General features: G+C 67.3%; 51 protein-coding genes and 1 pseudogene (1 of these 52 only partly in view). 29 read left to right on the top strand and 23 right to left on the bottom strand.

Annotation, left to right across the window (positions count from 1 at the left end):
• On the bottom strand, positions 1-295 hold the 5' end (the start) of the coding sequence (locus EYR15_RS12615) for an MFS transporter (protein WP_131003916.1). 1,040 nt of this gene lie to the left of the window's left edge; 295 of the gene's 1,335 nt are visible here — the first part of the coding sequence; its start codon is at positions 293-295; its stop codon lies beyond the left edge, outside the window.
• A 173-nt stretch (positions 296-468) separates the two neighbouring features.
• Between EYR15_RS12615 and cyoA the strand changes: the two genes are divergently transcribed.
• The 4 genes from cyoA (at position 469) to cyoD (ending at position 4,609) form a co-directional block, all read left to right on the top strand.
• Complete coding sequence (cyoA, locus tag EYR15_RS12620; protein ID WP_131003917.1) at positions 469-1,533, top strand: ubiquinol oxidase subunit II; 1,065 nt, start codon at positions 469-471, stop codon at positions 1,531-1,533.
• Between the two features lie 79 nt (positions 1,534-1,612).
• Positions 1,613-3,610, top strand: a complete 1,998-nt coding sequence (gene cyoB, locus EYR15_RS12625) for a cytochrome o ubiquinol oxidase subunit I (RefSeq protein WP_131003918.1) — start codon at positions 1,613-1,615, stop codon at positions 3,608-3,610.
• Between the two features lies 1 nt (position 3,611).
• Positions 3,612-4,244: a cytochrome o ubiquinol oxidase subunit III gene (cyoC, locus tag EYR15_RS12630; protein WP_131003919.1), complete on the top strand. Its 633-nt coding sequence runs from the start codon at positions 3,612-3,614 to the stop codon at positions 4,242-4,244.
• Positions 4,241-4,609 carry a cytochrome o ubiquinol oxidase subunit IV gene (gene cyoD, locus EYR15_RS12635; protein WP_131003920.1) on the top strand — a complete coding sequence of 123 codons (369 nt, stop codon included), beginning with the start codon at positions 4,241-4,243 and terminating at the stop codon, positions 4,607-4,609. The genes cyoC and cyoD overlap by 4 nt, the downstream gene beginning before the upstream one ends.
• Positions 4,610-4,760: 151 nt before the next feature.
• On the opposite strand, the gene EYR15_RS12640 is transcribed toward cyoD, so the two are convergent.
• From EYR15_RS12640 to EYR15_RS12655, 4 genes are read right to left on the bottom strand one after another with little or no spacing between them, the layout of a single operon-like run.
• Positions 4,761-5,987 (bottom strand): acyl-CoA dehydrogenase family protein, encoded by a 1,227-nt coding sequence (locus EYR15_RS12640; protein WP_131003921.1) that lies wholly within the window; start codon positions 5,985-5,987, stop codon positions 4,761-4,763.
• Positions 5,988-6,026: 39 nt separating this feature from the next.
• On the bottom strand, positions 6,027-6,878 hold the full coding sequence (locus EYR15_RS12645; RefSeq protein WP_131003922.1) for an ABC transporter permease: 852 nt from the start codon (positions 6,876-6,878) through the stop codon (positions 6,027-6,029).
• Entirely contained in the window at positions 6,871-7,695 is an 825-nt protein-coding gene (locus tag EYR15_RS12650; protein ID WP_131003923.1) for an ABC transporter ATP-binding protein, read from the bottom strand. The genes EYR15_RS12645 and EYR15_RS12650 overlap by 8 nt, the downstream gene beginning before the upstream one ends.
• A gap of 1 nt (position 7,696) precedes the next feature.
• Complete coding sequence (locus EYR15_RS12655) at positions 7,697-8,719, bottom strand: ABC transporter substrate-binding protein (RefSeq protein ID WP_245498296.1); 1,023 nt, start codon at positions 8,717-8,719, stop codon at positions 7,697-7,699.
• Between the two features lie 173 nt (positions 8,720-8,892).
• On the opposite strand from EYR15_RS12655, the gene EYR15_RS12660 reads away from it, so the two are divergent.
• The 5 genes from EYR15_RS12660 to EYR15_RS12680 are packed head-to-tail and all read left to right on the top strand — an operon-like array spanning position 8,893 to position 13,955.
• Positions 8,893-10,248, top strand: coding sequence for an LLM class flavin-dependent oxidoreductase (locus EYR15_RS12660; protein WP_165455497.1), 1,356 nt, complete (start codon positions 8,893-8,895; stop codon positions 10,246-10,248).
• A 14-nt stretch (positions 10,249-10,262) separates the two neighbouring features.
• Complete coding sequence (locus EYR15_RS12665; RefSeq protein WP_131003924.1) at positions 10,263-11,339, top strand: LLM class flavin-dependent oxidoreductase; 1,077 nt, start codon at positions 10,263-10,265, stop codon at positions 11,337-11,339.
• On the top strand, positions 11,336-12,208 hold the full coding sequence (locus tag EYR15_RS12670) for an ABC transporter permease subunit (protein WP_205741645.1): 873 nt from the start codon (positions 11,336-11,338) through the stop codon (positions 12,206-12,208). Before EYR15_RS12665 ends, EYR15_RS12670 begins: the two co-directional genes overlap by 4 nt.
• Positions 12,205-12,948, top strand: a complete 744-nt coding sequence (locus EYR15_RS12675; protein ID WP_131003925.1) for an ABC transporter ATP-binding protein — start codon at positions 12,205-12,207, stop codon at positions 12,946-12,948. Before EYR15_RS12670 ends, EYR15_RS12675 begins: the two co-directional genes overlap by 4 nt.
• 11 nt (positions 12,949-12,959) lie before the next feature.
• Positions 12,960-13,955 (top strand): NrtA/SsuA/CpmA family ABC transporter substrate-binding protein, encoded by a 996-nt coding sequence (locus EYR15_RS12680; RefSeq protein ID WP_131003926.1) that lies wholly within the window; start codon positions 12,960-12,962, stop codon positions 13,953-13,955.
• 52 nt (positions 13,956-14,007) lie between these two features.
• Here the strand turns inward: EYR15_RS12680 and EYR15_RS12685 are convergent, their stop codons facing one another.
• The 15 genes and pseudogenes from EYR15_RS12685 to EYR15_RS12755 all read right to left on the bottom strand — a co-directional run bounded on the left by EYR15_RS12685 (position 14,008) and on the right by EYR15_RS12755 (position 34,356).
• Complete coding sequence (locus tag EYR15_RS12685; protein WP_131003927.1) at positions 14,008-16,320, bottom strand: FdhF/YdeP family oxidoreductase; 2,313 nt, start codon at positions 16,318-16,320, stop codon at positions 14,008-14,010.
• Between the two features lie 153 nt (positions 16,321-16,473).
• Positions 16,474-17,160, bottom strand: coding sequence for a response regulator (locus EYR15_RS12690; protein ID WP_131003928.1), 687 nt, complete (start codon positions 17,158-17,160; stop codon positions 16,474-16,476).
• Positions 17,161-17,162: 2 nt separating this feature from the next.
• On the bottom strand, positions 17,163-19,832 hold the full coding sequence (locus EYR15_RS12695; protein ID WP_131003929.1) for a sensor histidine kinase: 2,670 nt from the start codon (positions 19,830-19,832) through the stop codon (positions 17,163-17,165).
• Between the two features lie 35 nt (positions 19,833-19,867).
• Positions 19,868-20,437 carry a potassium-transporting ATPase subunit KdpC gene (gene kdpC / locus EYR15_RS12700; RefSeq protein WP_131004048.1) on the bottom strand — a complete coding sequence of 190 codons (570 nt, stop codon included), beginning with the start codon at positions 20,435-20,437 and terminating at the stop codon, positions 19,868-19,870.
• Positions 20,438-20,475: 38 nt separating this feature from the next.
• A complete protein-coding gene (gene kdpB / locus EYR15_RS12705) occupies positions 20,476-22,512 on the bottom strand; it encodes a potassium-transporting ATPase subunit KdpB (RefSeq protein ID WP_131003930.1) in 2,037 nt (678 codons plus the stop codon).
• Between the two features lie 29 nt (positions 22,513-22,541).
• On the bottom strand, positions 22,542-24,251 hold the full coding sequence (gene kdpA, locus EYR15_RS12710; RefSeq protein ID WP_131003931.1) for a potassium-transporting ATPase subunit KdpA: 1,710 nt from the start codon (positions 24,249-24,251) through the stop codon (positions 22,542-22,544).
• A 439-nt stretch (positions 24,252-24,690) separates the two neighbouring features.
• On the bottom strand, positions 24,691-25,722 hold the full coding sequence (locus EYR15_RS12715; protein ID WP_131003932.1) for a Gfo/Idh/MocA family protein: 1,032 nt from the start codon (positions 25,720-25,722) through the stop codon (positions 24,691-24,693).
• Positions 25,713-26,699: an MDR/zinc-dependent alcohol dehydrogenase-like family protein gene (locus tag EYR15_RS12720; RefSeq protein ID WP_131003933.1), complete on the bottom strand. Its 987-nt coding sequence runs from the start codon at positions 26,697-26,699 to the stop codon at positions 25,713-25,715. Before EYR15_RS12720 ends, EYR15_RS12715 begins: the two co-directional genes overlap by 10 nt.
• A 45-nt stretch (positions 26,700-26,744) precedes the next feature.
• The gene (locus tag EYR15_RS12725) at positions 26,745-27,761 is read right to left on the bottom strand and encodes a UDP-glucuronic acid decarboxylase family protein (RefSeq protein WP_131004049.1); all 1,017 of its coding nucleotides are present in this window, start codon (positions 27,759-27,761) and stop codon (positions 26,745-26,747) included.
• 45 nt (positions 27,762-27,806) lie between these two features.
• Positions 27,807-28,886, bottom strand: a pseudogene (locus EYR15_RS12730) (CgeB family protein); the annotation flags it as partial.
• Positions 28,883-29,974, bottom strand: coding sequence for a CgeB family protein (locus EYR15_RS12735; protein ID WP_131003934.1), 1,092 nt, complete (start codon positions 29,972-29,974; stop codon positions 28,883-28,885). The gene EYR15_RS12735 and the pseudogene EYR15_RS12730, both read right to left, overlap by 4 nt.
• Entirely contained in the window at positions 29,971-31,092 is a 1,122-nt protein-coding gene (locus EYR15_RS12740; protein ID WP_131003935.1) for a CgeB family protein, read from the bottom strand. Before EYR15_RS12740 ends, EYR15_RS12735 begins: the two co-directional genes overlap by 4 nt.
• Positions 31,089-32,159 carry a glycosyltransferase family 4 protein gene (locus tag EYR15_RS12745; protein WP_131003936.1) on the bottom strand — a complete coding sequence of 357 codons (1,071 nt, stop codon included), beginning with the start codon at positions 32,157-32,159 and terminating at the stop codon, positions 31,089-31,091. Before EYR15_RS12745 ends, EYR15_RS12740 begins: the two co-directional genes overlap by 4 nt.
• A 26-nt stretch (positions 32,160-32,185) precedes the next feature.
• The gene (locus EYR15_RS12750; protein WP_245498297.1) at positions 32,186-33,247 is read right to left on the bottom strand and encodes an SDR family NAD(P)-dependent oxidoreductase; all 1,062 of its coding nucleotides are present in this window, start codon (positions 33,245-33,247) and stop codon (positions 32,186-32,188) included.
• Positions 33,244-34,356: an NAD-dependent epimerase/dehydratase family protein gene (locus EYR15_RS12755; RefSeq protein ID WP_131003938.1), complete on the bottom strand. Its 1,113-nt coding sequence runs from the start codon at positions 34,354-34,356 to the stop codon at positions 33,244-33,246. Before EYR15_RS12755 ends, EYR15_RS12750 begins: the two co-directional genes overlap by 4 nt.
• 233 nt (positions 34,357-34,589) lie before the next feature.
• Between EYR15_RS12755 and EYR15_RS12760 the strand changes: the two genes are divergently transcribed.
• Genes EYR15_RS12760 through EYR15_RS12775 form a run of 4 tightly spaced genes read left to right on the top strand, consistent with a single transcriptional unit; the run spans position 34,590 to position 38,059 of the window.
• The gene (locus tag EYR15_RS12760; protein ID WP_131003939.1) at positions 34,590-35,690 is read left to right on the top strand and encodes an inositol-3-phosphate synthase; all 1,101 of its coding nucleotides are present in this window, start codon (positions 34,590-34,592) and stop codon (positions 35,688-35,690) included.
• Positions 35,687-36,289, top strand: a complete 603-nt coding sequence (locus tag EYR15_RS12765) for a histidine phosphatase family protein (protein ID WP_245498298.1) — start codon at positions 35,687-35,689, stop codon at positions 36,287-36,289. Before EYR15_RS12760 ends, EYR15_RS12765 begins: the two co-directional genes overlap by 4 nt.
• On the top strand, positions 36,282-37,055 hold the full coding sequence (locus EYR15_RS12770; RefSeq protein WP_131003940.1) for a TIGR04290 family methyltransferase: 774 nt from the start codon (positions 36,282-36,284) through the stop codon (positions 37,053-37,055). The genes EYR15_RS12765 and EYR15_RS12770 overlap by 8 nt, the downstream gene beginning before the upstream one ends.
• A complete protein-coding gene (locus EYR15_RS12775; RefSeq protein ID WP_245498299.1) occupies positions 37,052-38,059 on the top strand; it encodes a beta-xylosidase in 1,008 nt (335 codons plus the stop codon). The genes EYR15_RS12770 and EYR15_RS12775 overlap by 4 nt, the downstream gene beginning before the upstream one ends.
• An 11-nt stretch (positions 38,060-38,070) precedes the next feature.
• On the opposite strand, the gene EYR15_RS12780 is transcribed toward EYR15_RS12775, so the two are convergent.
• On the bottom strand, positions 38,071-38,643 hold the full coding sequence (locus EYR15_RS12780) for an NUDIX domain-containing protein (protein WP_131003941.1): 573 nt from the start codon (positions 38,641-38,643) through the stop codon (positions 38,071-38,073).
• Between the two features lie 293 nt (positions 38,644-38,936).
• Here EYR15_RS12780 and EYR15_RS12785 point away from each other — a divergent pair, with 293 nt between their 5' ends.
• The 6 genes from EYR15_RS12785 to phnE (EYR15_RS12810) all read left to right on the top strand — a co-directional run bounded on the left by EYR15_RS12785 (position 38,937) and on the right by phnE (EYR15_RS12810) (position 44,387).
• Positions 38,937-39,431, top strand: a complete 495-nt coding sequence (locus tag EYR15_RS12785; RefSeq protein WP_131003942.1) for a DUF4142 domain-containing protein — start codon at positions 38,937-38,939, stop codon at positions 39,429-39,431.
• Between the two features lie 92 nt (positions 39,432-39,523).
• Complete coding sequence (locus EYR15_RS12790) at positions 39,524-40,411, top strand: MBL fold metallo-hydrolase (RefSeq protein ID WP_131003943.1); 888 nt, start codon at positions 39,524-39,526, stop codon at positions 40,409-40,411.
• 385 nt (positions 40,412-40,796) lie between these two features.
• Positions 40,797-41,600: a phosphonate ABC transporter ATP-binding protein gene (gene phnC, locus EYR15_RS12795; RefSeq protein WP_131003944.1), complete on the top strand. Its 804-nt coding sequence runs from the start codon at positions 40,797-40,799 to the stop codon at positions 41,598-41,600.
• A 58-nt stretch (positions 41,601-41,658) separates the two neighbouring features.
• Positions 41,659-42,588, top strand: coding sequence for a phosphonate ABC transporter substrate-binding protein (gene phnD / locus EYR15_RS12800; protein WP_131003945.1), 930 nt, complete (start codon positions 41,659-41,661; stop codon positions 42,586-42,588).
• A gap of 27 nt (positions 42,589-42,615) precedes the next feature.
• The gene (gene phnE, locus EYR15_RS12805; RefSeq protein ID WP_131003946.1) at positions 42,616-43,518 is read left to right on the top strand and encodes a phosphonate ABC transporter, permease protein PhnE; all 903 of its coding nucleotides are present in this window, start codon (positions 42,616-42,618) and stop codon (positions 43,516-43,518) included.
• On the top strand, positions 43,515-44,387 hold the full coding sequence (phnE, locus tag EYR15_RS12810) for a phosphonate ABC transporter, permease protein PhnE (RefSeq protein WP_131003947.1): 873 nt from the start codon (positions 43,515-43,517) through the stop codon (positions 44,385-44,387). Before phnE (EYR15_RS12805) ends, phnE (EYR15_RS12810) begins: the two co-directional genes overlap by 4 nt.
• Before the next feature lie 16 nt (positions 44,388-44,403).
• Here phnE (EYR15_RS12810) and phnF read toward each other — a convergent pair whose 3' ends face one another.
• Complete coding sequence (phnF, locus tag EYR15_RS12815; RefSeq protein WP_342635546.1) at positions 44,404-45,162, bottom strand: phosphonate metabolism transcriptional regulator PhnF; 759 nt, start codon at positions 45,160-45,162, stop codon at positions 44,404-44,406.
• A gap of 91 nt (positions 45,163-45,253) precedes the next feature.
• Between phnF and phnG the strand changes: the two genes are divergently transcribed.
• The 10 genes from phnG (at position 45,254) to EYR15_RS12865 (ending at position 54,511) form a co-directional block, all read left to right on the top strand.
• Complete coding sequence (gene phnG, locus EYR15_RS12820) at positions 45,254-45,700, top strand: phosphonate C-P lyase system protein PhnG (RefSeq protein WP_245498300.1); 447 nt, start codon at positions 45,254-45,256, stop codon at positions 45,698-45,700.
• A 2-nt stretch (positions 45,701-45,702) separates the two neighbouring features.
• Positions 45,703-46,296 (top strand): phosphonate C-P lyase system protein PhnH, encoded by a 594-nt coding sequence (phnH, locus tag EYR15_RS12825; protein WP_131003948.1) that lies wholly within the window; start codon positions 45,703-45,705, stop codon positions 46,294-46,296.
• Positions 46,296-47,393, top strand: a complete 1,098-nt coding sequence (locus EYR15_RS12830; protein WP_131003949.1) for a carbon-phosphorus lyase complex subunit — start codon at positions 46,296-46,298, stop codon at positions 47,391-47,393. Before phnH ends, EYR15_RS12830 begins: the two co-directional genes overlap by 1 nt.
• Positions 47,394-47,395: 2 nt before the next feature.
• On the top strand, positions 47,396-48,283 hold the full coding sequence (locus EYR15_RS12835) for an alpha-D-ribose 1-methylphosphonate 5-phosphate C-P-lyase PhnJ (RefSeq protein ID WP_131004053.1): 888 nt from the start codon (positions 47,396-47,398) through the stop codon (positions 48,281-48,283).
• Positions 48,280-49,056: a phosphonate C-P lyase system protein PhnK gene (phnK, locus tag EYR15_RS12840; protein WP_131003950.1), complete on the top strand. Its 777-nt coding sequence runs from the start codon at positions 48,280-48,282 to the stop codon at positions 49,054-49,056. The genes EYR15_RS12835 and phnK overlap by 4 nt, the downstream gene beginning before the upstream one ends.
• A complete protein-coding gene (gene phnL / locus EYR15_RS12845; RefSeq protein ID WP_131003951.1) occupies positions 49,053-49,757 on the top strand; it encodes a phosphonate C-P lyase system protein PhnL in 705 nt (234 codons plus the stop codon). Before phnK ends, phnL begins: the two co-directional genes overlap by 4 nt.
• Positions 49,754-50,929 (top strand): alpha-D-ribose 1-methylphosphonate 5-triphosphate diphosphatase, encoded by a 1,176-nt coding sequence (locus EYR15_RS12850; RefSeq protein ID WP_131003952.1) that lies wholly within the window; start codon positions 49,754-49,756, stop codon positions 50,927-50,929. The genes phnL and EYR15_RS12850 overlap by 4 nt, the downstream gene beginning before the upstream one ends.
• Positions 50,926-51,534 carry a phosphonate metabolism protein/1,5-bisphosphokinase (PRPP-forming) PhnN gene (phnN, locus tag EYR15_RS12855; protein WP_245498301.1) on the top strand — a complete coding sequence of 203 codons (609 nt, stop codon included), beginning with the start codon at positions 50,926-50,928 and terminating at the stop codon, positions 51,532-51,534. The genes EYR15_RS12850 and phnN overlap by 4 nt, the downstream gene beginning before the upstream one ends.
• An 84-nt stretch (positions 51,535-51,618) precedes the next feature.
• Entirely contained in the window at positions 51,619-53,457 is a 1,839-nt protein-coding gene (locus EYR15_RS12860) for a putative bifunctional diguanylate cyclase/phosphodiesterase (RefSeq protein WP_382237823.1), read from the top strand.
• 61 nt (positions 53,458-53,518) lie between these two features.
• Positions 53,519-54,511, top strand: coding sequence for an SDR family oxidoreductase (locus EYR15_RS12865; protein ID WP_131003954.1), 993 nt, complete (start codon positions 53,519-53,521; stop codon positions 54,509-54,511).
• Positions 54,512-54,559: 48 nt separating this feature from the next.
• Here EYR15_RS12865 and EYR15_RS12870 read toward each other — a convergent pair whose 3' ends face one another.
• Positions 54,560-56,539 carry a methyl-accepting chemotaxis protein gene (locus EYR15_RS12870; protein WP_131003955.1) on the bottom strand — a complete coding sequence of 660 codons (1,980 nt, stop codon included), beginning with the start codon at positions 56,537-56,539 and terminating at the stop codon, positions 54,560-54,562.
• Positions 56,540-56,757 lie beyond the last annotated feature (218 nt).

A 56,757-nucleotide genomic window follows, 5' to 3' on the forward strand; every position in this document is an offset into this window, starting at 1 on the left:
GGTCGACCCACATGAAGAGCACTGCGCCGAAGGGCCGCGCGATGAACGCCAGCGAGAAGATGGCGAAGGAATAGAGCGTGCCCGTGAGCGCGTCCGCGTAAGGGAAGATCAGCGAAGGAAACACCAGCACCGACGCGATGGCGTAGACGAAGAAGTCGAAGAACTCCGACGACCGTCCGATGATGACGCCGACGGCGATCTCGCCGGGCCGGACCCGATGCTCTCTCGCGTTGATCAATCGCGCGTCGCGCTCGAGCTGGGTCGAGTTCGCGGGGCTAGCGGTCGTGGCTGCCATTCGTTCGGTCCTCTCGCCGGTCCATCAGGAGGCCGCGTTCCGTACGCCCGCGCCGCAATCGACCTCGCCGAACGCCATAGCGGCGAACAATCAGATTGGACTTGATCAAGATCAAAGCCGGCGAGCGTCGGGGCACCTATCCGGAGGCGGTGTTCAGATCAGGATTCAGCCTCATGAAACGGGCCGCCGGCCTCTTGCTCGTCACCGCTTTGTCGCTCCTGCTCGGGGGCTGCGAGAAGATGGTGACGATGTTCCCGACGGGCGACATAGCCCTTCAGCAGCGCAACCTGATCCTGTTCTCGGTCGGCGTCATGCTGCTCATCATCGTGCCGGTGATCGTGCTGACGGTCCTGTTCGCCTACCGGTACCGGTGGAGCAATCCGAACAAGGTCTACGATCCGACCTTCGACCATTCGACGAAACTCGAGCTGGTGATCTGGTCCTGCCCGCTGCTCATCATCATCGCGCTGAGCGTAGTGACCTGGACGAGCACGCATCTGCTCGATCCGTTCCGTCCCCTAGACCGGATCGCGCCGGGCAAGCCCGTCCCGGTCGATGCGAAGCCGCTGAACGTCCAGGCGGTGGCGCTCGATTGGAAGTGGCTCTTCATTTATCCCGACCTCGGGATCGCGACGGTGAACGAGCTGGCGCTGCCGGTGGACGTCCCCGTCCGCTTCGCCATCACCTCGTCCGACCAGTTCAACACCTTCTATGCGCCGACCCTCGCCGGCATGATCTACGCCATGCCGACCATGCGTTCGGAGCTGAACGCCGTGCTCAACAAGCCGGGCGAGAGCTGGGGTTATTCCGCGAACTATACGGGCCGCGGCTATTCGGACATGCGCTTCAAGCTGCGCGGCTTCGAAGCGGCCGATTTCGACGGCTGGGTCGCGGAGACGCGGGCCGCCGGCGGCTCGCTGGACCAGGCGAAGCTCATCGAACTCATCAAGCCCAGCGAAAAGGATCCGGCGGCGCGCTTCGCCTCCGCTGACGCCGGCTTGTTCGATCGCGTCCTCAATCGCTGCGTCGAGCCCGGCAAGCCCTGCATGGTCGACGTGATGCGACGCGACATGGAACGCGGCGGGGGCGACCCGAACAGCCATCACATGGGCGCCGGCATGCCATCGGGCCGCGAGGCCGAGCCGCTGATCGGCGACAGGCCGAAGCCCGCGCTCGAAAAAACCCCTGAGGAGAAGGGCGTCGGCCCGAACGTCACCGCCCCCGCCCATGGCCACTGATCACTTAGTCCGCCGTCGATCCTCATCTTGCTCCGGCGCCTTGCGCCGGGCCGCCTGATCCCTCGCTACCAGGTCCGCCATGACAGACGCTGTCTCCAAAACGATCTTCGGCCGCCTAGGCTGGGAATCGTTCCCGATCCACGAGCCGATCCTTCTCGGCACGTTCGCCGTCGTCGTTCTTCTCGGTTTGGTCATCGTGGGCGCGACGACTTACTTCCGGCTCTGGGGGTATCTCTGGAAGGAATGGTTCACGAGCGTCGATCACAAGAAGATCGGCATCATGTACATCATCCTTGCCATCATCATGCTGCTCCGCGGCTTCGCGGACGCCTTGATGATGCGCGCCCAGCAGGCGATCGCCTTTGGCGCCAATGAGGGATACCTGAACTCCCACCATTACGATCAGATCTTCACCGCCCACGGGACGATCATGATCTTCTTCGTGGCGATCCCACTGGTGGTGGGCATCGTCAACTTCGTGATGCCGCTGCAGATCGGCGCGCGCGACGTGGCATTTCCGTTTCTCAACAATCTCAGCTTCTGGCTGACGGTCGCGGGCGCGATCCTCACGATGGTCTCGCTGTTCGTGGGCGAGTTCGCGCGCACGGGGTGGCTGTCCTACGCGCCGCTCGCGGGCCTCGCCTACAGTCCCGACACCGGCGTCGACTATTATCTATGGTCGCTGCAGATCGCCGGCGTCGGAACGACGCTGTCGGCGATCAACATGGTCGCCACCGTCATCAAGATGCGCGCGCCCGGCATGACCATGATGAAGATGCCGGTCTTCTCCTGGACCGCGCTCTGCTCGAATGTGCTGGCGATCGCCATTTTCCCGGCGCTCACCGCCGCCTTCTTCCTGCTGATGCTCGACCGCTATGTCGGCACCGCCTTCTTCACCAACGATCTCGGCGGCGCGCCGATGATGTACTGGAACATGGTGTGGATCTGGGGCCACCCGGAGGTCTACGTCCTCGTCCTCCCGGCGTTCGGCATCTACTCCGAGATCACCTCGACGTTCAGCGGCAAGCGCCTGTTCGGCTATTCTTCGATGGTCTACGCGACGGTGGTGATCACCATCCTCGCCTACCTCGTCTGGCTGCATCACTTCTTCACGATGGGCGCCGGGCCCAGCGTCAACTCGTTCTTCGGCATCGCCACGATGGTGATCTCGATCCCGACCGGCGCGAAGATCTTCAACTGGCTGTTCACGATGTATCGCGGAAACATCCGGTTCGAACTGCCGATGATGTGGGTGGTCGCCTTCATGATCACCTTTGTGGTCGGCGGCATGACCGGCGTGCTGCTCGCAATTCCTCCGGCGGACTTCGTTCTCCACAACTCGCTGTTCCTGGTGGCGCACTTCCACAACACCATCATCGGCGGCGTCGTGTTCGGCCTGTTCGCCGCAATGGTCTACTGGTTCCCCAAGGCGTTCGGCTTCAAGCTCGATCCGTTCTGGGGCAAGGTCGCCTTCTGGGGCTGGGTTATCGGTTACTGGGTCGCCTGGACGCCGATTTACGTGGTCGGCCTGATGGGCACGGTCCGTCGCGTCCACCATTTCGACGATCCGAGCCTCCAGCCCTACTTCATCGTCGCGGCTGTCGGCGGGGTCATCATCCTGGTCGGCATTCTCGGCTTCGTGATGAGCATCGTCATGGGCTTCGTAAAGCGCGAGCAGCTGCGCGATACGACGGGCGATCCGTGGGACGGCCGCACCCTGGAGTGGTCGACCTCCTCGCCGCCGCCTCCTTACAACTTCGCCTTGACGCCCGTCGTGCACGACCTTGACGCCTGGTACGACATGAAGGCGCGCGGTTACGAGAGGCCCGCGGACGGCTTCCGCCCGATCCACATGCCGCGCAACACCGGCGCGGGCGTGATCCTTGCGGGCTTGGCGCTCGTGCTGGGCTTCGCGATGGTTTGGTACATGTGGTGGCTCGCCGCCCTGAGCTTCGTCGGCCTGCTGGTCGTCGCGGTGGGACACACCTTCAACTTCAAGCGCGACTTCTTCATCCCGGCCGGCGATGTCGCGGCGACTGAGGCCAAGCGCCGGCCGCTGCTTGGCGTGGGAGCCTGACATGACCGATCACGCTCTCGAGCCTCGCGGCGCCGCCGTCACCTGGCATCACGTCGGGGATGACGCTCACGACCATGGCGCGAACGCCACGGTCCTGGGGTTCTGGATCTACCTGATGAGCGACGCGCTCATCTTCGCCTCGCTGTTCGCGATGTTCGGCGTGGTCAGCACGGCCTACGCCGGCGGGCCTGTCCCGCGGGAGATCTTCGACCTTCCGCTGGTCGCCCTCAACACGGCGCTGCTGCTCGCCTCGTCGATCACCTTCGGACAGGCCATTCCGCACATCGAGGCCGGCCGCGTCGCGCCGACGCGGTTCTGGCTCGCAATCACCGGACTGCTGGGCTTGGCCTTCGTCGGCGTCGAGCTCTTTGAGTTCTCGCACCTGATCGCCGAGGGCGCTGGGCCTCAGCGCAGCGCGTTCCTGTCGGCGTTCTTCACCTTGGTGGGTACGCACGGCGCACACGTGACCGTCGGCCTGATCTGGATCGCCACGATGCTGGTCCAGCTCGGCCGGCACGGACCGAGCGGCGAGATGAAGCGCCGGATCGTCTGCCTGTCCATGTTCTGGCACTTCCTCGACATCATCTGGATCGGCGTCTTCACCTTCGTCTATCTCTATGGAGTTCTCCGTTGAGCGCGCATCTCCACGCCGAACACGACGTCCACGCGTCCGGGCATAGCCGCCGCGGCTACCGGATCGGCGTCGCGCTCGCGATTATCCTCACGGTCATCCCGTTTTGGCTGGTGATGTCGGGCGCGCTGCCCGATCCGGGCGTCACGGCGGCGATCATCTTCGCTCTGGCGCTCGTCCAGATCATCGTCCACGTCGTCAGCTTCCTCCACCTCGACACGCGATCGGAGGGCGGCTGGACGCTGCTCGCCTTTCTGTTCACGGCGGTGATCGTGGTGGTCACGATCGGCGGGTCGATCTGGGTGATGTACCATCTCAACACCAACATGATGCCGATGCCGATGCCGGATAGATCCGTCGCGCAGTAGCCATGGACAGCAGCCAGCAGGCGCCGTTGGCCCCGTCGAGCGGCCCGTAACCTTGAAGGTTAGCCGGTCACGGGAATTACCGAGCTAGAACGTCCGAAGAACCGCAGCGTGGCGCCGACCTCCGGCGCCGTTTATTCCGAGAGGCCGCGCCTCAGAAGAAGCCCTGCGCAGGCAGCGGCTCGCCGGTGAGCTCATAGGCGCCGAGAGCGCGCGCCTTAAGCGAGCGCGGATTGTGCGAGGCGAGCGTCCGCGCGTTGCGCCAGTGGCGGTCGAGGTTCTTCGAGCGCTTCGTTGCAGACGCGCCGCCGACGTCGAACAGCCTTGTCGCGCTCGTCAAAGTGAGTTCGTCGACGATGAGCTTCGTCTTCGCCGCGGAGGCCGCGGCCTCGTGCGCGAGCGCCTCCTCCGGCAAGCCGCGCTCGCGAGCCTCCGCCAGCCGGTCCAGCGCATCTGCCGAGGCCAGCACCAGCGCCTCCGCCGCGAAGGCGGCGCTCGAAATCTCGCCGACGATCTCCTGCAGCAGGGGATCCTCCGCGGCCGACGCCGCCGTGGCGTAATAAAAGTGGCGGTCCTTGCGGCTGCCGAGCAGATCCTTCGCGTCGCTCAGGACGTTCTGGAGAATGCCGGCGATAATCCCGGTGACCAGCAGCTGGGGCAGCGTGTTGGTGTAGGGAACGCCGTAGCCGACGCCGGGGCCGTCGAACACGACCTCGTCCGGCTCGACGCGGACATTGCGGAAATGCGTCGTGCCTGAGCCGGTCAGCCGCTGCCCTGCCCCGTCCCAGTCATCCAGAAGCTCGACCCCGTCGCGTTTCGTCGGCACCACGGCGCACAGCGTGCGGTCGTCCGGGCCAGCGGCGCGCACGATCACGGCGTCGGCGTAGAGCGTGCCGGTGCTGTAATACTTCGTGCCGTCGAGCCTCCAGCCGTCGCCGTCCGGGCTGAGCCTCGTCTGGAACGGGCTGCCGCCGACCTTCGCGCTCGTCAGCTCCGTGTTGGCGAGTCCGACGATCGCTCCGCTCGCGATCAGCCGCGCAAATTTACCCCGATGCGGCGAATGGCTGGGGCGCGCGAAGCGCTCCACGAAGCCGAAATGGTTGCGCAGCGCATGCGCCACGTTCGGATCGGCCGCGCCGAGACGGATGACCAGCGCAAGCAGTTCGCGGATCGTCGAACCGCCGCCGCCGTCTTCCTTCGCCAGCCGATAGGCCCCGAGGCGCGCGTGACGGATGCGGTCGATGATCTCGAAGGGATGGATCCGTTCCCGGTCCCGCTCGGCGGCGCCTTCGGAGATGAAGGCGAGGAGTTCGTCGAACGGGCCGCCGGGAACAGGGCGGGCGCCGTCGAGGACGGAGGCGCGCTGGAGTGCGATGGTCACGGCATCATTCCATTCCGGAGGTTTTCGAGGAGGCGCCGGTCACTTCTGCATGCCCCAACGGCGCACCGTGGCGGCCTCGATCGTGCGGAAGACGAGACCGTCGACGAGGAGGCCGATTGCGATGACCGCGGCGAGGCCGGCGAAGACCCGGTCGGTCAGGAGTTCGTTGCGGTTCTGGAAGATGAACCAGCCGAGCCCGCCCTGCCGCGCCGTCACGCCGAAGATCAGTTCAGCCGCGATGAGGGTGCGCCAGGCGAAGGCCCAGCCGAGACGCAACCCTGTCAGCAGCGCCGGCAGCGCCGCCGGGATGAGGATCTGCGCGACGAAGGCTGGGCCGCGATAGCCGTAGTTACGACCGACCAGCCGGAGCGTCTCCGGAACCGTTTCGAAACCGGCGAGCGCCGCGACCGCGAACGGCCAAAGCACAGAATGGATGAGGACGAAGACGAGGCTCTTCTCGCCGAGGCCGAACCACAGCATGGCGAGCGGCAGGAGCGCGATCGCCGGCAGCGGATTGAACATCGCAGTCAGCGTCGTCAGCACGTCGCGGGCGAACCGGTTCGCCACGGCGACGGAGACCAGCGCGAGGCCGAGCGCCACTGCGGACAGATAGCCCTTGAGCAGGACCGTCAACGAGGCGAGCGAGGAGGCGAACAGCTCCTGCGCCGTGACGCCGTCGAGCAGGGCGGCGACCGTCTGGCTGAAGCTCGGGAGCATGATCGGGTTGTTCTGGATCCGCGCCCCGATCTCCCAGACCAGAGCGAGCAGCGCGAGGATCAGCGCTCGCCGAAGCGCCGGCGACTGGAGCGCGTTGCGCCACCGCGGGCGAATGGGAAGACGCTCGTCGCGACGCTGCGACACGCTGCGCCACACCGCGGTCAGATCAGACATGGGCCAACTCCTGCCCGGCGGCGGACCGTGGCGCGCGACGACCGGCGCCGCCGAAGAGGATGCGATGAACCTCATCCGACACGCTCGCGAAGGAGGGAGAGCCCCAGGAGCCGGCGCCGAGTTCGCTCACGTCGAAGGTCGCGACCGTCCGCCCGGGATGCGCGCTCAGAAGATGCAGGCGCGAGCCGACGAGGATCGCCTCGTCGATTGCATGCGTCACGAACAGGAGGGTGAAGCCGAGGCTGTCGGCGAGGCCGATCAGCTCCTCTTGAAGCCGCTCGCGCGTCAGCGCGTCGAGCGCGGCGAACGGCTCGTCCATCAGCAGGATTTCCGGCTCGGCCGCCAATGCGCGGGCGATCGCCACGCGCTGCTTCATGCCGCCCGACAGAGTGTGGGGATAGGCGTTCGCCGCGCGCGAAAGACCCACCCGCTCGATCGCCGCATCCGCCTTGTCGCGCGCCTCGGCGGCGGACAGGCCGGGCTTTCGCTTGAGGCCGAACAGGACGTTGTCGCGGACGCTCTTCCACGGCAGAAGCTGGTCGAACTCCTGGAACACGACCACCCGATCGGGACCCGGCCCCGCGACGGGGCGGCCGCGCAGGGCGATCGACCCGGCGCTGGGCTTCAGGAAACCCGCGGCGGCCTTGAGGATCGACGACTTTCCGCAACCGGAGGGCCCGAGCAGCACGAGCCGCTCGCCCTCGCGGATCGTGAAGCTGACATTGTCGACCGCGCGGATCGCCCCGCCGTCGGCGGGGAAGTCAATCGACAGGCCTTGCGCCTCGAGGACGACCAGCGGTTCGGCGGAGGAGCCCATCTCAGCTGCCCTCGGCCGTCTGGACATCGTCGAAGAAGTAGTCCTTCCAGCTCGCCGGCTTGTTCTTGATCGCTCCGGTGCGCGCGAGGAAATCGGCGAAGACCTGCGTACGTTCAGGCGCGATCTTGAACTGGAAGTCCGGGCTCTTGACCATTTCGATCAGGAACGCGCGGTCGAGCTTCGACTTCTCGACGCGGATATAGGTGTCGACGGCTTCTTCCTTGTGGCCGTTAATCCAGTCGGTCGCCTCCTTCAGCGCGTCGAAGAAAGCCTTGTAGGTCTTCGGATTGTCCTGCCGGAACTTCGTCGTGGCGTAGGCGATGTTGCCGGTCGCAGGGCCGCCGAGCACGTCGTAGGAGCTCAAGACCCTGTGGATCTTCGGGTTCTGCAGCTCCTGATACTGGAAGGGCGGCGTCGCGAAATGCGCGGTGATCTCGGTCGAGCCGGAGGTCAGGGCCGCGACCGCATCGGGATGGGCGAGCGACACGGTGATGTCGTCGAGCGCCTTGTGATTGCCGACGCCGAACTCCTTCTCCACCGCGATCTGCAGCGTACGCGCCTGCACGGAGACGCCGACCGATGGCAGGGCGATCTTGTCGGCCTTGGTGAAGTCTTTGAGCGTCTTTACCTTCTCGTTGTTCGTCACGAGGAATGACGGCAGCGAGCCAAGCGAGGCGATGCCCTTCACCTCTGCGCCGCCTTTGGTCCGGTCCCAGATCGTGAGCGTGGGCCCGACGCCGGCCGCCGCGACGTCGACCGAACCCGAGAGCAGCGCGTCGTTCACGGTCGCGCCGCCGCCGAACTTCGCCCACTCGACCTGGATGTCGAGGCCGAGCTCCTTGCCGTGCTTCTCGATCAGCTTCTGGTCGCGGATGACGTGAAGCGGCAGGTAGCCGATCCCGTACTGCTCGGCGATCCTGATCGTTCCTTCCGCCCACGCCGGCGCGGCGGACGCGAGGAATGCCGCCGCGATCAGGGCGCCGGTGACGCGGGCGCTCATGCTGAAGCGCATGTGAGGTCTCATGAAACCCTCCGAATATCGGCGGCCTCGCGCCGTCGATCGGAGCGCCGCCCGCCTTTTGTGAGACGGGTTGACGATCTAAGTCAACTAAATCTATCAAGTAATAGAATTGCGATCCTGCGGGTCGGAACGCGCGACGACGAGGCGCGCCGGCCGCGTCGGAAAGAGGACGAGCGATGGCCGCCGCGCCGACGAAGCAGATGAAGCTCAACGCCTTCTTCCACCCCGCGGGGCACCACATCGCGGCGTGGAGGCATCCGGACGCGCAGGCCGACGCGGGCGTGAACTTCCGCCACTACGTCGAGCTGGCGCGCACCGCGGAGCGGGCGAAGTTCGACGCGGTCTTCCTCGCCGACACGGTCGCGATGCACGAGGGCTCGCTCGAGGCGCAGAGCCGCGCGGCGCGCTACGTCGCGCAGTTCGAGCCGCTGACGCTTCTGTCGGTGATCGCGGCGGTGACGGAGCGCATCGGCCTGATCGCGACGGCCTCGACCACCTATAACGAGCCCTATCATGTGGCCCGAAAGTTCGCGTCGCTCGACCTGATCTCTGAAGGGCGCGCCGGCTGGAACCTGGTCACCTCCGCAACCGAAGCCGAGGCGCTGAACTTCAGCCGCGACAAGCATCTCGAGCACGGCGCGCGCTATGAGCGCGCCCGCGAATTCGCAGAGGTCGTGACCGGCCTCTGGGAGAGCTGGGAGGACGATTCCTTCGTCCGCGACAAGGCTTCCGGCCGGTTCTTCGATCCGGAGAAGCTCCATGTCCTGAACCATGTCGGCGAGCATTTTCAGGTCCGTGGGCCGCTCAACGCCGCGCGCTCGCCGCAGGGACGGCCGGTGATCGTGCAGGCGGGCTCCTCGGGTCCGGGCAAGCAGTTGGCGGCCGAGACGGCGGAGGTCGTGTTCACAGCGCAGCAGACGCTCGAGGAGACCGTCGCCTTCTACGCCGACATCAAGTCTCTCGCGGAAAAGGCCGGCCGCAGCGCCGACGCGATCAAGGTCCTGCCTGGCGTTCAGGCCTTCGTCGGCCGGTCGAGGGCTGAGGCGCAGGACAAGTTCGACCAGCTCCAGTCGCTGATCCATCCGGCGGTCGGCCTCTCGCTGCTGTCCGGCATGGTCGGCTTTGATCTCTCCTCCTACCCGGTCGACGGCCCGCTGCCTGATCTGCCGGAGACCAACGACCACAAGAGCCGGCAGGCGCTGTCGATCGCGCTCGCCAAGCGCGAGAACCTCACCATCCGCGGGCTCTACGAGAAGATCGCCGGCGCCCGTGGCCACTGGACGATCATTGGGTCGGCCGAGGACATCGCCGACCAGTTGCAGGAGCGTTTCGAGGCCGGCGGCGCCGACGGCTTCAACGTCATGCCCCCGCACCTCCCCGGCGGGCTCGACGATTTCGTGGAGCTGGTCGTGCCGGAGCTTCGCCGCCGCGGCCTGTTCCGCACCGAATACGAGGGCCGGACGCTCCGGGAGAACCTCGGCCTGCCCTACCCGCACCATCCCGCCGCGCGCGTCGCGCAGGCCGCCGAGTGATCGGAGAGACCGACATGTCGAAGATCCGGTTCGGCGTTTGGGCGCCCGTGCACGGCAACCGCGCTGCGGCGCAGGACCCGCTGGAGCCCTACGACGCCTCCTGGGCGCACAATCGCGACACGGTCCTGGAGGCCGAGGCGCTCGGCTACGATTCCACTCTCGTCGCGCAGCACACCGCCAACCCCCACTTCGCGGAGCGCGACCAGCTCGAGGCCTGGACATCGGCTGCGGCGCTTGCGCCGGTGACCAGCCGGATCGAGATCATCGCGGCGATCAAGCCCGCGCTCTACCACCCCGTCGTGCTCGCCAAGATGGCGCTGCAGATCGAGGAGATCAGCGGCGGGCGCTTTGCGATCAACCTCGTGAACGCCTGGAACCGCGCCGAATTCGAGAAGGCCGGCATCCCCTTCCTCGACCACGACGAACGCTACGCCTATGGCCGGGAGTGGCTGTCGATCGTCGAGCGGCTGACGCGCGGAGAGACGGTCGAGCACCACGGCAAACACTTCTCGATTGACGGTTACAAGCTCTCGCCCGCCGGCCGGCTGCGCCCGCGGCCGGGTATTTATCTCGGCGGGGAATCCGAGCCGGCGCGGGAACTGGCCGTCGACCACAGCGACGTCTGGTTCATCAACGGCCAGGCGCCGGAAGCGGTCGCGGCGCTGATATCAGATGTCAAAGCGCGGCCGAGGCAAGGCGACGCGCTGCGCTTCGGCCTCGCCGCCTTCGTCATCGCGCGTGAGACGGAAGCGGAGGCCCAGGCCGAGCATCGGCGGCTGATCGCGCTCGCGGAGCAGGACAAGCCCGCCAAGGAGATTCAGAAGGCGAACACCGACCCGAAGGTCGTGATGTTCCAGACCATGGCGAAGCAGGCCTTCGTCGGCACCAATGGCGGCACGGCCGCGGGCCTCGTCGGCTCCTACGACCAGGTGGCCGAACGCATCGACGCGTTCCATCGCTCAGGCGTCGAGCTGTTCATGCTGCAGTTCCAGCCTTTGCGCTCCGAGATGCGGCGCTTCGCTGAGCAGATTTTCCCAAGGCTCGGCCATTCGATTGGATCCATCGCGCCCCTCTATTCGGAGGCGAGATGACCCTGGCCGATCCTCAAGCGATCGCAGCTTTCGACGCGGCGTCGCCCGCGGCCGCCCGCAAGCCGGCGCCGACGCCGCAAAGTCGCGCGGCAAGATCACGGCAGACCGGACTGCTGGCGCTGTCCTGGGTCGCCCCGGTCCTCCTCCTTCTGGTCTGGGAGGCGCTTTGCCGCAGCGGTTATGTCGCCCCGCAGATCCTTCCAGCCCCGAGCAAGGTCGCGCTGACCGCCTGGAAGCTCGCCTCCACGGGGAGCCTGTTCCACGATCTCGGCGTCAGCCTGTTGCGGGCGGCGACGGGTTTCGCGATCGGCGGCCTGATCGGTTTCTCGCTCGGCGTGCTCGTTGGCTTCTCGCCGCTTGCGGAAGCGGCGATCGACCGCAGCGTCCAGATGATCCGGGCCGTGCCGTTCCTCGCGGCGCTGCCGCTGACCATCATCTGGTTCGGCGTCGGCGAGGGTCAGAAGATGTTCCTCGTCTCGCTCGGCGTCGTCTTCCCGATCTACATCAACACCGTCCTCGGTATCCGGCAGGTCGACCCCAAGCTTCTTGAACTCGCCCGCGTGCAGGGTCTGTCGGGCTGGACGACCATCCGACGGATCATTCTGCCCGGCGCCCTGCCATCGATCCTGACGGGCGTGCGCTATGCGCTCGCGGTCGCCTGGCTCGCGCTGGTGGTCGCGGAGACGGTCGGCGCGCAGGCGGGTCTCGGCTTCCTCGCCATGGACGCCCGCGAATTTCTGCGCACGGACGTGATCGTGCTGACGATCGTGATCTACGCGCTGATCGGCGCGGGCTCGGATTCGATCGCGCGCCTTCTCGAACGGCGGCTCCTCCGGTGGCATCCGAATTTCGGCGGGAGCGGCCGATGAGCCTGTCGGTCATCCCGACGAAGCCCGCCGTTCTCGTTCGCGGCCTTGTTCGGCGCTATGGCGAACGCACCGTCATCGACGGCCTCGACCTTGCGATCGCCCACGGCGAGTTCGTCGCGTTGCTCGGCGAGAGCGGCTGCGGGAAGACCACGCTGCTCCGCGCTCTCTCGGGTCTCGATCCGATCGACGGCGGCTCGGTCAAGGCGCCGCGTCGGCCGGCCGTGGTGTTTCAGGAGCATCGTCTGCTGCCGTGGGACAGCCTGTGGCGGAACGTTTCACTCGGTCTGCCCGCGGACGGCGCGCGAGACCGCGCCGCTGCGGCGTTGGCGGAGGTCGGTCTCGGCGATCGGCTCGACGACTGGCCGCGCAACCTTTCCGGAGGCCAGGCGCAGCGAGTCGCGCTCGCCCGCGCGCTCGTGCAGCAGCCGGAGCTCCTGCTGCTGGACGAGCCTTTCGCGGCGCTCGACGCGCTGACGCGCCTGCGCATGCACGCGCTGGTCAAGGAGCTCATCGCCCGTCATCGGCCGGGCGTCCTGCTCGTCACCCACGACGTTGACGAGGCGGTGGCGCTCGCCGACCGCGTCCTGCTGATGCGCGACGGGGCGATCGCCTATGAGCGCCGTCTGTCGAGCGCCGCCTCTCCGCAATCCGTTCGCGAAGAGCTGCTCGCCGAACTCGGCGTCGCGCCGCCGCCGCGGGCGCCCGCCTTCACTTCCCCATCGTCACACTCGGTCGTCTGAGGCCTCACAAGATGTCGTCCTTCCCCACTCTCTCGCGTCGGTCCTTCCTCGCGACCTCCGCCGCCGCGTCCGGCGCTCTCGGTCTCGGTCTGAAGCCCGGCGGCGCGCTCGCGCGCAACACCGACAAGGTGCGCCTGACCTTCGGTCCCTCGGGCGGCTTGACGCTGATCGCCAAGGAACGCGGCGCGCTGGAGAAATCGCTCGGCGATCAGGGGATCAAGGTGGAATGGGTCGGCCCGTTCCCGAACCACGCGCCGACCCTTCAGGCGGTGACCGGCGGCAGCGCCGATTTCAGCTTCGGCGGCAGCACCACGCCGGCCTTCGCCGCGATCATCGCCGGCTCGCCGCTCGTCTTCACGCAGTTCCTGATCTACCGCCCACGGACCACGGCGATCATCGCCAAGGACGGGTCCGGCATCGACAAGGTCGAGGACCTCGTCGGCAAGTCGGTCGCCGTGAACCGCTCGGGGCTCGGCGAATTCCTGCTGGTCGCTGCGCTCGAAAAGCATGGCATCGACCGGTCGAAAGTGAAATTCGTCTACCTCAACCCGCCAGACGCGGCGCCTGCCCTTGCCTCGGGCAAGGTCGATGCCTGGTCGATGTGGAGCCCCGGCGTCGACATCGCGCGCTACGAGTACAAGGCGCACAACGTCTTCCTCGAAGAGCGCGACCTCGACTTCCAGATCGACTTCACGACCTGGCTGACCTCGCGCAATTTCGCCACGGAAAACTCAGACATCGTGCGTGCTGTTAACGCAGCCTTTTCGGCGGAAGCCGACTGGGCGAGCGCTCATCCCGAAGACGCCGAGAAGATCGCGCAGGGCGCGCCGCCCCGCTACGCCGATCCGGTGCGTGAAGGCTTCCTGTCGCTCAAAAGGCGATACGAGATCTACCCTGTCACCGACGAGGCATTCGTCGGACGGCTGCAGAAGGCGGCTGACTGGCTGGTGGAGCGAAAGGTTCTGCCAGAGCAGGTCACCGTGAAGGAACTGCTGGCGCAGATCTGAACAACGGCCTCAGCAACCATGACCCGCGATCGGACTGGTTGCGGGTCATGGGCTATGCCGCAGTCGCCGCGAGCAGCACGTTTTTCGCCGGATGAACGACAACCGGGATGCACTTCGCAGCCGGCGTCTTTGCCTGCTCGTCGTGGTGCCAGAGCGGGATGAGGACGTTCAATTCAGGATAATAGCCTGCGCAGCAGCCTTCCGGCACGTTGTACTCCACGACCCTGAGGTTGCTGACCTCACGGACGTGCCCGTCGTCGGTGTGCGTCGAAACATCAACGAGCTCGCCATTGGCAAAGCCAAGACGTTCGATGTCCGAGGCGTTCATGAACAGGATGTGGCGCGTCCCCTTCACGCCACGAAAGCGATCGTCATAGCCGTAGACAGTGGTGTTGAACTGATCGTTCGAACGCAGCGTCATCAGGTCCAGGACGGCGCGGCCGTCCGCCGGCATGTCCGGATCCGATTCCACCCCCTTAGGCGCGACGAAATTGGCCAGGCCCGTCTTGGTCTCCCATTTGCGCTCGCGCGCCGGGAGCGGCTTGTGGAGCCCGCCGGGCTGGAACAGCCGATCCTTGAAGCCCTTGAAGACCTTCGGATAGGTCGCGGTGAACGCCTCGCGGACCAGTCCGTAATCCGCCACCCAATCGTCCCAGGGGACCAGCGGGTTCGGCTCGATCGTCGCCTTGGCGAGTTCGGCGACGATCCAGGGCTCGGACCTTAATTCGGGCGAGGCCGGCGACGCGAACCCGCGCGAACCATGGAAGCAGGAGGTCGAGTCCTCCATCGAGACGACCTGCGGACCCGTCGCCTGCTCGTCGATCTCGATCCGCCCGAGACAAGGAAGGATATAGGCCTTTTCCCCGTGGATGAGGTGCGAGCGGTTCAGCTTCGTCGAAACCTGCACAGTCAGAGGCACCCCGCTCCAGGCCGGGTCCATCCGGCCGGTGTCCGGCACAGCCCTGACGAAATTGCCTCCCAGACCGATGAACGCCTTCACCTTGCCGGCAAGGACGTTTTCACAGACCTCGACGGTGGTCATCCCCTTCTTGTGGGGCGGCTTGAAGCCGAACTGCTTCGCAAGCTGATCGAGCGGGACGAGCTCGGGCTTCTCGGTGATGCCGACGGTGCGCTGGCCCTGAACGTTCGAATGGCCCCGAACCGGACAGATTCCGGCGCCGGGCTTGCCGATATTGCCCTTAAGCAGCAGCAGATTGACCAGCATCTGTATGGTCTCGACGCCCTTGCGATGCTGCGTCAGGCCCATTCCGTAGACGCCCATGGTCGCCTTGGAGCGCGCATAACCAGCGGCGGCGGCCTCGATCGCTTCGCGCTTCAGGCCGGAACGGCGTTCGATCCGAGACCAGTCCTGCTTGTCGCAGAAGCGCAAGAAGTCCTTGAAGCCGTGCGTGTGGGTCTTGATGAACTCCCGGTCAAGGACCTCCGGCGCGCCTTCCGCCTCGGCCTTGGCGTCCGCCGCCAGTAGCGCCTTGCACATTCCCGTCAAAGCTGCGAGGTCGCCGCCCGCTTTCAGCTGATGGTACTGGGTCGAGATCTCGGTCGAGGCGCCGGTCAGCATCTCGGTCGGGCTCTGCGGGTTGGTGAACCGCTCGAGCCCGCGTTCCCTCAGGGGATTGAACGTGATGATCGGCACGCCGCGCTTGCGCGCCTCCTGCAAGTCATGAAGCATCCGGGGCGAGCTGGTGCCGACGTTCTGCCCGAAGAACATGATGAGTTCGGTCGTCTTGAAGTCGTCGAGAACCGTCGTGCCCACGGGGACCCCGATGGACTGCGGCAAGGCGACGGACGTCGACTCGTGGCACATGTTCGAGCTGTCCGGCAGGTTGTTCGTGCCGTAGAGCCGAGCGAACAACGCGTACATGTAGGACGCCTCGAGCGAGGCCCGACCGGACGCGTAGAACACCACGCTATCGGGCTCAAAGGTCCGAAGCTCCGCGCCGATCTCGCGGATGGCGTCGTTCCATGAGACGGGGACGTATTTGTCCGTCGCCGGATCGTACTTCATGGGCTCGGTGAGCCGGCCTTGTTCTTCAAGATCGTAAGCCGGCCAGTCGCGAAGTTCCGAGACCGTGTGCGCGGCGAAGAAGTCCCGCGTGACGCGGTTGCGGGTGAGTTCCCAGGCCGTCGCCTTGGCGCCGTTCTCGCAATATTCAAAAGCGCGCGGTTCGGCGGGTTTCGCCCATGCGCATGAAACGCACATGAACCCGTCAGGCTTGTTCTGCTTGCCCAGCAGGACGGCGCCTGAAACCCCGCGCTTCTCGCGGCTGAGAATCTCGGTCAGAGCCTTTGCGGAACCCCAACCACCCGCCGGACCATCGTATTCCGTGATCTCGATGTCGGACATGCCGGACTCCACTGCGCCGCTTCGAGCTGGCAACGTTTCGGCGTCGTCACGTGTTCCGGCCGAGCTCCAACCGTAGAGGGCCGGCAGGTCTGCGAAATTGCGGTCCCAAGGCCGCCGGAACGATTTCGCCAGTTTTGGCGCCACCGTTCGGGCTCAGGCGGAGAGGCGATAACCGACGCCGGTCTCGGTCAGCAGCAGCGCCGGGCGCGCCGGGTCGAGCTCCAGCTTCACGCGAAGCTGGCGGATGAAGACGCGCAGCGACGTCTCGTCGCCATCGTCCACGCCCCAGACCGCGCGGAACAGATGTCGATGGGTCAACACCTTTCCCGCATGCACCACCAGTTCCTGAAGAATGGCGAACTCCTTCGGCGAGAGCTTGATCTCCGCGTCGTCGCGCGTGACCAAGTGGCGCGCGAGATCCACCACGAGCGGCCCGGCGCGGTAGATCGGCTCCGCGCCGCGGTCGGCGAGCCGGTGGCGGAGCGCGGCACGCATCCGCGCCATGAGCTCCGCGACGCCGAAGGGCTTGGTCACGTAGTCGTCGGCGCCAAGATCGAGCGCCACGACCTTGGCCTCCTCCTGGCCGCGGCTGGACAGCACGACGATGGGGACGGCGCTTCGCGAGCGGATCTCGCGGATGACGTCGAGCCCGTCCAAGTCCGGCAGGCCGAGGTCAAGCAGAACGACCTCCGGCGTCTCGTGGCGCATGATGCGGAAGGCTTCCGCCGCGCTGTCCGCCTCGAGCACGCGGTAGTCGTTGACGCTGAGCGTGCTGCGGAGGAAGCGCCGGATCGGCGCCTCGTCATCCACGATCAGAACCGTGACGGCGCTCGACGCCATGGTCAGCGATCTCCCGATGCGTCCGCGGCGAGCAGAGTCAGCGTGAAGCGCGCGCCGCCGCCCGGCCGGTTCTCCGCCGCGATCGAGCCGCCCATCGCCTCGACGAAGCCGCGCGCGATCGCGAGGCCGAGACCGGCGCCGAGGGTCCGCCGGTCGCCTTGTCCCGCGCGGTAGAACTTCTCGAAGACATGCGGCAGGTCGGCCTCGGGAACGCCCGGCCCGTCGTCAGCGATCTCCACTTCGATCCGGTCCGCCTCCCTCCGCGCCTTCATGGCGACGCGCGCGGAGGGAGGCGTATGCTTGCCTGCATTCTCCAGCACGTTCATCAGCGCGTGCTCGAGCAGCACGGGATCGCCCTGCACGATCAGCGGGCCATCCGGCAAGGCGACCTCAACCTGCCGCCCGTCAAGCGCGGACGCCGCGCGCCGCAACGCCGATCCGACGGCGTCGCCGACATCGACGGCGCCGCGCTTGGCTGAGACGGCGCCGGTGTCGAGCCGGACGACATCGAGCAGGTTGGCGACGAAGCGGTTCAGCCGCTCGGTCTCTTCCTGGGCGCTCGCCAGCATCTCGTCGCGCGTCGCGTTGTCATAGAGCGCGCCGTAGCTGCGGAGGCTGGTGACGACGCCCATGATGGTGGCGAGCGGCGTCTTGAAATCGTGGCTCACGGAGGTGAGCAAGGCGCTGCGCAGCCGCTCCGTCTCCGCCACGAGCCGCGCCTCGTCGACGTCGGCCGCGAGCCGTATGCGTTCGAGGGCGACGGCGGTCTGGTCGACAAGCGCGTCCAGGAGTCGCCGCTCTCCCGGCGCCAGCACCGGACCGGCCGCGCGCCGCGCCACCCCTATCACGCCGAGCTTGGCGCGCGCGGTGCGCAGCGGCAGGAACAGCCGACGCGCGCCGGGCAGCGTCGCGGAGCCGCGGCCGGTCGGCTCGTCGCGCTCGTAGCACCACGTCGCAGCGGCGATCTCGGCTGCGTCCAGTTGATCCTCCGGCGGGTAGGCGCCGCCGACGGAGAGCCCGCCCGGCGAGGGCGTCAGCAGCACCACGTCGGTCTTGAGCATCAGCGCGACCTGGTGGGCGGCGGCCCAGAGCAGGTCGTCCTCCGTCGCGACGCCTGCCAGCTTGCGGGCGAAGGCATAGAGATCCGCAGCCGTGCGAGCCTGACTTCGGGCCGAGAGGGTTTGCGCCCGCACGCGGGCCGCGACGGAGCTCGCAATCACCGCCGTCAGCGACAGGAAAACGATGGCGACGACGTTTGATGGGTCGCTGACGGTGAAGGAGAAGCGGGGGTCGGTGAACAGGAAATTGTACGCGAGCGCCGACAGCAGCGAGGCCGCGAGCGACGGGGCGAGCCCATATCGTACGGCGACCAGCAGGACCGCCGGCACGAAGATCAGCGAGATGTTCGGGATGTCGATCTGCGTGTCGATCGCGAGGCCCGCGAGCCCGGAGAGCAGCACGCCGCCCGCGGCGGCCAGATAGTGGACGGGGGAGGCGCGAGCCGCGGCGCGCGCCTCGACGCCCTTCGGCGGCACGCTCTCGCCGTCGCCGGCCATGACCTGGACCGCGATCCCGCCGGACCGCCGCACGAGGTCGCGGACCACTGAACCATGCAAAAGCGCGAACCATTTCGGGCGATCGGCCTTGCCCACCACCAGCGTGGTGACGTTGCGGCTGCGCGCGAACGCGAGCAACTCCTCGGCGACGTCGACGCCGCCCGGCAGGGTGACGGCCTCCCCACCGAGCGCCTCCGCAAGACGCAGCGTGTCGGCGATGCGATCGTGGTCAGCCTCTGACAGGCGCCGCAGCCGCGCGGTCTCCACCGTGACGCAGAGCCATGGCGCCTTGGCCTGCTCGGCGAGCCTGCGCGCCTTCCGCACAAGGGCCGCCGCGCCCGGCCGCTCGTCGATCGCAACCATGACACGCTCGCCCGCAGGCCATGGCCCCTCGATCGCGTTGGCGTCCATGTAGGCCCGCATGTCGGCGTCGACGCGCTCCGCCGTGCGTCTCAGCGCAAGCTCGCGCAACGCCGCCAGGTTGCCGGGCTGGAAGAAATGGCGCACGGCGCGCTCGGCCTGCTCGCGGACATAGACCTTGCCGGCCTCGAGCCGCCGCCGCAGTTCGTCGGGCGTGAGGTCGATCACTTCGACCTCGTCCGCGAGGTCGAAGATCCGGTCCGGCACGGTCTCCCGCACCCTGACGCGCGTGATCCGCGCGACCACGTCGTTCAGGCTTTCGAGGTGCTGGACGTTCAGCGTGGTGAAGACGTCGATTCCGGCGGCGAGCAGTTCCTCGACGTCCTGATAACGCTTCAGATGGCGCGACCCGGGGGCGTTGGTGTGGGCGAGCTCGTCCACCAGAACGAGCTTCGGGGCGCGTTTCAGAACGCCGTCGACATCCAACTCCGTTAGTTCGCGTCCTTCGTAAAACACGCGGGCCTGAGGCAGGATCTCCAGGCCTTTCAGGAGCGCCTGCGTCTCGGCGCGGCCGTGGGTCTCGATGACCCCGGCGACAACGTCGACCCCCTCCGCGAGCTTCGCCCGACCGGCGGTCAGCATCTCGTAGGTCTTGCCCACGCCGGGCGCGGCCCCGAAGAAGATCTTCAACCGGCCGCGCCGCTCGCGGTTCGCCGCCGCGAGCAGGGATTCAGGGGAAGGTCGGACCGCGGCCATGGCCCTCAGCTATACGCCATCCGCGGCGCCGGGCGTCAGCGCTTGCTGTCGAGCGCGAGATTGAGGGCGAGCACGTTGACGCGCGGCTCGCCCAGCACGCCGAACACGCGCGGCTGCGCGAGGCGATCGACCAGGGCACGCACCTCGGGCTCGGGCATCGCCCGCTCGCGCGCCACTCGCGGCGCCTGGAGATAGGCCGACGCCGGCGTGATGTCGGGGTCGAGCCCCGAGGCCGACGCCGTCACGAGATCGGCTGGCGCGGCGCCCGAAATCCCGTCCTCGGACTTCACCTTTGCGACGTCCCCCGTGATCCGCTCGGCGAGCGCCTTGGCGTTCGGCCCTAGATTGGAGCCCGAAGAGGCCGACGCGTCGTAGCCGTCCTTGCCGGCGGCGGACGGGCGGCCGTGGAAGTAGCGCGGGCTGGAGAAGCCCTGTCCGATCAGGCTCGAGCCGATCACGGCGCCGCCCTTCTCGATCAGGCTGCCGTTGGCCTGCACCGGCATCGCGACCTGCGCGACCCCGGTGATCGCGAGCGGATAGGCGACGCCAGTGACGAGCGTGAAGAGGACGAAGAGCGCGAGCGCGGGGCGCAGGTGGGAGAGCATGGCGGAGGAGCCTTGAAGGGTTGCGGGAGCGGTCACGATCAGGCCAACCCGGCGGCCGAGATCGCCATGTCGATCAGCTTGATGCCGATGAAGGGCGCGACGAGGCCTCCGAGCCCGTAGACGGCGAGGTTGCGGCGAAGCAGCGCCGCGGCGGAGGACGGCCGGTAGCTGACGCCCTTCAGCGCCAGCGGGATGAGCGCGACAATGATCAGCGCGTTGAAGATGATGGCCGAAAGGATCGCGCTTTGCGGCGAAGCCAGCCCCATGACGTTGAGCGCGTTGAGGCCGGGGTAGAGCGCGACGAACATGGCGGGGATGATCGCAAAGTACTTCGCGACGTCGTTTGCGATCGAGAAGGTGGTGAGCGCGCCGCGGGTCATCAGCAGCTGCTTGCCGATGCCGACGATCTCGATGAGCTTGGTCGGGTCGCTGTCGAGGTCGACCATGTTGCCGGCCTCGCGCGCCGCCACCGTGCCCGTCTGCATCGCGACGCCGACGTCGGCCTGAGCGAGCGCGGGCGCGTCGTTTGTGCCGTCGCCGCACATCGCGACGAGCTTGCCGCCGGACTGCTCCTTGCGGATCAGCGCCAGCTTGGCCTCGGGCGTCGCTTGGGCCAGGAAGTCGTCGACCCCCGCCTCGGCCGCGATCGCCGCCGCGGTCATGGGATTGTCGCCGGTGATCATGACCGTGCGGATGCCCATGGCGCGGAGCTCCGCGAAACGCTCGCGGATGCCGCCCTTCACGATGTCCTTGAGGTAGACGACGCCGAGCGGCCTTGCGTCGGTCGCGACCACGAGCGGAGTGCCGCCTTCGGAAGCGACGCGCTCGACGATCCCGTCGAGCTCGCTCGGGATTACGCCGCCCAGCGCCCGCACGTGAGCGATGACGGCGTCGGCGGCGCCCTTGCGGATGCGCGTCGCGCCGATGTCGACGCCGCTCATGCGCGTCTGGGCGGTGAACGGAATGAATGTCGCCTCGAGCGGCCCCATCTCGCGGCCACGCAGACCGTGCGCCGCCTTGGCGAGCACGACGATCGAGCGGCCTTCCGGCGTCTCGTCGGAGAGGCTCGCGAGCTGGGCTGCGTCGGCGAGTTCGCTCGCCCTGACCCCCGGCAGCGGGAGAAACTCGGAAGCCTGCCGGTTGCCGAGCGTGATCGTGCCGGTCTTGTCGAGCAGCAGCACGTCGACATCGCCGGACGCCTCGACGGCCCTGCCCGACATGGCGAGCACGTTGAAGCGCACCAGACGGTTCATGCCGGCGATGCCGATCGCCGAGAGCAGGCCGCCGATCGTGGTCGGTATCAGGGTGACGAACAGCGCCGCCAGCACGATGACCGGGACCACGCCGCCGGAATAAGAGGCGAAGGCGGGGATGGTGGCGACGGCGAATACGAAGATCAGGCTTAAGCCCGCGAGCAGGATGGTCAGCGCGATCTCGTTCGGCGTCTTCTGCCGCTCGGCGCCTTCGACCAGCGCGATCATTCGATCGAGGAAGCTCGAACCGCTCGCAGCCGAAATCCGGACCTTGATCTGGTCCGATAGCACCTTGGTGCCGCCGGTCACCGCGGAGCGGTCGCCGCCGCTTTCGCGGATCACCGGCGCGCTCTCGCCGGTGATCGCGCTCTCGTCGACGGTCGCCACCCCTTCGACGACCTCGCCGTCTCCGGGGATCAGATCGCCGGCCTCGACCAGCACGAGATCGCCCACTTTCAGAAGCTCGGCCGGAAGCTCCTCGTAACCTCCTCCGCGGCCGACCAGCCGTTTGGCGATCGTTTCGGAGCGGGTGCGCCGAAGCGCGTCCGCCTGCGCCCGGCCCCGGCCCTCCGCGACCGCCTCCGCAAAGGTCGCGAAATAGACGGTGAGCCACAGCCAGAACACCAATTGGCCTGAGAAGGCGGCAGGCTGGCCGGAGGCGAGATCGCGCAGGAACAGCGCGGTCGCGACGACGGCGATGACCTCCACGGCGAACATCACGGGGTTCCGGACGAGCACGCGCGGATCGAGCTTGGCGAAGGCGGAGCCGAGCGCCGGGACGAGCAGCTTTGGATCGAGCAGGGATTGCGGTTGAGCGGACATGGATCAGGTCTCGTGGCGAGAAGGGCGCGTCAGAAGGTCTGGCCGGCGGAGGTCGCAAGTGCGTCCGCGATCGGGCCGAGGGAGAGCGCCGGGAAGTAGGTGAGGCCGCCGACGATCAGCACGACGCCGATCAGCAGGCCGACGAACAGGCCGCCATGGGTCGGGAAGGTGCCGGCGGAGGCCGGGACGCGCGTCTTGGCGGCGAGCGATCCCGCAACCGCCAGCATCGGGACGATCAGGGCAAACCGGCCGATCATCATCCCGATCGCGAGCAGCACGTTCCAGAAGGGCGAGTTCGCCGTCAGTCCCGCGAAGGCGGAGCCGTTGTTCGCCGCGGCCGACGTGGTCGCGTAGAGCATCTCGGAGAAGCCGTGCGGGCCGCTGGCGAGCAGGCCGGCGAGGCCCGCCGCGCTGGTCGCGGCGACCGCCAGAAGCACGAGCGTGGCGAAGGGCGAGCACAGCAGAGCGAGCATGGTGAGCTTCACCTCGCGGCTCTCGATCTTCTTGCCCGCATATTCCGGCGTGCGGCCGACCATCAGCCCCGCGACGAACACCGCGACGACGGCGAACAGCAGCATGCCGTAGAGCCCTGCGCCGACACCGCCGACGATGACCTCGCCGAGTTGCATGTTGATCATCGGGATCATTCCGCCGATCGCCGAGAAGCTGTCGTGCATCGCGATCACGGCGCCGCAGGAGGCGGCGGTCGTGATCACCGCAAAGAGGCTCGACAGCGCGATCCCGAAGCGGACCTCCTTGCCTTCCATGTTGCCAGCCGACGGATCGACGCCGAGCGCGACATGGATCGGGTTTGCGGCGGCTTCGGCCCAGTAGGTGACGGCGACGCCCGTCAGGAACAGCGCGCCCATCGCGGCGAGGATCGCCCAGCCCTGCCGCTCGTCCCCGACCATGCGGCCGAACACGTTGGTCAGAGCCGCGCCGATCCCAAAGATCGAGACCATCTGGATCAGGTTCGCGAGCGCGTCAGGGTTTTCGAAGGGATGCGCCGAGTTGGCGTTGAAGAAGCCGCCGCCATTGGTGCCGAGCATCTTGATCGCGAGCTGGCTCGCGACCGGCCCAAGCGCGATCGTCTGGCCGGCGCCTTCGAGCGTCTTGGCGGAGGCGTAAGCCTGCAGCGTCTGCGGGACGCCGAGCGCGACATAGACCAGCGCGAGCACGATGCAGGCCGGCAGCAGGACGTAGAGGACCGAGCGCGTGAGATCGGCCCAGAAGTTGCCGACGCCGCTCGCGGACTTCCGCGCAAAACCGCGGATGAGGGCGACCGCGAGCGCCATGCCCGTCGCCGCCGACAGGAAGTTCTGCACGGTAAGCGCGACCATCTGCGAGCCGTAGCTCATGGTCGTCTCGCCGCCATAGGACTGCCAGTTGGTGTTGGTCAGGAAGGAGATCGCGGTGTTGAGCGCGAGGTCCGGCGTCACGCCCGCGAAGCCCTGAGGGTTCCAGGGCAGTGCGCCCTGCAGGCGCAGGACGGCGTAGGCGGCGAGGAAGCCAACGACATGAAGCGCGAGCATCGCGATGGCGTAGGCCGACCAGCTCTGATCGCGGTCCGGACGGACGCCCGCGATGGCGTAGAAGCTGCGCTCGACCGGCGCGAGCACGGGATGAAGGAACGTGCGCTCGCCCGAATAGACCTTCGTGAGAAAGCCGCCGAGCGGACGCGTGAGGAGAAGCGTGATCGCGCAGAACAAGGCGATCTGCAGCCAGCCGTTGACTGTCATCTGGGTGAGCCTGGAATGAGGATTGGCGAGGCGTTTAGAACCGCTCGGGACGCAGCAGAGCCGCGGCGAACACCAGCGTGATGACGAGCGTCGCGGCGGCGCCGAGCGCCGCGTCGAGCACGGGAAGGCCGAGCAGCGTCATGGCTGTCGCCTCACAGCCGCTCGCAGCCGAACGTATAGGCGCCGAGCGCCGCGAAGCCGGCGAGGCCGCCGGCCAGCATCATGAGATCGATCATCGTCAGGCTCCGCCCGCGCCGGAGTTGGCGCGTCGGCGTTAGATGCGGCGGAGCGACGTTGTGAATGAAGAGGGCGCTGCGGCCGCGGGCGTTAAGAACGCGTTGGCGCGACGACCGATCGAGTAGATTTCCGCCTCGTCCGGAACGCGACTCGCCTGCAAAAGCCGGGGAACAGCAGTCCTACGAGCGGGCTCTCGGGCGGGCTAGGCGTAGATGCGGTCGAGCGCCTGCGCCACCCTTGCGAGCGCCGCGACGGAAGGATCGAACCGCTCGCCCGCTGCAAGTCGCACGGCAAAATCGGCGGCGGCGCGGACGTTCCAGGCGTCTGGCGGCGAGGCGAGTTCGCTCCGCGACGTGCCGCTGAACCGCTCGGCCACAAAATCGTAGAATGATCCCCCGACGTTGCGCATCTCGGCCCCGCCTTGCGTTCCGTAGAACGAGGCGGAGATCACCGCGTCCTGTCCCGCCTGGAGCCGCCACGAACAGGCGAGCCGCACGACCGTTCCGGATTTCAGGACGAGCGTCGCGACCGCATAGTCTTCTGTCCGGTCGAGCGGCGCGGAGAGCGCCTCTCCCCCCGCAGAGAGGTGCGAGACGACCTCGGCGACCTCGTCGCCTTCCAGCATCCAAAAAGCGAGATCGACGAGATGGACCCCAAGATCCATCACGCAGCCGCCGCCCGACAGCGCTCGGTCATAGAACCACGGCTTGTCCGGGCCATAGGCGTTGTGAAACACGAGATCGACGGCGTGCACCCGGCCAAGGTCGCCGGACCGGATCAGGTCGCGGATGCGACGCGCACTTTCGGTGAAGCGGTAGGACAGATCGACGGCGAGCAGTCGATCCGCTTGCCGCGCCGCCTCGATGACGGCGCGCACTTCCGCCTCGCTGCGCCCCAGCGGCTTCTGGCAGAACACCGCGACGCCACGCTCAAGAGCGCGGATCGACTGTTCGGCGTGGGCTGCGCTCGGCGTGGCGATCACCACCGCGTCGAGACCGAGGTCAAGCAGGGCGTCGAATGAGGCCGACCTTGTCGCCTGTGGCGCGAGCTTCGCCGCCTCGGCCGCCGCGTCGTTAAACGGATCGACATAGGCGGCGGCCTCGATCGCCCCCGTCGCAAGCATCGCCTCCATGCGGTGGCGGCCGATCCAGCCCACGCCGAGAAAGCCGACGCGGGGACGCGCGCTTGTCTTATCGGCCGCGCCGCTTTTCAGCGCCTCGTCGCTCACGCGCATGTCACCAGCGCCTTCAGAAAGCCGTCGGGCCTGTCGCGAGTCGCCGTCAGCGCCTCATCCAGACGGTCGAGCGGGAAGACATGCGTGTAGAGCGGCGTCGGGTCTAACCGCCCGGACGCCACCGCCTCGACAGCCTCGCGCACGCCGCGCGCATAGACCGCCGCGTCACGCTCATGGGCGTTGATGACGTCCAGACCGCGCCAGTTCCAGAGCTGCATGTTGATCTGGCGCGGGCCGTCCTGGTGGTAGCCGGCGATGATCAGCCGCCCTCGCTCGCGGGTCAGTTCGGCGGCGAGATCGAGCGGCCACTGCTTGCCGACCGCCTCGATGACCCGGTCGCAAAACGCGCCGCCGGTCAGATCGCGCACCCGCTCGATGATCTCGTAATGGTCGACCATCGGGATCGTCTCGGCGGCGCCCATCTTACGCGCGACCTCCAGCGAGAACTCACGGCGCGAGATCGCGATCACGCGTGCGCCGGCGTCGGCCGCCAGCCGCGTCAGGATCGCGCCGAGAAACCCGATGCCGACGATCGCGACCGTCTGCCCGGCCTCAATCTCGCTGCGTCGGAAGATGTTCATCGCGCAGCCGAGCGGCTCGCCAGGAAACGGTTGGCCTTGAAGCGCGTCCGGAAGCAGGACGACCTGATCCGGGGTCGCGAGGTCGTACTCGGCGTAGGCGTTGTGCGAAAGCGCGGCGACGCGCGCGCCAACCGGCAAGCCGGTGACGCCTTCGCCGACCGCGTCGATCACGCCCCAGCCCTCATGGCCGAGGCCGCCCGGCGCGGTTGGAAACTGCATCCACTCCGGTCCCGACCATGGGGTCAGGTTGGACGCGCAGACGCCGCAGCCCTGCAGGCGCACGCGAACCTGGCCCGCCTGCGGCTCCGGCCGCTCGACCGCTTGGACCGTCGACCGATGCGGCCCGACGACCACGGCCGCCCGCATCGTCCCGCCTGACGCGAGAACGTCGCCCATTCCTGAACCTCCTGAAACGCCCGTCTGAACCTCGAACGCGGCGCGTTACGCCACCGCCGCCGGCTCTGCGGCAGGCTTAGGGATCGATGCCGCGCCGTCGGCGCGACCGTCGAACCAGTTCATGGTGGCGGTAAGACCCTGCTCGAGCGTCGTGATCGGCCGCCAGCCCAGCACAGTCTGGGCCTTGGCGATGTCCGGCCTGCGGCGCTTCGGATCGTCCACCGGAAGGTCCATGCGCTTCACCCGCGAGGTCGAGCCGGTGATCTTCAGCACAACCTCGACCAGCTCGTTCACAGTCATCTCCGCGGGATTGCCGAGGTTGATGGGTCCTGGTTCCGGACCGTCGTGCTCCATCAAGGCAATCAGCCCGTCGATCATGTCATCGACGTAGCAAAAGGATCGGGTCTGACTGCCGTCGCCGAACACGGTGATGTCGTCGCCGGCGAGCGCCTGGCTCACCACGCTGGAGACCACGCGACCATCGGCGGCGGAGAGCCGGGGCCCATAGGTGTTGAAGATTCGCGCAACGCGGACCTCGCCACGGCCGGCGCGAGAGAAGTCGAATGTCAGCGTCTCAGCGCAGCGCTTGCCTTCGTCATAGCAGGCGCGCGGGCCGGTCGAGTTCACGTGGCCCCAATAAGTTTCGGGCTGGGGGTGGACGTGCGGATCGCCGTAGATCTCGCTCGTCGAGCTCAGCAGGAAGCGCGCCCCGGTCTTTTCGGCCAGATCCAGCAGGTGCTTGGTGCCCAGCACGCTCGTGAGCAGCGTGTGCTCCGGGTCGGCCTGGTAGAGCGGCGGCGAGGCCGGGCAGGCGAGATTGTAGATCCGGTCGAAGGCGCGGCTGGTGATGCGCGCCGGGAGCGGCTCGACGATGTCAGCCTCGATGAACTCAAAATTCGGCCGCCGGAGCGCCTGCCTGAGGTTGTCCATGCTTCCGGTGAGCAGATTGTCGACGCACAACACCCGCGCGCCGGAATCAAGCAGGCGATCGCAGAGATGGGAGCCTAGGAATCCGGCGCCGCCGGCTACGAGAATCCGGCGCTTCGTCGTCTGATCAAGCATCATCGGCTCCCTTGTTCCTGAGGTCTTCAAATCCGGCGTCATCAATGGCGCGGTTCGCCGTCGCGCGGCCGCGCGCAGCTCCCGCTCAAGCGTCTCGGCGCGATGGGTTGGCGTGTGAGCCGTAAGCACGCGCCTGCGGCCGCCCTGCCCGATCGCGTCGCGCTCGGCCTCAGGGAGGTCAAGCGCCGCGAGGACATCGTCGGTCGAGGTCGCGGTCAGGATCTCCTGGCCAAGCCCAAAGACGGTATCGAGGCCGTCCCACACATCCGAGATGATCGGCGTGGCGCACGCGGCCGCCTCGAACAGGCGGATGCTCGGGCTGAATCCCGCGGCCACCATGTCGGCGCGCGTGACGTTCAGGGTGAAGCGGCTCGCGGCGTAGAAGGCGGGATGGTCGGCCGGAGCGACATGCTCCAGCCGCTCCACGTTCGCGGGCCAAGCGATATCGGCGGGGTATTGCGGCCCGGCGACCGCAAACTTCAGGTGAGGCGCGCGGCGCGCCGCCTCGATCAGAAGCCGCTCGAGCACGGGCTGCCGGTCGTCGCTGTATGTGCCAAGATAGGACAAGTCCCAGCGGCGCGGCGCTTCGAGCGGGCGATAGATGTCGGGATCGGCGGAGCAATAAAGCGCGCGGGCGGCCGGCGATCCGAAGATCCGCTCCAGCCGGTCGAGGGTCGGGCCGCCGGTGAAGGAGAAATAGAGGTCAAAATCGGCAATGGCGTCCGCCGCGAGATACTCCTCATCGCCGCGGCCGAGCTTGGCGAGCGTCACCGGGGTGTCGATGTCGTAGAACGCGACCGGCCCAACGGCCGTCTCCCGCGCCCAGCGACCGACGGCGACGCCTTCCGGCACATAGGACCCGACGATCACCGCGTCGGCCCCCCTCACCTCCTCCGCCCAGCGTTCGAGGCCGGCGAGATCATCGTAGAAGGCGAGCCGGCAATAGTCGGGGTCGGTCAGATCGCGGTGGGCGGCGTACCAGGTCGCGTTCCGCTCCAGGAACAGGACGTCATGCCCCCGAGCGGCCAAGGCCTTGAGCAGCGCCCGATAGGTCGTGGCGTGTCCGTTTCCCCATGACGAGGAGAGGCTGAGGCCGAGGATGACGAGCTTCAAGGAGCCGCTCATGCGCTCTTCCTTTCGGACCGCCATGCGCCTTCGCTGCGCAGGAGCGCATCGACCTCAAGCGCCCGGCGCTCGTAGGTATGCCCTGCGAGGATGCGCAGCCGGGCCGCCTCGCCGATGGTCGCGGCGCGCTCGGGCGTCAGCGCGGCGAGATGCTCCGCGACGTCTTTTCCGTCGCGCGCGACCAGCACTTCGCTATCGGGCTCGAGGAACATCTCGATGCCTTCCCAGAAATCGGTGATCAGGCAGGCCCCGGCGCCCGCCGCCTCGAATACGCGGGTCGCGGGCGAGAAGCCGATCTCCGCCATGCTGTCGCGCGCGACGTTCAGCACGGCGAGCGGCGAGCAATTGAAGGCGTTGTGGTCGCGGGTGCCGACATGGCCGATCGCGGTCACGTTCGGGGCCATGTGCTTGTCGTGCCACCCGCTGCCGCCGAGCAGGAATCGGCGGTCCGGCAGCCCCGCGGCAGGCTCGAGGAAGAAACGCTCGATCCGGCTTTCGCGGTCCGGCAGACGGTTGGCGAGCAGCGCGAGGTCGGCTGTGAAGCGCGGTTCAGCAGGAACGGGATGGTGCGTCGTGGGGTCGAGCGCGTTGTAGATCGGCCGGCAGACCGGCGCGCCCATCGCTTCATAGGCCGCTACGACAGGGGGGCCGCCGCCATAGGTGAAGACGAAGTCGAGGTTCGGCAGCGCCTTCTTCAACGGCATCTCAGGATTGAGCCGCATCTCGGCGAGCGTTGCGGGCGCGTCGACGTCCCAAAAGATCCGCAGCGCGCCCGGCCGCGCCAGATCGAACACGCCCAGCAGCTCGTCGTCGAACACGCCGACGCCGCTCGCCTTGACGACGACGTCCGCCTCCGCGGCGCGCGCCATCACCTTGCGGCAGGCCTCGGGCGTGGCGTCATAGACGACGACCTCCGCCCAATCCGGCGGATCGATGTCGCGGTTCTTCTGACGGTCGAAGGCGTCGGGTTCGTAGAAGACGACCTTCCAGCCGAGCTTCGCCAACTCGCCGAGCATGCCGCGATAGTAGGTCGCGGCGCCGTTCCAGTACGAGGACAGCAGGCTCGAACCGTAGAAGGCGATCTTCATCGAGCGGACTCCATTTCCGCGACGGAAGCAGTCGAGGCGCGGAGTTGCGCCACATGGGCGAGAAGCTCGTCGGCGCGATGGCCGCAGGTATGCCGGGCGAGGATCGTCTGCAGCCCGTTCGCGACGAGCGAGCGCCGGAGCTCCGGATCGTCTCGCAGGGCTGCGAGATGCGTCGCCATCGCCGCGCCGTCATTCGCCACAAGGAAGTCCTCGCCGGGACGGAACAGGTTCTCGCTGTCGCTCCAGGGCGCGGAGACCAGCGGGATGCCGCAGGCGAGCGCCTCGAACACGCGGATCGTCGGAATGCCTGGAAGCCGCTCGACGTAGAACCGCCGCGGGACATGCGCGGTCGCAAGATGCAGCGCGAAAACTTCGGGCGCCCGAGCATTGGCGAGCCATCCGCGATAACGCGCGCCATAGCGTTTCAGGAGCGCCAGCGCCTCCGGCGGATAACGGACGCCGTGAATGTCGAGCGTCAGCTCGACCGCCTCGGCCGGCTTGAACAGGAAGGCCTCGAGCTCCTGCGTGCGCTCGCCATCGCCCCAGTTGCCAATCCAGACCAGTCCCTCGCGCGGCCCTTCCTCGGCCGGCGGATGAAACAGCCTCACGTCGGCCGCCTCGTGCCAGACGAACACGCGGCCGCCCCAACCCCAGCCGCGATAGACCTCGGCCAGCGTCTCTCCGAAGGCGAGCACGCCGTCATAGTCGGAGAGGTCGAAGACGCTGATCGCGTCCGGATCGCTCACCGCACGATGATGCGTGTCGTGGAAGAGCAGTGTGAAAGGCCGACGCCGCCGCTGACGCCCGATCGCGGCGACGAGATCCGGTTCGTTCCACTCGTGGACGATGACGAGGTCGGCGCCGTCGCACGCTTCCGCGGGATCGAACGCCTCGCCATAGGTCTTCGACGAAAGCTCGGGATAAGCGGCGCGCCAAGGCTCCAGCGCTGCCTCGCCGTGATCGGTCAAGAGGTTGGTGAGGCTCCAGGCGCCCTCGGGCTCGTAGATGGCCACCTCGTGCCCGCGCGCGATCAATTCTCGCAAAACGCCGCGCAGGAAATGCGCGTTGCCGTGGTTCCAGCACGAAGCGAGCGAATGGGTGAAATAGACGATCTTCACGCCGCGCTCTGTCCGAGAGCGCGCGACAGGGCTTGGGCGTAGACGCCGAGCGTGCCCCCGGTCATGGCGTCGAGGGTGAAGCGGGCGGCGCGCGCCTCAGCAAGCGCGCCGAGCCGTTCGCGTTCGCTCCGATCGTCCAGCACGCCATCGAGCGTCGCGGCGACGGCCGCAGGATCGCGCGGATCGACGAACAATGCGGTGCCGGCCCACAGCTCTCGAAACGTCGGGATGTCCGCCAACACCAGCGCACAGCCGGCCTGCGCGGCCTCGAGCACGCTGAGCCCGAACGGCTCGTAGAGCGCAAGCGAGACGAATGCTCCCGCTTCGCCAAGCCGTCGCGCCATGTCTTCGGAATCGAGCGGTCCGAGCGAGACCACCGCGCTCGTCGCTGCGCGCTCGCCGTTCGGTCCTTCTAGCGGCCCTGCGGCCTCGACCGTCCCGCGCATCATGCTCGCGGCCGCATCCAGCGCCGCAAGATTCTTGGCGGGATCCCACAGGCGACCGGCCGTCAGCGCGAATGGCCGCTCGCTCGACTGCGGCGCCGGGACGCGCGGGGCCCGGCCGTTATGCACAGCGACCGACGCGACGCCGTACTGCGCCGCTGTCGCCTCGGCGAAGGCGTCGCTCGGCGCGATCAGCGCAGAACACGCCTCATAGCCGCGCCTCAGCCGCTCGGTCCGCTCATTGAAGGACGCCGGCATCTCGCCCCCGCGCATCGCGGCCCACCACGTCGCGAGACAGGAATGACAGACCCCGACGACTGGCGCAGTGAAGCCGGACGCCGCGAAGATCGGACTGTTGAGATGGACGAGGTCCGCGCCGGACCGATTGGCGAGGTCCGTGAGCGCAGCCCCCGCATTGTCTATCCGGCGTGCGTCCTCCTCCAGCCAATCGAGCGGCAGCGCTGTGTCGATGAGCTCGGCCCCCACGGCGCTGACCTGGCGCCGCTGCGCATCGCTCGGCGAGGGGCCGAGCGCCGCAAGCGTCACGCGCACGCCGCGCTCCGCCAGTCCTGCGGCGAGGTCGACGGCGTAGGTCCAGACGCCGCCAATGGCGTCCGTCGTCATGAAGACGTGGCCGGGCGCCGCTCGCGTCACAGGGACGCCACCTCCAGCGGCTTCGGCGCGGCTGCGCCTTCGGAGCGGAGCCAGTTCGCGAGCTCGGCAACGCCTTCGCGCCACGCGACCGGAGCCGCGAGACCAAGAGCGCCGCGCGCCTTCGCAGCGTCCGCCACGAAGTAGCGCTGATCCCCGGCGCGCCAATCGTGGAACTCAAGGTCGACACGGCGGCCGATCAGATCCTCGATATGAGCGACGAGGCGGCGCAGACTGACCGCGTTGCTCGCCCCGCCGCCGAGGTTGAAGGCCTGACCCGAGACCGCTTCGATGTTGCGCCAAGCTGAGAGATAGGCCTCCACGGCGTCGCCGACGAACAGCACGTCACGCACCTGGCGGCCGTCGCCGAAGATGCTGATCGTCTCGCCTTTCAGCGCGCGGATGAGGAAATGGGCGACCCAGCCCTGATCCTCGGTCCCCATTTGGCGCGGGCCATAGATGCAGCTCATGCGCATTACGCAGGTCGGAACGCCGAAGCTGCGAGAATAGTCGAGCACATATTGGTCCGCGCCGCCCTTGGAGCAGCCATAGGGCGTGTGAAAATCGAGCGGCCGGGCCTCGCCGATCCCCGAAGAGCGGATTGTGCGATCGACTGGCAGATAGGCCTCGTCCACGAGTTCGAGATCGATGTCGGCAAGGTCGCCATAGACCTTGTTCGTGCTCGCGAAGATCACCGGAACACGGCGATCGCGAGCGATCTCGAGGATGTTGAGCGTGCCTTTGAGGTTGACCTCGAAATCCTCCACAGGGTCCTCCAAGCTGCTCGTGACAGCGACCTGTCCGGCGAGATGGAACACCACCTGGGCCTCGCGGGCGGCCTCCGCCACGACGCGCCGGTCGCGGATGTCGCCGACCAGGCGCTCGATGCGATCTCCATAGCGACTTTCGAGCCATGCGAGGTTCCGCTCGACGCCGGGCCGCGCCAGCGAGTCCAGAACGACGACGCGCATCCCGTCGCGCGCCAGCCGATCCGCCAGATTGCTGCCGATGAAGCCGGCGCCGCCCGTGACGAGCGCGCAGCCTGTCGCGGAGTCGCTCACGCCACCAGTCCCCGCATTTCCAGCTCGCGGCGCGCGTCCGCGACGCGATCCTGGGATTCCTGCCGCGCCACCCATTCCGCGAGCTCTTCCAGCCCTGAGGCGAAGTCCTGCTTCGCCTCGTAGCCGAGCACGTCGCGCGCTTTTGTAAGGTCGGGAATGTTGTGGCGGATGTCACCCGCCCTCGCCTGCTGGGTGATTTCAGGCGCGATGTCGGCGCGCCCCATCGAAGCGGCCTGCAGAAGTGCGACCTCTTCGACGTTCCGGTCCTCGCCGGAGCCGATGTTGAAGACCTCGCCGTTCGCCTCGGGCTTCTGGAGCGCCAGCAGGAAGGCGCGCGTGACGTCCGAGACGTGGACGAAGTCGCGGCGCTGCTTACCGTCCTCGAACACCATCGGAGACTGGCCGTTCATGATCCGCGAGGCGAAGATCGCGAGCACGCCGGTATAGGGATTGGAGAGCGCCTGCCCTGGGCCGTAGATGTTCCAGAGCCTCAGCGCCGCGCCTTCCATGCCGTATTGCGATGTCAGGGTGAGCGTTAGCCGCTCCTGCACGAATTTGTTGATGGCGTAGACGCTCTTGAGCGCAGGCTGCTTGGTCTCCGGGGTCGGGATTGGAACCAGAGGCCGGCCCGCTTTGTCGAGCGGATCCCACGACCCGTCTGCATTGCGGGGGCCACGGACCACGTCCTGCATCAGTTCGCCGTCCGCCGTGCGGTAGAGCCCCTCGCCGTAGATGCTCATCGAGGAGGCGATCACGACGCGGCGCACGGGATGCTCCAGCAATTGCTGGAACAGCACCGCGGTGCCGTAGTCATTGACCGAGGTATAGCGATCGATGGCGTACATGCTCTGGCCGACCCCGACCTCGGCTGCGAGGTGGATCACCGCGTCCGCGCCTGTCACCGCGCGCCGGACCACGTCGCCGTCCCGGATGTCGCCGACGATCAGCTCGACGTCCTCATCGAGCTCCGACGGGCGGGAGCGCGTCGGGTGCACCTGCTCGATCAGGCTGTCGAGAGCACGGACGCGATGGCCGTCCCGCAGCAGGGCTTTTGCGACATGGCGGCCGACGAAGCCTGCGCCTCCGGTGATGAGGATAGTTTCGGTCATAAGACCCCCGTCTTTATTTTTGCTCGCGGCGAAGATTTGCTGTTCGTCGGCCGCTGAGGCTAACTCCGATCACGGCATGTATGTTCCGGAAGAAGATGAAGATGATGCTCCGCCCCACACGGATTCCATTCCTCAAGGGGCGATGTAGTTCCTGGAAACCGGCTCGCCAGCTTCTACTTACCTCCGGGCGTCGCTGAGCTCCAGTCTATGGGGCGGCCATCGAAAGGTTTTGTATGTCCAGGAAGCGTCTTCGCGTCGGCGTCGTCGGAGTTGGCAACTGCGCCTCGTCATTCATACAAGGCCTTAGCCACTACGCGACCGCGCCCGCGAACGAGCCGCCTCCCGGCCTCATGAACGTCGAGCTCGGCGGCTACCACATCGGCGACATGGAGATCTCCGCCGCGTTCGACATCCATGCCGGCAAGGTCGGGCGCGACATCTCCGAGGCGATCTTCGTCGAACCGAACAACACCATCCGCTTCGCAGCCCCTCCCCTATCCGGAAGCCGCGTGTTGCGCGGGCCGACGCTCGACGGCATCGGCAAGTACATGGCGGGGGACATCGAGGAGTCGCCCGAACCTCCGGTCGACGTCGCCGCGACCTTGCAGGCGACGCAGACCGACGTGCTGGTGTCCTACCTGCCGGTCGGCTCCCAGAAGGCGACCGAGCATTACGCCGAGCAGGCGCTCGCCGCCGGATGCGCGTTCGTCAACTGCATCCCCGTGTTCATCGCGTCAGATCCCGCGTGGGCGAAGCGCTTCGAAGAGCGTGGCCTGCCGATCGTCGGCGACGACATCAAGAGCCAGGTCGGCGCGACCATCGTGCATCGCGTGCTCGCCAACTTGATGCGCGAGCGGGGCGTCAGGCTGGACCGGACGTATCAGTTGAACTTCGGCGGCAATTCCGACTTCAAGAACATGCTCGAGCGCGAGCGTCTCGACTCCAAGAAGATTTCGAAGACCCGCGCGGTGACGAGCCAGCTCGACCGTCCGCTCGATCCGGACGACGTCCATGTCGGCCCGAGCGACTTCGTGCCCTGGCTGACCGACCGCAAATGGGCGCACATTCGGCTGGAAGGCACGACCTTCGGCGACGTTCCCCTCAACATCGAGCTCAAGCTCGAAGTCTGGGACAGCCCGAACAGCGCTGGCGTGGTGATCGACGCGGTACGTTGCGCGAAACTCGCGCTCGACCGCGGCGTCGGCGGACCTTTGATCGGTCCGTCGAGCTATTTCATGAAGTCCCCGCCCCAGCAGTTCGACGATTCCGAAGCGCATGACCGCACCGCGCGCTTCATCGCCGGGCTGGATCAGCCTTCATCACGGCCGTCGTGATCGGAGCGACCATTCATCTGGTCCGTCACGGGACCCACGATCTCGTCGCGAAGACGCTCTGCGGTCGGCGCGAAGGCGTCGGCCTCGGCGAGGCCGGGCGGAGCGAGGCGCGCGCCGTCGCGAAACGGCTCGCGGGCGCTTCGCTGACGGCTGTCTATTCCAGTCCCCTCGAGCGGACGCAGGAGACCGCCGCGATCATCGGTGAGGCTTGCGCCCTTCCTGTCATCGTGGAAGACGCGCTCATCGAGATCGACTTCGGCGCCTGGGCCGGGCTGACATTCTCCGAGCTCGATCAAGATCCGTCATGGCGCGAATGGAACGCGGATCGCGGACGCGCCGCCGTCCCCGGCGGCGAAAGCATGGCGCATGCGCAATTGCGCGTCGCGACATGGCTGCGGACGATCGGCCAGCGTCATGCGGGCGAGTCCGTGGCGGCGGTGAGCCACGGCGACGTCATCAAGTCGGGCGTGGCTCACATACTCGGGCTACCGCTGCACTTCTACGACCGTTTCGACATCGCTCCGGGATCGATCACCACGCTGCATATCGGCGGCGAGGGGATGAAGGTCTCGGCTCTCAATGAGGTTGCGCATGAATGATCTTAGTCAGGATCGGATCAGGGCCAGGGTCGAGGCGCTGGGCGACTGGTTCCACAACATGGACCTCAAGGGCGTGCCGACCGCCCCGAACCATTTTCTGCACGATTACCCCCGCAACAAGTTCAGCCGCTTCTCGCACGCTCTCCCGGACGATCTGGGCGGCAAGAGCGTGCTAGACATCGGCTGCAACGCCGGCTTCTACTCGCTGGAGATGAAGCGGCGCGGCGCCGACCGGGTGCTCGGTCTCGATTCCGACGATCGCTATCTCGCCCAAGCGCGCCTAGCCGCCGAAGTGCTCGAGGCCGACATCGAGTTCCGCAAGCTCAGCGTGTACGACCTCGGCGCGCTCGGCGAGCGCTTCGACCTCGTGCTGTTCATGGGGGTGTTCTACCATCTGCGCCACCCGCTGCTGGCGCTCGATCTGATCTACGACAACGTCGCCCGCGACCTTCTGGTGTTCCAGACGATGCAGCGCGGCAGCGAGGAGGTTCACCCCGTTCAGGCGGATTACGACTTCTTCCAAGCGGAGCATTTCGACGAGCCGGGCTATCCGAAGATGCACTTTATCGAGCACGAATATTCCGGTGACTGGACCAATTGGTGGACGCCGAACGCCGCCTGCTCGCAGGCCATGCTGCGGAGCGCCGGGTTCGAGATCCTCGAGCGGCCCGAAGCGGAGGTTTATATCTGCCGGCGCGGCGTTCGGCCGAAGGATGACGGCGCCGTCTACCCCGCCTCGCCGAAGAACGGAGCTCGTCCAGGATGATCGAAGCCGTCAAGATCTGGAACGAGCCGAACAACAAGTCGCATTGGGACCCGCTTATCGACCCGGAATGGGATCTGTTCGCCGGGATGACGCGGCTCGCGGGTCAGGCGATACGCGCGGAGAACTCCGGCCTGACGCGCGTGCTGGGGGGCATGTCTCCCATCGATCCGTCCTTCATCCACCGGTTGGAGCTGAAGGGCGCTCTGGACGAGGTCGACGTGATCGCGGTTCACGGCTTTCCGCTCGACTGGAACCTTTGGCAGATCGACGAGTGGCCCGCCAAGATCCAGGAGATCCGGGCGGTGACGACCAAGCCGGTCTGGGTCACCGAGGTCGGCGTGTCCTCGTTCGGTTCCGAGGAGGTCCAGGCTTGGGGCGTGAAGAAGACCGCCGAGCTTCTGATCGGGCGCGCCCCGCGCATCCACTGGTACAGTCTGTACGACCTTCCCATGGCCTGGGGCGCCACGACCCGGCACAGAGAGGCGGAAGGCTCGTCCTACTACCGGCACTTCCACATGGGTCTGCTACGGGAGGACGGCTCGCCAAAGCCCGGCGTCGAGGTCTACGGCCAGTACGCCGCCTCCATGGGGTTGTGCCAGTGGTTCCATTTCGAAGACCACCGCCTGGACGAGGCCGTCGCCTGGATGCGCCGGCTCGGCGTGCGCCACTTGAGGACGGGTTTGTCCTGGGCCGACAGCTTCCGCCCCGGCGCGCTCGAATGGTTCGACCGTCAGATGGAGGCGCTGGCGGAGTTCGAGACCACCGTCACGTTCTGCTTTACCCCCGAGCACCGCGGGATAGAGCCGCATCATACCAGCGCTCCTCAGGTCCCTGAAGAGTTCGCCGAGTTTTGCGCAGCGATGGTCCGCCGCTACGCTCCCCCGACGTCCGTTGGGACGGTCGCGGCGGCATCCCCCGCGCTTTTCACGTCGGCGCCGAGCGCGCGCCCCGTGCTGAAGGAGGGATCAGCGTCCGAAGTGCAGGCGGCGGCGCTGGGCGAATGAGGACGTCGCCTTCAGGCGCCTGACCGGAGCAGCGCAGGCAGCGCGCGGTGGACGTATTCGGGCGATTCCGCCGTGAGCTCCTCGGCGGAACGCACAAAGATGATGCGGTCCAGCTCCGGCGTCGGATCGAGGCCTAAATGGGCTTCGACGCGGCGCTTCAGTTCGGCCTCGGTCAGATCCGTGTCGTAGCGGCGAACATAAGCCACGACTTTGGGCGCGAAGATCGCGAAGGCATGAGGAGAGGCCAGGACCTCGGGTTCGGTAAGGCCAGTCTCCTCCTCAAGCTCTCGGGAGATCGAATACTCGAGGTCGACCCGGCCGTCGCGAATGTCCGAAAGATCGGGCGTGCCGCAGGGGAAGTAGATCTTGCCGGCGGCGGCCGTATGAGGCGCCATTCTGCCGAGCAGCACGCCTCCGTCCGCGCTGACCACGGCGGCCGCGCCGAACACATTGCGGAAATCCGACCGCGTCCCCTTCTCACGCCACCAGTTGAAGGCCGAGAACGCGACCTCGGCGTAGCGCGCGGTAAGCGTTTCGTCTGTGATCGCAGCTTCGACGCCAAGCAGGACTCGACCATCGAACATCGCGGGCTTTGCTTGCAGCGCCGCCTTCCAGTGGGCGGCGATCTCAGCTTCATCCGCCGGTGAGAAAACCCCAGCCTCCCCGCAAATGCCTCGAAAACCAGAGACTGGAACAACCACCGGCTGCTGCAAATCAGAATGAAGCATCGACAACATCGTACCTGTCGGCTGAGCAGTTTCGACGAGACCTAAGACGCCTTCTGTCAGCGCATCCCGCGACCATCAATTTTCGCCAGTCTTAGTGGAACGTCTTGCCGACCGCGAGGTTGCCTACACAACGAACATCGGAGGTACTCTTGGATAGACGCCAAATCCTCGCAGCGAGCGCGGGCGCGCTCGCACCGGCCCTGCTCGGCGTGTCTCTCGCCCACGCGCAGACAGCCGCCATGGATTCTATGAAGCTCCCCATCCTCGCGGGCGGCGATTTCGCGACGATGACCAGCAAACTCGCTTTGCGCCGCAGCTCCAATCCCCAGATCACGAACTTCGCCAAGCTGGAGATCACGGAGCAGGCCGCGGTCACCCAGGCGTTCGGCTCGCGTCTCGGCGCTGCAGGCCTGACCCCGAAGCACGCTGCTCTTCTCCAGTCTCTCGAAGCCAGCTCCGACGCCGACTTCGACGCGATGTATCTGAAGGGCCAGCTCATGGGCCATATGGAGCTCATGGCCCTTCACCGCAGCTACTCGAAGCGGGGGGCGGACCCGATGGCGCAGGGCGCGTCCACCGTCGCCGTTCCGGCGATCGAGACCCATATCGCGCTGCTCAAGGGCATCCGCGCCAAGAGCGCGTGACGCCACTGCTGGCGAGGCCCTCGCCGCCTCGTCAGCAGCGTAACGCCGCTTTCGCGCTCCGAGCGAGAAATGCGTCCGGCTTAGAGGTCGTTATGTCCGAGCAGATACCTCTTTCAGACGCCGCCAGCGCGATTGATCCCGCGCAGGATGACCATGGACAAGCGGTCGAAATCGCTCTTGGCGTCGCTTACCAGCGCCTGCTGATGGTGAATGTCGTCCTCATCAACCCGGCAGGCGCGGGCGACCGCGAATGGGTGCTGGTGGACGCCGGCCTCATTGGAACGGCGTCTTCGATCAAGCGGGCCGCCGCTCATCGTTTCGGCGATGGGTCGCGCCCAGCGGCGATCGTTCTGACCCACGGGCATTTCGATCACGTTGGCGCGCTTAAGACGCTTGCGGAGGAATGGGACGTCCCGATCTACGCCCATCCCCTCGAGGCGCCCTATCTCGACGGCCGCTCCTCATATCCGCCAGGAGACCCCAGCGTTGGCGGCGGCCTTATGGCCGCGCTGTCGCGGTTCTATCCCCGCGGCCCCATCGACGTCAGCGGACGTCTCCGATTGCTTTCAGAGACAGGCCGCATCCCGGAACTTCCGGAATGGCGGTGGATCCATACGCCCGGACATAGCGTCGGGCACGTGTCGCTGTGGCGCGAAGCCGATCGCACGCTGATCGCCGGTGACGCCTTCGTCACAACCGGACAGGAAAGCGCCTACGCCGTCGCGACGCAGCGCGCCGAGATGCACGGGCCGCCTGCCTATTACACGACCGACTGGGGCGCGGCCGAAGCCTCCGTCAAGCGTCTCGCCGATCTGGAGCCGGAGGTGGTGGCGACGGGCCATGGCGAGCCCATGCGTGGTCCCGAAATGCGCGCCGCGCTTCGCCAGCTCGCGGACAGGTTCGCGGAAATAGCCGTCCCGAAGGACGGCCGCTACGTCCGAGAGCCGGCGACGACCGCGAATGGGTTGGCTTACCGCTAGACGAACTTGAAAAGGCCCCGCGGCTTTCACCGGCGGCCTCCTCCGTAGAGGTGAGTCTTGAAATCAGGCGGCGGTACGACGCGATCGCTGCTCCATCCACTCGCGATGACGACGCTCGCCGGGGCGGCCTTCGCGAACAACGCCTTTGACTTCTCAGTCGCGCCGCCGTGCGCGTTCATAGGCGGTGACGGTGTCGTCCTAGTTGGTCTTCATCGCCGTCAGCCGTGGCTGTGTTTTCTTCCTTGCAATCGGGGCACTGAAAGGCCTCAACGCGCCCTTCCGCCCCTCGGCGCGGTTGCGGCGGAACGACAGTCGCCGCCTTCTGGACCGTCACGGTAGCTTCTTGAACCGGCTCTAGCGTCCCGCGAAACCTAAGGGATGCAGGATGCTGGAGCTCAGGGGGGTCAGCCGACGATTCGGCCAGACGCTCGCGGTCACGGATGTCGACCTCGCCATCGAGCGCGGCGCGTTCGTCGGCGTGATCGGCCGTTCGGGCGCCGGCAAGTCGACCGTGCTTCGCATGGTCAACCGCCTCGTTTCTCCTTCATCCGGCGCCATTCTCTTCGACGGAATGGACGTCACCGGCCTCAAGGGCGAGGCGCTGCGGGCGTGGCGGGCGCGCTGCGCGATGATCTTCCAGCAGTTCAACCTGATCGGCCGCCTCGACGTGCTAACCAATGTGCTCATGGGGCGGCTGAACCACGCGCCGACCTGGCGCGCGCTGCTCGGGCTGTGGAGCGACGAGGACCGCGCCATCGCGCTTTCGGCGCTCGAACAGTTCGACATCGCGAACCTCGCCTCCGAACGCGCCGAAAATTTGTCGGGCGGCCAGCAGCAACGCGTGGCGATCGCTCGCGCGCTGGTGCAGGAGCCGGACGTTATCCTCGCCGACGAGCCGATCGCCTCGCTCGACCCGCGCAACACCCGTCTGGTCATGGACGCGTTGAAGCGCATCAACCGGCGCTACGGCATTACGGTCGTCGTCAACCTCCATTCCCTCGAGATCGCGCGCAGCTATTGCGACAGCCTTGTCGGCATGGCGGCCGGCCGCGTGGTTTTCCGCGGCGGCCCGGCCGACCTGACCGCCGATGCCGCCCGCGCGCTCTACGGCCTCGAGGCGGAGGAGCAGCTTGAGGCCCTTTCGGCGACGCCGGCGCCCGCTCCGGTCCGCGTCGTCGCGCACGCCTGAGCGTCCGCGTTCCACACCCTTGTCTCGCGTCTCCTCACGCCATCAACAGGATATCGCCATGCTGAACCGCCGCATCCTGCTAAGCGCCGCGATCGCCATCGGCCTCGCGAGCCCCTTCGCCGCCCACGCGCAGAGCTGGAAGGAGAAGTATCCGGAGATCACGCTCGGCGCGATCCCGGTGGAGAACGCCTCCACGACGACGGACCGCTACGGCAAGCTCGCCGAGTATCTGACCAAGGAGCTCGGCGTGAAGGTCACGCTGCGCATCGCCAACGACTATGCCGCGGTGATCGAGGGTCAGCGCGCCGGCAACATCCAGATCGCCTATTACGGCCCGGCCTCTTACGCACGCGCGGTCATGACCGGCGTCGAGACCGAGCCGCTGGTCGTGCCGCGGCACAACAATGACTCGACCGGCTATTATTCGGTGATCTACGTGCGCGCCGACAGCCCGTACAAGCACGTGCAGGATCTCCGAGGCAAGACGCTCGGGCTGGTCGACCCCAACTCCACCTCCGGCAACAACGCGCCCCGCTTCTTCCTCGACAAGCAGGGGATCACCGTCGACACGTTCTTCGGCAAGACGGTGTTCGCAGGCAGCCACGAGAACGCGGTCCTGGCGCTCAGCCAGGGCACGGTCGACGCCGCGGCGAACGCCTGGAACTCCGAGAACGACAACCAGCTGACCCGCATGGCGACGAAGGGCATGCTCAAGGACGCGAACGGCAAGACGCTCTCGCCGGCCGACTTCCGCGTAATCTTCAAGTCCGACTTCCTGCCCGAAGCGCCGCTCGCGGTGCTGAAGGAGATGCCAGACGACCTCAGGCAGGCGATCCGACAGGCGCTGCTCGACATGCCCAAGAAGGACAAAGTCAGGTTCGATGCGCTTTCCGACGGCAAGGACAAGGAGTTCGTGCCGGTCTCAGAGAAGGATTACGAGCCGATCGTCGAGATGCTCAAGTTCAACGACAAGGCGCGCAAGACCTGACCTGAGCGACGCTGACGGTCGGCCGCCATGCGCGGAGAACCGCCGATCCGCGCGGTGCTGGGGCTCGCCGAAGGGCGGGCCCGCGTTCTGCTCGGCGCGTATGACGGCGCGGTCCGCGTCCGGCGGCTGCAGACCTTCGCGATTCTGGCGGCGGTCGTCTGCCTCGCTTTGCTGTCCGCTTATGTCGCGGAGGTCGAGCCTTCGACCTTCTCGAAGAACCTCTACCGCTTCACCAACTATCTCTACCGCATCCTGCCGTCGCTCACCGTGGCCAATCTCGCAGGCGACGTGGCGGACTGGTACTGGCGGTTCGGCGTCTGGATGCGGCTCCTCATCGAGACGCTACTGATCGCCTATCTCGGCACCCTGATCGGCGCGCTCGGCGCGGTCGCGCTGTGCTTCGCAGCTTCCAACAATTTCGGACGGAACAAGGCGCTGCGCTTCGCAACGCGGCGGCTGCTGGAATTCCTGCGCACAGTGCCGGAGGTCGTGTTCGCGCTGCTGTTCGTGATCGCCTTCGGGCTCGGGCCGATGGCGGGCGTTCTCGCGCTCGGCATCCACAGCGTCGGCTCGCTCGGCAAGCAGTTCTTCGAGATCGTCGAGAACGTCGACATGAAGCCGGCCGAGGGCGTACGCGCCTCCGGCGGGAATTGGCTCCACACGGTGCGGTTCGCGGCCTGGCCGCAGGTCGCGCCGGGCTTCGCCTCCTATGCGCTGATGCGCTTCGAGATCAACGTGCGCGGCGCCTCCGTGATGGGCTTCGTCGGGGCCGGCGGCATCGGGCAGGAGCTGATCTCGGCGATCCGCCAGTTCTATTATTCCGACGTCAGCGCGATCCTTCTGATGATCCTGGTCACTGTGGTGCTCATCGACCTCGGCGCGGAGCAAGTCCGCCACCGGCTCATCGGGCTGAAGGGAGCCAGCGCATGAAGGGATCTCCGCCGGGAGTCCGCGCCGACGCGCTCGGCCAGCTGCCACGGCTGAAGACGGCCTACGCAACCGAGTTTTCAAACCGCTCCCGCGGCGTGAGGCTGGCGCTCGCAGCGGGCGCCATCGCGCTACTGACAGGTTACGCTTTGTGGGCGCTCGACTTCTCGCTCGTCCGCATCCTGTCCGGGCTCGGGCGGCTCGGGGATTTCTCGCTGATGATGCTGCCTCCCTCCGCGGGCGGGCGTTTCGCCATCTATCTGCAGTCGCTCTTCGAGACGGTGGCGATCGCCTATCTCGGCACGCTGGTCGCCGGGCTGTTCGCATTTCCCTTCGCCTTCCTCGCAGCCAAGAACGTCATCCCGAACATCTTCGTGCATTTCGGCGCGCGGCGGGTGCTGGACGTATTCCGGGGCGTCGACACGCTGATCTGGGCGCTGCTCTGGGTGAACGTGGTCGGCCTCGGCCCCTTCGCCGGCGTTCTCGCGATCGCGTGCTCGGATTTCGGCTCGCTTGGAAAACTGTTCTCGGAGGCGATCGAGACCGCGGCCCAGGGGCCGGTCGACGGCGTCGCTTCGGCGGGCGGCGCGCGGGCGCATCAGATCAGATTCGGGATTCTGCCCCAGATCGTGCCGGTGATCGGCGGACTGACGCTCTATTTCATCGAGTCGAACACGCGCTCCGCCACGATCATCGGAATTGTCGGCGCCGGCGGCATCGGCGTGCATCTCGCGGAGCAGATCCGCGTGCTCAACCTGCAGGACGTCTCCTGCCTCATCCTGATGATACTGGCAGCCGTGACGGCGATCGACTTCGTCTCGGGAAAGCTTCGCGTCGGCATGATCGGCAAGCGCGGCGAGGCCATGGCCTGACGACCGACGGCGCCGCCTAGCTGTCCACCGTCAGCTGCACGCGGTCGGCGGCGAATACCGCGTCGGTCGCCTGGATGGGCGCGCCCGCCTCGTCGACGTTCAGCCCCTCGACAACCAGCACGACGCGGCCCGGCGCGAGGTCGAGCAGCGTCGCCTCCTCCGCAGTCGCGACCCGTGCGGAGATCTGGGTGCTGACGCGCCGGTAGTCGGCGACGCCGCACGCGCCGAGCGCCTTGGTGATCGAACCCGACTCGGTGAGCGCGACCGCAAAGCCGGAGAAGCGCGGCAGCGGCAGGCGGCTATGTCCAACGGAGATCGGAACGTCATCCGCGAACCGGCGGGTCCTTGTCTCGACCACCATCGAGCCGATCGCGACGCCGAGCCGCGTCGCAAGGGCCTCCGGCGCCGGCAGTTCGCGTGCGGAGAGCATTTCGCCGCCGGCCTCGTGACCGGCACGTCCGACGTTCTCAGTGAACCGCACCCGCGCGCCGATCGGATAGGGCAGCGGCCCCGCCTCGACGAAGGTCCCCCTGCCCTGCGCCGCCCGCACCATCCCCTCGGAGGCGAGCGCCGCAAGCGCCCGCCTGGCGGTGTGGCGGTTCACGGAGAAGCGCGCGGCGAGCTGCGCCTCGGTCGGCAATTGGTCGCCAGGAGCGAGGACGCCCGCGCGGATCTGGCCGGCAATCTGGTCCGCGATCTGCCGCCATGCGGTGAGGCCCCGCCCACGCTCGATCCCGGTCGTCACGGCGGCGTCTTCCTCGGCGTGCAGGCTCATGCGGACCCCGTCATTGAAAAGTCACTAGACAAACTGATCCAGTTGTCTAGATTACTCAACAACTGGTTTTAGCGACGCGGGAGCATAACGCATGACCCCCGAACTCATCGAACAGCGACGCGACGTGATGCGGATTTGCGCCGATGCGCGCGCAGGGGAACTCGCCGCCGCTCTCGACGCGCTGTCCCCGCTCCCCGATGCGTCAGACTTCCGCACGCCCGAATCCGGTCTCGTGATGTTGCGCGGGCGGATGGGCGGCGACGGGCGCGCGTTCAATTTCGGGGAGGCGACCGTGACGCGGGCGGCCGTCCGGATCGATACCGGCGAGGTTGGCCACGCCTACCAGCTCGGCCGTGACCGGGCGAAAGCGCGCGTCGCCGCGATCCTCGACGCGCTCGTGCAGAGCGGGAAAGCCAATGAGGTCGTCGCCGCCCTCGCGCCGGCGTCACGACGTATCGCCGAGGAGCGCGCGCTCGTCCGCCGCCAGACCGCCGCCACACGGGTCGACTTCTTCACGATGACGCGCGGGGAAGACTGATGATGACGCTCGCCGCAGGCTTCGATGATGCCGTTTCCGAGGCGCAATCCTGCTTCCGCGCGGTGATGGGCGCGCTTTCACGCCCCGGCCTCGTGAAGCCGCTCGCCTCCGGAATCCGCCCACCGGCGCCGCTGACGCCGGAACTGGCGGCGATCGCGCTGTCGCTCGCCGATCCCGACGCCCCGCTTTGGCTCGACCGGCGCCTGTCGGCGTCGTCCGATGTCCGCGACTTCCTGCGCTTCCACACCGGCGCCCGGATCGTCGAGCAATCCGATGACGCCGCCTTCGCGCTGGTGGTCGACCCGGCCTCGATGCCGGATCTCAGCGAATTCGCGCAAGGGTCCGACGCCTATCCCGACCGCTCGACGACGATCGTCGTCGCAGCCGAGACACTGACGGAAGGCGGGCCGCTCGTCCTCAAAGGGCCCGGCGTCGACGGCGAGGCGCGTCTGGCGGTCGCGCCGCTTCCGACCGCCTTCGTCGCGCAGCTCGCCGACAACCGCGCCGGCTTTCCGCGCGGCGTCGACCTGCTGATCGTCGCGGAGGAGCGGATCGCCGCGCTTCCGCGCTCCACCGAAGTCGAGGAGGCGGCCTGATGTATGTCGCGGTCAAAGGCGGAGAGCGGGCGATCGAGAACGCCCACAGGCTGCTCGCCGCGAAGCGCCGGGGGCCGACCGACACGCCCGAAATCTCCGTCGAGCAGATCGACTCCCAGCTCGCTCTCAGCGTCGACCGGGTGATGACCGAGGGCTCGCTCTACGATCGCGGGCTGGCGGCTCTCGCGATCAAGCAGGCGCGCGGCGACCTGATCGAGGCGATCTTCCTCGTCCGCGCCTTCCGCACCACCCTGCCCCGCTTCGGCGTGTCCGAGCCCATCGACACCGCGGCGATGGACGCCGAACGCCGGGTCTCCGCGACCTTCAAGGACATGCCGGGCGGCCAGGTTCTGGGGCCGACCTTCGATTACACGCACCGGTTGCTCGATTTCACGCTGGCGACGAACGGCGAAGCGCCGCCCTCTCCTGCCGAGGCCGACGAACTTGTGGGCGGAATGCCGCGCGTGACCGATCTGCTCGACGCCCAGAGCCTCATCGAGCGCGAGACCGATGACGGCGCCGAGGCCGGCGACCTCACCCGCGAGCCGCTGGACTTCCCCGCCGACCGCGACCTCCGCCTGCAGGCGCTCGCCCGCGGCGACGAAGGGTTCCTGCTCGCGCTTGGCTATTCGACCCAGCGCGGTTTCGGCCGCACCCACGCCTTCACGGGCGAGATCCGCTTCGGCGAGATCGAGGTCGAGTTCGCGCCGGAGGAGCTGGGCTTCGCCGTTCCGCTCGGGCGCATCTCGCTCACCGAATGCCAAATGGTGACGCAGTTCACCGGCTCCGCCGAGCAGCCGCCGCAGTTCACGCGGGGGTACGGCGTCGCCTTCGGCCAGAGCGAGCGCAAGGCCATGTCGATGGCCATGGTCGATCGGGCGCTGCGGGCCAAGGAGTTCGACGAGGAGGCGAAGTCCCCCGCGCAGGACGAGGAATTCGTTCTCACCCATTCCGACAACGTCGCCGCGACCGGCTTCGTCGAGCACCTGAAACTGCCGCATTACGTCGACTTCCAGGCCGAGCTCCAACTGTTGCGTCGGCTAAGGGAAGAACACGCCGAGCGGGAGGATGACGGAATGAGGGAGGCCGCGGAATGACGATGCAGACCACCGGCTACAACTTCGCTTATCTCGACGAGCAGACGAAGCGGATGATCCGTCGCGCGATCCTCAAGGCGATCGCGATCCCCGGCTATCAGGTCCCGTTCGCGAGCCGCGAGATGCCGATGCCCTATGGCTGGGGCACCGGCGGCGTGCAGGTGACCGCGGCGATCCTCGGCCATAGCGACGTGCTGAAGGTCATCGACCAGGGCTCGGACGACACCACCAACGCGGTCTCGATCCGCAAGTTCTTCGGCAAAGTCGCCGGCGTCGCCACGACCACGAAGACCGCGGAAGCGACGATCATCCAGACGCGCCACCGCATCCCCGAGGCGCCGCTTCGGGAGGACCAGACGCTCGTCTATCAGGTCCCGATCCCCGAGCCGCTGCGCTTTTTGGAGCCGCGCGAGACCGAGACGCGGACGATGCACGCGCTCGCCGAATACGGGCTGATGCACGTCAAGCTCTACGAGGACATCGCCCGGCACGGCCATATCGCGACGACCTATGCCTATCCGGTCGAGGTCGCCGGCCGCTACGTGACCGACCCGTCGCCGACGCCGAAATTCGACAACCCGAAGATGGACATGTGCGCGGCGCTGCAGCTCTTCGGAGCCGGACGCGAGAAGCGGATCTACGCAATCCCGCCTTACACGCCGGTGCGAAGCCTCGATTTTGAGGACCATCCCTTCGCGGTCCAGCAGTTCGCTGAGCCCTGCGCGCTCTGCGCCGCGCGCGGCGTCTATCTCGACGAGGTGATCCTCGACGACCGGGGCAAGCGGATGTTCGTCTGCTCCGACACCGACCATTGCGAGGAGCGTCGCGCGGCCGGCCATCATGGCGCGATGCTCGACACGGCGCCGCAAGCCATTGCGGGGACGAGATGACCGACGAACCGCTGCTCCGGGCCCGCGGGCTCACCAAGCATTACGGCGAACGCATCGGCTGCGCCGACGTCTCCTTCGACCTCTATGAGGGCGAGGTGCTGGCGATCGTCGGGGAGTCCGGGTCCGGGAAATCCACTCTGCTGGGCCTGCTCGCGAACGAGCTTCCGGCGACCGCGGGCGAGGTGCTCTACCGGATGCGCGACGGAATCGTGCGCGACATAGCGAGCTTGAGCGAACCCGAACGCCGCCTGCTCGCCCGCACCGACTGGGGCTATGTCCGGCAGGACTCGCGGGAGGGCTTACGCATGCGCGTCTCCGCCGGCGCCAATGTCGGCGAGCGCCTGATGGCGCTTGGCGAGCGTCGCTACGCCGGCATCCGCGAGACCGCGCTCACCTGGCTCGACCGCGTCGAGATCGCCCGCAACCGGATCGACGACCGGCCGACCGATTTTTCCGGCGGCATGCGCCAGCGCCTCCAGATTGCGCGCAACCTCGTCACCAATCCGCGCCTCGTCTTCATGGACGAGCCGACCTCCGGCCTCGACGTCTCCGTCCAGGCGCGGCTGCTCGATCTCGTGCGCGGCCTTGTGGCGGATCTCGGGCTCGCGATCGTCATCGTCACGCATGATCTCGCGGTCGCGCGACTGCTGTCGCACCGGATTGTCGTCATGCGGCGGGGACGCGTGGTCGAGACCGGGCTGACCGACCAGGTGCTCGACGACCCGCGCGACGCCTATTCACAACTCCTCGTCTCATCGGTGCTGGCGGCATGACGACCATGGTTCGCCTCGAAGGCGTCTCGAAGAGCTTCACGCTCCATTTGCGCGGCGGGGTGGTGATCGACGCTGTGCATGACCTCAGCCTCACGGCGAAGGCCGGCGAATGCGTCGCGCTCGGCGGGCCGTCGGGCGCCGGCAAGTCTTCGGCGCTCAAGATGATCTACGGCAATTACCGGATCGACGGCGGCTCCGTCCGCATCCGCCACGACGGAAGCGAGGTCGAGATGGCGGGGGCCGATCCGCGCGTGATCATGGCGATCCGGGCGCGGACGCTCGGCTATGTCAGCCAGTTCCTGAGAGTGATCCCCCGCGTTCCGGCGATCGATATCGTGGCGGAAGCCGCGGCCGATCGCGGCGGCGACCGCGAGGCCGCGCGAGACGAGGCCGCGCGGCTGCTGACGCTGCTCAACATTCCGGAACGCCTCTGGGCGCTTCCGCCCGCGACCTTTTCCGGCGGCGAGCAACAGCGGGTGAATGTGGCGCGCGGCTTCGCAGCCCGTCGGCCGGTCCTGCTGCTCGACGAACCCACGGCGTCGCTCGACGCCGCCAACAAGCAGGTCGTCGTCGACCTGATCACAGAGAAGAAACAGGCGGGCGTCGCGATCATCGGCATCTTCCACGACGCGGAAATCCGCTCCGCGGTCGCCGATGATGTGGTCGAGATCGCGGCCGTCAGCCAGAAGGAGGCGGCATGAACGCGCTCATACGATCGATCGAACCGGTCCAGGCGCCCACGGTGATGGCCAATGCGCGGATCGTGCTGACGGACCGCGTGATCGAGAACGGCTGGATCGCCGTTGACGAGGGCCGCATCGCTGAAATCGGCGAGGGCGCCGCGCCCAAACGCGCGATCGATCTCGGCGGCGACATCCTGATCCCGGGCCTCATCGAGCTCCACACCGACCATCTCGAAGCGCATTACGCGCCGCGACCAAAGGTGCGCTGGAGCCCGTTCGGCGCGGTGCTCGCTTATGACGCGCAGATCGCGGCGAGCGGCATCACGACCGTGTTCGACTCGCTCCGGGTGGGATCCGACGCGGATGCCGGCTCCCTCGGTGGAGAAATCTGGGCGCTGTCGAACGCGATCCGCGATGCGGCCGACGCCGGCCACCTCCGGGTCGAGCATCGCACGCATCTGCGCTGCGAACTCTCCGCGCCTGATGTGATCGACGTCGCGGAAGACTATCTCGCGCGTTTCAGCGCCGACTTGATCTCGCTGATGGACCACACGCCCGGCCAGCGGCAGTTCCGCAGCCTGGAGGCGTGGCGCATATACTACTCACGCAAGTCGCCGATGTCCGACGCCGAACTCGACTCCTTCGTCGTCAAGCGCCAGGAGCTGCACCAGAAGCACGCTGGCGACCACCGCAGGCGGTTGATCGCGCTCGCGGCCGAGCGCGGCGTTCCGCTCGCGAGCCACGACGACACCACCCTCGAGCACGTCGCGGAATCGCTCGCCGACGGGGTCGCCATCGCCGAGTTCCCGACGACCGCGGAGGCGGCCGAAGCCTCCCATCTCGGCGGCGTGCGCGTGATGATGGGCGCGCCCAACATCGTTCGCGGCGGCTCGCATTCCGGCAACGTCGCGGCGGTCGACCTCGCGCGCGCCGGCCATCTCGATATCCTCTCGTCCGATTACGTCCCGTCAAGCCTGCTGATGGCGGCGTTCGAACTGCCGACGCGCATACCCGGCATGACGCTTCCCGACGCGATCCGGACCGTCACCGAAGCTCCCGCAGAAGCCACCGGCCTTTCCGACCGCGGACGGATCGCGGAAGGGCTGCGGGCAGACCTCGTCCGCGTGCGGCTGGCGAGCGAAGGACCGGTGGTGCGTCAGGTCTGGCGGGAAGGCCGCGTGGTGTCGTGAGCGCTTTGCCGGCGACCATCAGCGCCGAACCTTCCCGGAACGGCCGCTTCGTCTGCGTCGTGGGCCCAAGCGGCGCCGGCAAGGACACGCTGATCAATCTCGCGCGCGAAAGGCTCGCCCGCGATCCACGCTTCGTCTTCGTGCGCCGCCTCATCACGCGGCCGCCTTACGCCGGGGAAGATCACGAGCCGATCTCGGAGACGCAGTTCGAGGAGGCCGAGCGCCGATCCGCATTGGCCATCAGCTGGCGCGCGCACGGACTTTGCTACGGCGTGCCGGACAGCGTTCGGACCGTGGTCGCGAGCGGGGCCGTCGTCGTCTGCAACATGTCGCGCGCGGCGATACCAGATGCGCGGCGGCTGTTCCCGACCTCGCTCGCGCTCGTCACAGCGCCTCCGGAGATCCTTGCCGAAAGGATCGCCGCGCGCGGACGCGAAAGCGTCGCGGATGCTCTGGCGCGCCTTCGTCGGAAGGTCCAGTCGCCGCCGGATACGGCCTATGACCTTGTCATCGAGAACGTCACAACGCCGGAGCGCGGCGCCGCCGACCTTGAAGCCTTCCTCCGGCCGCTCGCGGGCGAACACAGGGGTCGTCGGAACGGCTAGCGCGGCAATTACTTACCTTCATTCGTAACCGATGTTAAACATTTCAGCAGGAAGGATCATCCTCCGCCACGGCTGGACATGAACGTGCTAGCCCACTTCCAGCAGACAATCTTGGAGATGATCGCCCGCGGCCGGTCGGCCGAGGAGGTCGCGGACAGCATCTGTCGTCACGCAGAATGCGCCGCCGAAGGCGTGATGTGCTCCCTCATCCTCGTCGATCGATCCGGGCGTCTTCATCCGCTCGCCGGCCCGAGCCTCCCGGCTCACTACTCCGCCGCTATTGACGGCATGGCGGCCGGACCCGCCGCCGGCTCCTGCGGAACCGCCGCCTTTCTCCGAAAGCCGATCGCCGTCACCGACATCTCGACCGATCCGCGCTGGGTCGATTTCAGGGCGCTCGCCGAGCCGCTCGGCATCCGGGCCTGTTGGTCCAGCCCGATCCTGCACAGCGACGGACGCGTGCTCGGAACCTTCGCCTTCTACTATTCCGAAAGCCGCGGGCCGAGCGAGCAGGAAGAAAGGCTCGTCGCGGCGTGCGTGGACCTCTGCTCGATACTGCTCGAGCGCGACGAGGTCAGGGCGGAGAACCACAAGCTCGCTTACTTCGACGTACTGACCAAGCTAGGCAATCGGGCGAACTTCAACAGAACGCTCGACGCAGCCTGCGGGGCCGGAAGCGGCGCCATCGGACTGCTGTTCGTCGACGTCGACCGCCTCAAGCGGGTCAACGACACGTTCGGTCACGGCGCCGGAGACGACATGATCCGGGAAGTCGGCCGCCGGATCGCGCGCAGCGCGTGGCCGGGCAAGGCGTTCCGGGTCGGCGGAGACGAGTTCGCCGTCCTCATCGTAGGAGAAAGCGCGGACGCCGAAGCGCCGCTGGCGGCCGAGCGGATCCTGGCCTCGATGCGCGAGCCCGCTCTATGCGGCGCGCACGTGCTGGAGCCGGGAGTGACCTGCGGGGGCGCGACATCGAAGGCCGCCAACGCCTGCGACACGGCGAAGCTCCGGAGGAACGCCGATCTCGCGCTCTATCACGCCAAGGAGATCACCCGAGGAGGCTTCGTCCTTCACGGCGACGAGTTGGCGAGCACGATCGCCAAGCGGTTCCGAGCCCTGCAGACCGTCACGAGCGCCCTCGCCGAAGATCGGATGGAGGCGCACTACCAGCCGGTCGTCAGGTTGGACACCCAAGAAATCATCGGCCTCGAGGCGTTGTGCCGGATACGGACGAGAGACGGAGAGATCCTGGCCGCCGGAAGCTTCGCCGAGGCGATGCTCGATCTGTCGATCGGAAGCCTCGTCACCGACCGCATGCTGAGCCAGGTCGCACGCGACGTCCGGCACTGGCTCGATCAGGGCATCGCGCTCCAGCATGTCGGCGTGAACGTCTCCATGGCGGACTTCCAGAGGGGCGATCTGCGCGAGCGCATCTCCGCCGCCTTCGCGCGTCATCAAGCGCCGCTCAAGCACGTCATCCTCGAGGTGACGGAATCCGTCTACATGGAGGGCAGCGACCGCAAGGTCGTCCGCACGATCGAGGAGCTTCGCGCCGAAGGGCTGCTCGTCGCGCTCGACGATTTCGGGACGGGCTACGCCTCCCTGACGCACCTGCTCACCTTCCCCGTGGACATCATCAAGATCGACAAGAGCTTCGTCGACCGGATGGCGGCCGGAAACGCCGGCGAAGTGATCGTGAAGGCGCTGCTCGACATGGCCAAGGGCCTCCGCATACGGATCGTCGCCGAGGGCGTCGAGTCTGACGAGCAGTCCGCCCAGCTCCAGCGGCTCGGATGCAGTCTCGCGCAAGGATATCTTTTCGGACGCGCCGCCGACCGCGACGCGACGACGGAGGCGCTGCTTCACTTCGGTCAGAAGCCGGCGGCTCCGCTCGGCGGCGCGACAGGATCGTTCGCGGCCTGACGCCGAGCGCCGGAACCGAGCAGGCCGAGCGCCGTTGCCCCGCCATAACGGGGGAAAGCGCATGTCCAAGTCCAGTTCCGCGCCTGTCGTCGTGGTCACCGGCGCATCCGCCGGCGTCGGCCGCGCGATCGCGCTTCGCTTCGCGGCCGGCGGGTACGCCGTCGCGCTGATCGCGCGCGACGAGGCCGCGCTGGAGGCGGCGCGCTCCGAAGTCGAGAGCTTCGGCGTCTCGGCGATCGCCGTTCCGGCCGACGTGGCCGACGCCGACGCCATTCTTCAAGCCGCGGAACGCGTCGAGCGCGAGCTCGGACCGATTGCGGTTTGGATCAACAACGCGATGGTCACCGTCATCTCGCCCTTCGCGGCGGTGACGCCTGATGAATATCGGCGCGTGACCGAGGTCACCTATCTCGGCGCGGTGCACGGCACGATGGCGGCGCTCAAGCACATGAAGCCGCGCGACTGGGGGCGCGTCGTCCAGATCGGGTCGGCGCTAGCCTATCGCGGCATCCCGCTCCAGTCGGCCTATTGCGGCGCCAAGCACGCGATCCGCGGCTTCAGCGAAAGCGTGCGCTCCGAACTGATCCATGACGGATCGGGCGTGCGGCTCATGATGATCGACCTCCCTGCGGTGAACACGCCGCAGTTCGACTGGGCGAGGACGCACGTCCTGCGGAAACCTCGCCCGATGGGCGCGCCGGTCCAGCCCGAGGCGATTGCGGACGGCGTTTTCCGCGCAGTCGAGGGCGGCGCGCACGACTACTGGATCGGCTGGATGACCGCCCTCACGGTGCTCGGCAACGCCGTTTTGCCGGGCTTCATGGACCGATATCTCGCGAGAGCGGTCGAGGGTCAGCAGACGGCGATCGCCGTCTCGCGGGAGCGGATCGACAACCTCCTGGCGCCCGCCCCCGGCCACCGCACCGAGGGTTCGTTCGGCGCCGAGGCCGGATCAAGCGCTTCGCTGCTGCCGGCAAGCGCCGTGCGGATCGGCGTCGTCGCGGTCGGTGCGCTCGTCTGCGCCGCAATAGGCGCTGCGATCAGACGCCGATGATGCCGTGACGCCTTCAGACTGACCGCGTCACGGCGCTCGTTTGGCGGCTTACGCCGCGCGAACCGCGCCCAGGAAGTTCTGGACCTGCCCACGCAGACGGTCGGCTTCGCGCGCGAGTTCGCTGGAGGAGGCGAGCACCTGCCCCGCCGCCGTACCGGTTTCCTCCGCCGCGCGCGCCACGCCGAAGATGTTCGAAGTCACCTCGCGCGTGCCGGCGGAAGCCTGGCTGACGGAGTTCGCGATCTCACGGGTTGCGGCGCTCTGCTGCTGGACCGCGCCCGCCATGGCGAGCGTCGTCTGGCTGATCGACTGGATCGTGCCGGAGATTCCGGAGATCGCCGTCACGGCTTGGCTGGTGGACTGCTGGATCGAGGCGATCTGCGCGCCGATGTCCGAGGTCGCCGAAGCCGTCTGCTCGGCGAGGCCCTTCACTTCGGCGGCGACCACCGCGAAACCGCGGCCGGCCTCGCCGGCGCGGGCCGCCTCGATAGTGGCGTTCAGCGCGAGCAGGTTGGTCTGGCTCGCAATGGTGGAGATCAGGTCGACGATCGCGCCGACGCGGCCCGCAGCGGCCGAAAGGTTCTCCACGATCACGCCGGTCGCGCTCGCCTCGGCGACGGCCGCTTTCGCCATCTCCGCGGAGCGGGCGACCTGACGGTCGATCTCGCTGACCGAAGCGCCGAGCTCCTCGGCTGCGCTCGACACCGTCATGACGTTGCTGCCGGCCTCTTCGGCGGCTGCGGCGACAGTGGTCGAACGCGACGCGGTCTCGGTCGCGGTGGCGGTGAGCTGCTGCGCCGTCGCCTGCATCTCGGTCGCGGCTGAGGACACCACGCCGACCACCTGGGTCACCGAATGGTCGAAGCCGCGCACCAGGTCGTCGACCGCCTTCGCCCGGCGCTCGCGCGCCGCCTGCTGGGCGGCCTGATCGGCCCGCATCTGCTCCGTCTCGATCAGCGCCTGGCGGAACACTTCGACGGAGCGCGCCATGGCGCCGATCTCGTCCTGGCGATCTGTGTGCGGAGCGGCGACGGAGTATTCGCCGTTCGCGAGCGTCACCATGGTGCGGTTGAGCGCGCCGATCGGGCGACCGAGATTGCGCGCGAGCCACAGGGCAAGCGCAAGGGCGCCTGCTGAGACGACCACGAGCACCACGAGCAGAAGCTGAAGCGCATGCGTCCGGGCGGCGACGAAGGGCGAGATGTCGAGCGCCACTTCGACCGTGCCGATCGCCTTGCCCGAATAGTTCTTGAGCGGGCCGGCGAGCACCGCGGTCGGACGGTCCTGGAGCGAGGTTTCGCTCCACTTGATCGTCTGTTCGCGGGCGGCGCGCTGACGGTCGGCCGGTAGTAGGGTCTTCTCGTCGAAGGTCGATCCGAGCGTCTGAACCCCCTCGTCGCCCACGAGATGCATGGCGACGTCGACGCCGAGGCGGCGCTTCAGATCGATGAAGAAGTCGCTCTTGAGAGGCGCGCCGACGTCGGCGACGCCAACCAGCTTGCCATTGTCGAAGGCTGGCACGCCGGCAAAGATGCTGATGCTGTCGCGCCCCGGCTCGACCCCAACCATCGGCTTGCCCTGATCCACCGCGTCCTTGAGCATCTTCCGACGAGTAAACGTGTTGTCGTCGAACTTCTCGGGCGTGTGGACACGCGCCAGCGCTATGCCGTCTGCGGTGTGGAAGGTGATGAGGGAGAGGTTCAGATCCTGCTTGATCGCGCCAAGGAGCGGAGAAAAAAGAGCGATCAGCGCAGCTCTGTCCTTGCCGACGAAGGCGGCGCCGACAGCCGGATTGGTCGCAATCGTCTGCGCCACTCCGAGCGCGCGCTGCCCCTGATCGGCCATGGCGGACACGACGGCGTCATAGCGCTGGGTGAGCGCCGCCTCGATGGCGAGATCGCTGGCCGCGCTTTGTTGCCAATAGCCGAGCGCGCCCACGGCCGCGGCTGCCGCGAGCGTGGAAGCGAGCATCGCCGCTGTAAGCTTCGAGCCGATGGCGCGAAAGCCGCCGAAATGAAGAGCCGTCATGCGTTCCCCCTGGATACCGCCAGACTGCAAGCGAATTTATAATAGACTATTAGCGATAAGGCTTTTTCTTCCTGAGATTTTGAATAGTGATCAAATGAAAGCTTTGTCGCGCTTCTGGCGCGCAGCAACGGCTGCCGCGCCGATCGGCGCCGCCGGAACGATCCGCGGCTTTCAAGCTTTCAGTTGAACCTGCGCCGGGGCGCTCGATCGGCGGGCGT

The organism is Hansschlegelia quercus (assembly GCF_004310425.1).
Taxonomy (GTDB): domain Bacteria; phylum Pseudomonadota; class Alphaproteobacteria; order Rhizobiales; family Methylopilaceae; genus Methylopila; species Methylopila quercus.

Coding starts and splice junctions, on each gene's coding strand:
- cyoA (WP_131003917.1), top strand. CDS start 469: ATGAAACGGGCCGCCGGCCTCTTGCTCGTCACCGCTTTGTCGCTCCTG.
- cyoB (WP_131003918.1), top strand. CDS start 1,613: ATGACAGACGCTGTCTCCAAAACGATCTTCGGCCGCCTAGGCTGGGAA.
- cyoC (WP_131003919.1), top strand. CDS start 3,612: ATGACCGATCACGCTCTCGAGCCTCGCGGCGCCGCCGTCACCTGGCAT.
- EYR15_RS12645 (WP_131003922.1), bottom strand. CDS start 6,878: ATGTCTGATCTGACCGCGGTGTGGCGCAGCGTGTCGCAGCGTCGCGAC.
- EYR15_RS12650 (WP_131003923.1), bottom strand. CDS start 7,695: ATGGGCTCCTCCGCCGAACCGCTGGTCGTCCTCGAGGCGCAAGGCCTG.
- EYR15_RS12655 (WP_245498296.1), bottom strand. CDS start 8,719: ATGAGACCTCACATGCGCTTCAGCATGAGCGCCCGCGTCACCGGCGCC.
- EYR15_RS12660 (WP_165455497.1), top strand. CDS start 8,893: ATGGCCGCCGCGCCGACGAAGCAGATGAAGCTCAACGCCTTCTTCCAC.
- EYR15_RS12665 (WP_131003924.1), top strand. CDS start 10,263: ATGTCGAAGATCCGGTTCGGCGTTTGGGCGCCCGTGCACGGCAACCGC.
- EYR15_RS12670 (WP_205741645.1), top strand. CDS start 11,336: ATGACCCTGGCCGATCCTCAAGCGATCGCAGCTTTCGACGCGGCGTCG.
- EYR15_RS12675 (WP_131003925.1), top strand. CDS start 12,205: ATGAGCCTGTCGGTCATCCCGACGAAGCCCGCCGTTCTCGTTCGCGGC.
- EYR15_RS12680 (WP_131003926.1), top strand. CDS start 12,960: ATGTCGTCCTTCCCCACTCTCTCGCGTCGGTCCTTCCTCGCGACCTCC.
- EYR15_RS12685 (WP_131003927.1), bottom strand. CDS start 16,320: ATGTCCGACATCGAGATCACGGAATACGATGGTCCGGCGGGTGGTTGG.
- EYR15_RS12690 (WP_131003928.1), bottom strand. CDS start 17,160: ATGGCGTCGAGCGCCGTCACGGTTCTGATCGTGGATGACGAGGCGCCG.
- EYR15_RS12695 (WP_131003929.1), bottom strand. CDS start 19,832: ATGGCCGCGGTCCGACCTTCCCCTGAATCCCTGCTCGCGGCGGCGAAC.
- kdpC (WP_131004048.1), bottom strand. CDS start 20,437: ATGCTCTCCCACCTGCGCCCCGCGCTCGCGCTCTTCGTCCTCTTCACG.
- kdpB (WP_131003930.1), bottom strand. CDS start 22,512: ATGTCCGCTCAACCGCAATCCCTGCTCGATCCAAAGCTGCTCGTCCCG.
- kdpA (WP_131003931.1), bottom strand. CDS start 24,251: ATGACAGTCAACGGCTGGCTGCAGATCGCCTTGTTCTGCGCGATCACG.
- EYR15_RS12715 (WP_131003932.1), bottom strand. CDS start 25,722: ATGCGCGTGAGCGACGAGGCGCTGAAAAGCGGCGCGGCCGATAAGACA.
- EYR15_RS12720 (WP_131003933.1), bottom strand. CDS start 26,699: ATGGGCGACGTTCTCGCGTCAGGCGGGACGATGCGGGCGGCCGTGGTC.
- EYR15_RS12725 (WP_131004049.1), bottom strand. CDS start 27,761: ATGCTTGATCAGACGACGAAGCGCCGGATTCTCGTAGCCGGCGGCGCC.
- EYR15_RS12735 (WP_131003934.1), bottom strand. CDS start 29,974: ATGAAGATCGCCTTCTACGGTTCGAGCCTGCTGTCCTCGTACTGGAAC.
- EYR15_RS12745 (WP_131003936.1), bottom strand. CDS start 32,159: ATGACGACGGACGCCATTGGCGGCGTCTGGACCTACGCCGTCGACCTC.
- EYR15_RS12755 (WP_131003938.1), bottom strand. CDS start 34,356: ATGACCGAAACTATCCTCATCACCGGAGGCGCAGGCTTCGTCGGCCGC.
- EYR15_RS12760 (WP_131003939.1), top strand. CDS start 34,590: ATGTCCAGGAAGCGTCTTCGCGTCGGCGTCGTCGGAGTTGGCAACTGC.
- EYR15_RS12770 (WP_131003940.1), top strand. CDS start 36,282: ATGAATGATCTTAGTCAGGATCGGATCAGGGCCAGGGTCGAGGCGCTG.
- EYR15_RS12775 (WP_245498299.1), top strand. CDS start 37,052: ATGATCGAAGCCGTCAAGATCTGGAACGAGCCGAACAACAAGTCGCAT.
- EYR15_RS12780 (WP_131003941.1), bottom strand. CDS start 38,643: ATGTTCGATGGTCGAGTCCTGCTTGGCGTCGAAGCTGCGATCACAGAC.
- EYR15_RS12790 (WP_131003943.1), top strand. CDS start 39,524: ATGTCCGAGCAGATACCTCTTTCAGACGCCGCCAGCGCGATTGATCCC.
- phnC (WP_131003944.1), top strand. CDS start 40,797: ATGCTGGAGCTCAGGGGGGTCAGCCGACGATTCGGCCAGACGCTCGCG.
- phnD (WP_131003945.1), top strand. CDS start 41,659: ATGCTGAACCGCCGCATCCTGCTAAGCGCCGCGATCGCCATCGGCCTC.
- phnE (WP_131003946.1), top strand. CDS start 42,616: ATGCGCGGAGAACCGCCGATCCGCGCGGTGCTGGGGCTCGCCGAAGGG.
- phnE (WP_131003947.1), top strand. CDS start 43,515: ATGAAGGGATCTCCGCCGGGAGTCCGCGCCGACGCGCTCGGCCAGCTG.
- phnF (WP_342635546.1), bottom strand. CDS start 45,162: ATGAGCCTGCACGCCGAGGAAGACGCCGCCGTGACGACCGGGATCGAG.
- phnG (WP_245498300.1), top strand. CDS start 45,254: ATGACCCCCGAACTCATCGAACAGCGACGCGACGTGATGCGGATTTGC.
- phnH (WP_131003948.1), top strand. CDS start 45,703: ATGACGCTCGCCGCAGGCTTCGATGATGCCGTTTCCGAGGCGCAATCC.
- EYR15_RS12830 (WP_131003949.1), top strand. CDS start 46,296: ATGTATGTCGCGGTCAAAGGCGGAGAGCGGGCGATCGAGAACGCCCAC.
- EYR15_RS12835 (WP_131004053.1), top strand. CDS start 47,396: ATGCAGACCACCGGCTACAACTTCGCTTATCTCGACGAGCAGACGAAG.
- phnK (WP_131003950.1), top strand. CDS start 48,280: ATGACCGACGAACCGCTGCTCCGGGCCCGCGGGCTCACCAAGCATTAC.
- phnL (WP_131003951.1), top strand. CDS start 49,053: ATGACGACCATGGTTCGCCTCGAAGGCGTCTCGAAGAGCTTCACGCTC.
- EYR15_RS12850 (WP_131003952.1), top strand. CDS start 49,754: ATGAACGCGCTCATACGATCGATCGAACCGGTCCAGGCGCCCACGGTG.
- EYR15_RS12865 (WP_131003954.1), top strand. CDS start 53,519: ATGTCCAAGTCCAGTTCCGCGCCTGTCGTCGTGGTCACCGGCGCATCC.
- EYR15_RS12870 (WP_131003955.1), bottom strand. CDS start 56,539: ATGACGGCTCTTCATTTCGGCGGCTTTCGCGCCATCGGCTCGAAGCTT.